50 protein-coding genes and 3 pseudogenes (2 of these 53 cut by a window edge) are annotated in these 57525 nt (G+C 71.8%); 39 read left to right on the top strand and 14 right to left on the bottom strand.

Annotation, left to right across the window (positions count from 1 at the left end; translation table 11 throughout):
* Positions 1 to 348: the 5' portion of a TetR/AcrR family transcriptional regulator C-terminal domain-containing protein gene (locus AC156L_RS39420; RefSeq protein ID WP_330873783.1), read on the bottom strand. Its footprint begins 264 nt before the window's first position; only the first 348 of its 612 coding nucleotides appear in the window; it begins with the start codon at positions 346 to 348; the stop codon falls past the left edge of the window.
* A 23-nt stretch (positions 349 to 371) separates the two neighbouring features.
* Between AC156L_RS39420 and AC156L_RS39415 the strand changes: the two genes are divergently transcribed.
* Positions 372 to 1769 carry an FAD-dependent monooxygenase gene (locus tag AC156L_RS39415; RefSeq protein WP_330873782.1) on the top strand — a complete coding sequence of 466 codons (1398 nt, stop codon included), beginning with the start codon at positions 372 to 374 and terminating at the stop codon, positions 1767 to 1769.
* 393 nt (positions 1770 to 2162) lie between these two features.
* Positions 2163 to 2861 (top strand): hypothetical protein, encoded by a 699-nt coding sequence (locus AC156L_RS39410; RefSeq protein ID WP_330873781.1) that lies wholly within the window; start codon positions 2163 to 2165, stop codon positions 2859 to 2861.
* A gap of 55 nt (positions 2862 to 2916) precedes the next feature.
* Here AC156L_RS39410 and AC156L_RS39405 read toward each other — a convergent pair whose 3' ends face one another.
* Positions 2917 to 5574: a glycoside hydrolase family 3 N-terminal domain-containing protein gene (locus AC156L_RS39405; protein ID WP_414719780.1), complete on the bottom strand. Its 2658-nt coding sequence runs from the start codon at positions 5572 to 5574 to the stop codon at positions 2917 to 2919.
* 241 nt (positions 5575 to 5815) lie between these two features.
* Here AC156L_RS39405 and AC156L_RS39400 point away from each other — a divergent pair, with 241 nt between their 5' ends.
* Positions 5816 to 6100 carry a YggT family protein gene (locus tag AC156L_RS39400; RefSeq protein ID WP_330873779.1) on the top strand — a complete coding sequence of 95 codons (285 nt, stop codon included), beginning with the start codon at positions 5816 to 5818 and terminating at the stop codon, positions 6098 to 6100.
* 8 nt (positions 6101 to 6108) lie between these two features.
* Positions 6109 to 6750: an MBL fold metallo-hydrolase gene (locus AC156L_RS39395; protein ID WP_330873778.1), complete on the top strand. Its 642-nt coding sequence runs from the start codon at positions 6109 to 6111 to the stop codon at positions 6748 to 6750.
* On the opposite strand, the gene AC156L_RS39390 is transcribed toward AC156L_RS39395, so the two are convergent.
* Together AC156L_RS39390 and AC156L_RS39385 are read right to left on the bottom strand one after the other, a co-directional pair.
* Positions 6751 to 7251: a SigE family RNA polymerase sigma factor gene (locus tag AC156L_RS39390; protein WP_330873777.1), complete on the bottom strand. Its 501-nt coding sequence runs from the start codon at positions 7249 to 7251 to the stop codon at positions 6751 to 6753. It abuts the gene before it with no gap.
* Positions 7252 to 7299: 48 nt separating this feature from the next.
* Complete coding sequence (locus AC156L_RS39385) at positions 7300 to 8628, bottom strand: aspartate aminotransferase family protein (RefSeq protein WP_330873776.1); 1329 nt, start codon at positions 8626 to 8628, stop codon at positions 7300 to 7302.
* A gap of 86 nt (positions 8629 to 8714) precedes the next feature.
* On the opposite strand from AC156L_RS39385, the gene AC156L_RS39380 reads away from it, so the two are divergent.
* Positions 8715 to 9614, top strand: coding sequence for a LysR substrate-binding domain-containing protein (locus AC156L_RS39380; protein WP_330873775.1), 900 nt, complete (start codon positions 8715 to 8717; stop codon positions 9612 to 9614).
* Here AC156L_RS39380 and AC156L_RS39375 read toward each other — a convergent pair.
* Positions 9611 to 10093, bottom strand: a complete 483-nt coding sequence (locus AC156L_RS39375) for a hypothetical protein (RefSeq protein ID WP_330873774.1) — start codon at positions 10091 to 10093, stop codon at positions 9611 to 9613. The two genes, AC156L_RS39380 and AC156L_RS39375, sit on opposite strands and share 4 nt — an antisense overlap.
* A 175-nt stretch (positions 10094 to 10268) precedes the next feature.
* On the opposite strand from AC156L_RS39375, the gene AC156L_RS39370 reads away from it, so the two are divergent.
* From AC156L_RS39370 to AC156L_RS39355, 4 genes are all read left to right on the top strand, one after another.
* Entirely contained in the window at positions 10269 to 11309 is a 1041-nt protein-coding gene (locus tag AC156L_RS39370; RefSeq protein WP_330873773.1) for a family 2 encapsulin nanocompartment cargo protein polyprenyl transferase, read from the top strand.
* Between the two features lie 106 nt (positions 11310 to 11415).
* Positions 11416 to 11958 carry a DUF305 domain-containing protein gene (locus tag AC156L_RS39365; protein WP_330873772.1) on the top strand — a complete coding sequence of 181 codons (543 nt, stop codon included), beginning with the start codon at positions 11416 to 11418 and terminating at the stop codon, positions 11956 to 11958.
* Positions 11959 to 12200: 242 nt separating this feature from the next.
* A complete protein-coding gene (locus AC156L_RS39360) occupies positions 12201 to 13217 on the top strand; it encodes a putative antibiotic biosynthesis monooxygenase (protein WP_414719779.1) in 1017 nt (338 codons plus the stop codon).
* A 257-nt stretch (positions 13218 to 13474) separates the two neighbouring features.
* Positions 13475 to 14785, top strand: coding sequence for a ThuA domain-containing protein (locus tag AC156L_RS39355; protein WP_330873770.1), 1311 nt, complete (start codon positions 13475 to 13477; stop codon positions 14783 to 14785).
* Positions 14786 to 14831: 46 nt separating this feature from the next.
* On the opposite strand, the gene AC156L_RS39350 is transcribed toward AC156L_RS39355, so the two are convergent.
* On the bottom strand, positions 14832 to 15452 hold the full coding sequence (locus AC156L_RS39350; RefSeq protein WP_330873769.1) for a hypothetical protein: 621 nt from the start codon (positions 15450 to 15452) through the stop codon (positions 14832 to 14834).
* Positions 15453 to 15500: 48 nt separating this feature from the next.
* Here AC156L_RS39350 and AC156L_RS39345 point away from each other — a divergent pair, with 48 nt between their 5' ends.
* Positions 15501 to 16316, top strand: a complete 816-nt coding sequence (locus tag AC156L_RS39345; RefSeq protein WP_330873768.1) for a hypothetical protein — start codon at positions 15501 to 15503, stop codon at positions 16314 to 16316.
* Between the two features lie 3 nt (positions 16317 to 16319).
* Here AC156L_RS39345 and AC156L_RS39340 read toward each other — a convergent pair whose 3' ends face one another.
* Positions 16320 to 17156, bottom strand: coding sequence for an endo alpha-1,4 polygalactosaminidase (locus AC156L_RS39340; protein ID WP_330873767.1), 837 nt, complete (start codon positions 17154 to 17156; stop codon positions 16320 to 16322).
* 236 nt (positions 17157 to 17392) lie between these two features.
* Here AC156L_RS39340 and AC156L_RS39335 point away from each other — a divergent pair, with 236 nt between their 5' ends.
* The 10 genes from AC156L_RS39335 to AC156L_RS39290 all read left to right on the top strand — a co-directional run bounded on the left by AC156L_RS39335 (position 17393) and on the right by AC156L_RS39290 (position 27258).
* Positions 17393 to 18667: an ABC transporter substrate-binding protein gene (locus AC156L_RS39335; RefSeq protein WP_330873766.1), complete on the top strand. Its 1275-nt coding sequence runs from the start codon at positions 17393 to 17395 to the stop codon at positions 18665 to 18667.
* A complete protein-coding gene (locus AC156L_RS39330) occupies positions 18664 to 19605 on the top strand; it encodes a carbohydrate ABC transporter permease (RefSeq protein WP_330873765.1) in 942 nt (313 codons plus the stop codon). The genes AC156L_RS39335 and AC156L_RS39330 overlap by 4 nt, the downstream gene beginning before the upstream one ends.
* Entirely contained in the window at positions 19602 to 20423 is an 822-nt protein-coding gene (locus AC156L_RS39325; protein WP_330873764.1) for a carbohydrate ABC transporter permease, read from the top strand. Before AC156L_RS39330 ends, AC156L_RS39325 begins: the two co-directional genes overlap by 4 nt.
* 122 nt (positions 20424 to 20545) lie before the next feature.
* Positions 20546 to 21463: an SIS domain-containing protein gene (locus tag AC156L_RS39320; RefSeq protein WP_330873763.1), complete on the top strand. Its 918-nt coding sequence runs from the start codon at positions 20546 to 20548 to the stop codon at positions 21461 to 21463.
* Positions 21464 to 21468: 5 nt separating this feature from the next.
* Positions 21469 to 22353, top strand: coding sequence for a 1-phosphofructokinase family hexose kinase (locus tag AC156L_RS39315; RefSeq protein WP_330873762.1), 885 nt, complete (start codon positions 21469 to 21471; stop codon positions 22351 to 22353).
* A gap of 3 nt (positions 22354 to 22356) precedes the next feature.
* Complete coding sequence (locus tag AC156L_RS39310) at positions 22357 to 23181, top strand: class II fructose-bisphosphate aldolase (protein WP_330873761.1); 825 nt, start codon at positions 22357 to 22359, stop codon at positions 23179 to 23181.
* Positions 23182 to 24486, top strand: a complete 1305-nt coding sequence (melA, locus tag AC156L_RS39305; protein ID WP_330873760.1) for an alpha-glucosidase/alpha-galactosidase — start codon at positions 23182 to 23184, stop codon at positions 24484 to 24486.
* A complete protein-coding gene (locus AC156L_RS39300) occupies positions 24486 to 25409 on the top strand; it encodes a carbohydrate kinase family protein (RefSeq protein ID WP_484407762.1) in 924 nt (307 codons plus the stop codon). Before melA ends, AC156L_RS39300 begins: the two co-directional genes overlap by 1 nt.
* Positions 25410 to 25488: 79 nt before the next feature.
* Positions 25489 to 26250 carry a DeoR/GlpR family DNA-binding transcription regulator gene (locus tag AC156L_RS39295; RefSeq protein ID WP_330873758.1) on the top strand — a complete coding sequence of 254 codons (762 nt, stop codon included), beginning with the start codon at positions 25489 to 25491 and terminating at the stop codon, positions 26248 to 26250.
* Between the two features lie 84 nt (positions 26251 to 26334).
* Positions 26335 to 27258 (top strand): NmrA/HSCARG family protein, encoded by a 924-nt coding sequence (locus AC156L_RS39290; protein WP_330873757.1) that lies wholly within the window; start codon positions 26335 to 26337, stop codon positions 27256 to 27258.
* A 78-nt stretch (positions 27259 to 27336) separates the two neighbouring features.
* On the opposite strand, the gene AC156L_RS39285 is transcribed toward AC156L_RS39290, so the two are convergent.
* The 4 genes from AC156L_RS39285 to AC156L_RS39270 all read right to left on the bottom strand — a co-directional run bounded on the left by AC156L_RS39285 (position 27337) and on the right by AC156L_RS39270 (position 31194).
* Positions 27337 to 28539 (bottom strand): HNH endonuclease, encoded by a 1203-nt coding sequence (locus AC156L_RS39285; RefSeq protein ID WP_330873756.1) that lies wholly within the window; start codon positions 28537 to 28539, stop codon positions 27337 to 27339.
* A 108-nt stretch (positions 28540 to 28647) separates the two neighbouring features.
* A complete protein-coding gene (locus AC156L_RS39280; RefSeq protein WP_330873755.1) occupies positions 28648 to 29196 on the bottom strand; it encodes a DUF3558 family protein in 549 nt (182 codons plus the stop codon).
* Positions 29197 to 29251: 55 nt separating this feature from the next.
* Positions 29252 to 30556 carry a PepSY-associated TM helix domain-containing protein gene (locus tag AC156L_RS39275; RefSeq protein WP_330873754.1) on the bottom strand — a complete coding sequence of 435 codons (1305 nt, stop codon included), beginning with the start codon at positions 30554 to 30556 and terminating at the stop codon, positions 29252 to 29254.
* A gap of 95 nt (positions 30557 to 30651) precedes the next feature.
* The gene (locus AC156L_RS39270; protein ID WP_330873753.1) at positions 30652 to 31194 is read right to left on the bottom strand and encodes a hypothetical protein; all 543 of its coding nucleotides are present in this window, start codon (positions 31192 to 31194) and stop codon (positions 30652 to 30654) included.
* Positions 31195 to 31338: 144 nt separating this feature from the next.
* Between AC156L_RS39270 and AC156L_RS39265 the strand changes: the two genes are divergently transcribed.
* The 7 genes and pseudogenes from AC156L_RS39265 to AC156L_RS39235 all read left to right on the top strand — a co-directional run bounded on the left by AC156L_RS39265 (position 31339) and on the right by AC156L_RS39235 (position 39810).
* The gene (locus AC156L_RS39265; protein ID WP_330873752.1) at positions 31339 to 33939 is read left to right on the top strand and encodes an ATP-binding protein; all 2601 of its coding nucleotides are present in this window, start codon (positions 31339 to 31341) and stop codon (positions 33937 to 33939) included.
* A 32-nt stretch (positions 33940 to 33971) separates the two neighbouring features.
* Positions 33972 to 35501: pseudogene (locus AC156L_RS39260) on the top strand (DNA gyrase subunit A); the annotation flags it as partial.
* A gap of 27 nt (positions 35502 to 35528) precedes the next feature.
* Positions 35529 to 36176 (top strand): annotated as a pseudogene (locus AC156L_RS39255) (LAGLIDADG family homing endonuclease); the annotation flags it as partial.
* A 390-nt stretch (positions 36177 to 36566) separates the two neighbouring features.
* Positions 36567 to 38648, top strand: a pseudogene (locus tag AC156L_RS39250) (DNA gyrase subunit A); the annotation flags it as partial.
* Positions 38649 to 38664: 16 nt separating this feature from the next.
* Complete coding sequence (locus AC156L_RS39245) at positions 38665 to 38949, top strand: hypothetical protein (protein WP_330873750.1); 285 nt, start codon at positions 38665 to 38667, stop codon at positions 38947 to 38949.
* Positions 38942 to 39214 carry an SH3-like domain-containing protein gene (locus tag AC156L_RS39240; protein WP_330873749.1) on the top strand — a complete coding sequence of 91 codons (273 nt, stop codon included), beginning with the start codon at positions 38942 to 38944 and terminating at the stop codon, positions 39212 to 39214. The genes AC156L_RS39245 and AC156L_RS39240 overlap by 8 nt, the downstream gene beginning before the upstream one ends.
* The gene (locus AC156L_RS39235; RefSeq protein ID WP_330873748.1) at positions 39214 to 39810 is read left to right on the top strand and encodes a nitrile hydratase subunit alpha; all 597 of its coding nucleotides are present in this window, start codon (positions 39214 to 39216) and stop codon (positions 39808 to 39810) included. The genes AC156L_RS39240 and AC156L_RS39235 overlap by 1 nt, the downstream gene beginning before the upstream one ends.
* A 94-nt stretch (positions 39811 to 39904) precedes the next feature.
* On the opposite strand, the gene AC156L_RS39230 is transcribed toward AC156L_RS39235, so the two are convergent.
* The gene (locus AC156L_RS39230) at positions 39905 to 41410 is read right to left on the bottom strand and encodes a serine/threonine-protein kinase (protein ID WP_330873747.1); all 1506 of its coding nucleotides are present in this window, start codon (positions 41408 to 41410) and stop codon (positions 39905 to 39907) included.
* A gap of 119 nt (positions 41411 to 41529) precedes the next feature.
* Here AC156L_RS39230 and AC156L_RS39225 point away from each other — a divergent pair, with 119 nt between their 5' ends.
* The 8 genes from AC156L_RS39225 to AC156L_RS39190 all read left to right on the top strand — a co-directional run bounded on the left by AC156L_RS39225 (position 41530) and on the right by AC156L_RS39190 (position 53209).
* Entirely contained in the window at positions 41530 to 43431 is a 1902-nt protein-coding gene (locus AC156L_RS39225) for a transglycosylase domain-containing protein (protein ID WP_330873746.1), read from the top strand.
* 52 nt (positions 43432 to 43483) lie between these two features.
* Entirely contained in the window at positions 43484 to 45181 is a 1698-nt protein-coding gene (ilvD, locus tag AC156L_RS39220) for a dihydroxy-acid dehydratase (RefSeq protein ID WP_330873745.1), read from the top strand.
* A gap of 545 nt (positions 45182 to 45726) precedes the next feature.
* The gene (locus AC156L_RS39215) at positions 45727 to 46677 is read left to right on the top strand and encodes an ABC transporter permease (protein WP_414719778.1); all 951 of its coding nucleotides are present in this window, start codon (positions 45727 to 45729) and stop codon (positions 46675 to 46677) included.
* Positions 46678 to 46690: 13 nt separating this feature from the next.
* The gene (locus AC156L_RS39210; RefSeq protein WP_330873743.1) at positions 46691 to 47719 is read left to right on the top strand and encodes an ABC transporter permease; all 1029 of its coding nucleotides are present in this window, start codon (positions 46691 to 46693) and stop codon (positions 47717 to 47719) included.
* Positions 47719 to 49848: an ABC transporter ATP-binding protein gene (locus tag AC156L_RS39205; protein ID WP_330873742.1), complete on the top strand. Its 2130-nt coding sequence runs from the start codon at positions 47719 to 47721 to the stop codon at positions 49846 to 49848. Before AC156L_RS39210 ends, AC156L_RS39205 begins: the two co-directional genes overlap by 1 nt.
* 100 nt (positions 49849 to 49948) lie before the next feature.
* Entirely contained in the window at positions 49949 to 51643 is a 1695-nt protein-coding gene (locus AC156L_RS39200; RefSeq protein WP_330873741.1) for an ABC transporter family substrate-binding protein, read from the top strand.
* A 73-nt stretch (positions 51644 to 51716) separates the two neighbouring features.
* On the top strand, positions 51717 to 52637 hold the full coding sequence (locus tag AC156L_RS39195) for a hypothetical protein (protein ID WP_330873740.1): 921 nt from the start codon (positions 51717 to 51719) through the stop codon (positions 52635 to 52637).
* 59 nt (positions 52638 to 52696) lie between these two features.
* The gene (locus AC156L_RS39190; RefSeq protein WP_484407759.1) at positions 52697 to 53209 is read left to right on the top strand and encodes a MerR family transcriptional regulator; all 513 of its coding nucleotides are present in this window, start codon (positions 52697 to 52699) and stop codon (positions 53207 to 53209) included.
* Here AC156L_RS39190 and AC156L_RS39185 read toward each other — a convergent pair.
* Entirely contained in the window at positions 53109 to 54083 is a 975-nt protein-coding gene (locus AC156L_RS39185) for a glutathione S-transferase family protein (RefSeq protein ID WP_330873802.1), read from the bottom strand. The two genes, AC156L_RS39190 and AC156L_RS39185, sit on opposite strands and share 101 nt — an antisense overlap.
* Before the next feature lie 79 nt (positions 54084 to 54162).
* Here AC156L_RS39185 and AC156L_RS39180 point away from each other — a divergent pair, with 79 nt between their 5' ends.
* Positions 54163 to 54570 (top strand): YchJ family protein, encoded by a 408-nt coding sequence (locus tag AC156L_RS39180; RefSeq protein WP_330873738.1) that lies wholly within the window; start codon positions 54163 to 54165, stop codon positions 54568 to 54570.
* Positions 54571 to 54579: 9 nt separating this feature from the next.
* Here AC156L_RS39180 and AC156L_RS39175 read toward each other — a convergent pair whose 3' ends face one another.
* A complete protein-coding gene (locus tag AC156L_RS39175) occupies positions 54580 to 55566 on the bottom strand; it encodes a sigma-70 family RNA polymerase sigma factor (RefSeq protein ID WP_330873737.1) in 987 nt (328 codons plus the stop codon).
* Positions 55567 to 55702: 136 nt separating this feature from the next.
* Between AC156L_RS39175 and AC156L_RS39170 the strand changes: the two genes are divergently transcribed.
* The 3 genes from AC156L_RS39170 to AC156L_RS39160 form a co-directional block, all read left to right on the top strand.
* Positions 55703 to 56104, top strand: a complete 402-nt coding sequence (locus tag AC156L_RS39170) for a DoxX family protein (RefSeq protein ID WP_330873736.1) — start codon at positions 55703 to 55705, stop codon at positions 56102 to 56104.
* A gap of 202 nt (positions 56105 to 56306) precedes the next feature.
* Entirely contained in the window at positions 56307 to 57140 is an 834-nt protein-coding gene (locus AC156L_RS39165) for a DMT family protein (protein WP_330873735.1), read from the top strand.
* Positions 57137 to 57525, top strand: partial view of a polysaccharide deacetylase family protein gene (locus AC156L_RS39160; protein ID WP_330873734.1) — the 5' end (the start) only. It continues 577 nt past the right edge of the window; 389 of the gene's 966 nt are visible here — the first part of the coding sequence; the start codon lies at positions 57137 to 57139; the stop codon falls past the right edge of the window. The genes AC156L_RS39165 and AC156L_RS39160 overlap by 4 nt, the downstream gene beginning before the upstream one ends.

The raw sequence follows: 57525 nt of genomic DNA, 5'->3' as shown, positions 1-57525 counted from the left end.
GCCGAGGGTGGCGGGTTCGGCGGCGTAGGTGCCCGCGACGATCGACGCCCCGTCCCGGTGCCGCAGGAGCGCGCGGCGGTAGCGGTGGGCCAGTTCGCGCACCCGGTCGTGGGGGTCGTCGGGCAGGTCGTCCGTCGAGGCCCCGGCGATGATCGCGTCGGCCATCAGCTCCCGCAGCCGCGCCTTGGTCTTCGCGTGCCACAGGACGGTGTTCATCCGCACGTCCAGGCGGGTCGCGATGGAGCGGATCGACACCGCGTCGGCGCCCTGCTCGTCCATGAGGTCCAACGCGGTCCACACCACGACGCCGGCGTCGAGGCCGGAGCGACTCGCTTGACTCTTGGTCACCGACCTAGTATATCTCTTGGTCAGTGACCAAGGAGGCAGCGGTGGAGCAGGTCGTGGTGGTCGGAGGCGGTCCCGTGGGGCTGTGGCTGGCGGCGGAGTTGAGGCTGGGCGGGGCGTCGGTGACGGTGCTGGAGGCGCGGGAGGAGCGCGACCCGAATTCGAAGGCGCTCACCCTCCACCCGCGCACCCTGGAGGTGCTGGCGTGCCGGGGGATCGTCGGCCGCTTCCTCGCCGAGGGGGTGCGGATCCCCAGCGGGCACTTCGCCGGGCTGGACGACCGGATGGACTTCCGGGTGCTCGACACCCCCTACCCGTTCACCCTCGCCCTGCCGCAGGCGCGGACGGAGGAGCTGCTGGAGGAGCACGCCAGATCCGCGGGGGTGGTCGTGCTGCGGGGCGAGCGGGTCACCGGGCTCGTCCAGCACGACGACCGCGTCACCCTGCACGGGGTGTCCACCGCGGACGCGGCGTACGTCGTCGGGTGCGACGGCGCCCGCAGCACCGTGCGGGCCGCGGCGGGCGTCGACTTCCCCGGTACGGACACCACGACCTGGGGCTGGCTCGGCGACGTCGTGCTGGACGACCCGCCGCCGCAGCCGGTGCTCTCGGTGACCGGCGCCGACGGCGGCCTCATGGTCGTGGCGCTGCCCGGCGGCGTGCACCGGTTCGTCGGCAGCGACCCGACCGGCAACCGCGCGGACTGGCCGGGCGAGCTGACCCTCGCCGAGCTGCGCGCCACCGTCGTCCGCGTGGCGGGCAGGGACTTCGGCATGCGCGACCCGCGCTGGCTGTCCCGGTTCGGCAACGCCACCCGCCAGGCCGCCGAGTACCGCCGGGGCCGGGTGCTGCTCGCGGGCGACGCCGCGCACGTCCACTTCCCGACCGGCGGTGTCGGCCTCAACGTCGGTGTGCAGGACGCGGCCAACCTGGGCTGGAAGCTGGCCGCCGTCGTGACCGGCCGCGCCCCGGAACCGCTGCTCGACACCTACCACGCCGAACGCCACCCGGTCGGCGTCGACCTGCTGCGCGCCACCAGGGCGCAGACCGCGCTGATGACCAACTACGGCCCGGAGACCAGCGCGCTGCGGTCGCTGCTGAGCGACGCCATCGCCGACGTGCCGGAGTTCTCCCGCGTGCTGGCCGAACGGCTCTCGGCGCTCGACGTGGCCTACCCGGCCCCACCCGGAGCGCACCCGCTGACCGGCCGCCGCGCGCCGGACCTCCGCTTCGCCGACGGCAGAGGCCTGTTCGACCTACTGCACGAGGGCCGCCACATCGCCATCAACACCACCGAACCCGCAGACGCCCACCCCACAGACGCCCACCGCGCAGACCTCCCAGTAGACCCACCGGAGGAGTGGGCCGCGATCACAGCCGCCCTGATCCGCCCAGACGGCCACGTGGCCTGGGCCGCCACGTAGCACGCATTGCTTGTGGCGCAACCGGTTGGCGATGGCGGCGACCTGCGCTGTGGCCTGATCGCGAACGGCGAGTTCGTCGAACCGAGTAGGCACCGCACAGTGCTGTTCGACCAGGTCGGTACCGCACTCGACCGTGTGACGCTGCTGGTGGACGGGTCTGCCGCGGGCCGTCCACCCGAAGAGCCGCCGGCCTTCGGGCGGGCGGATTCGCGACGCCGACCACCTTGACCCCACGCCGACGGAGGTGAGCCTGCTTGCCCTTGGAGCTGTAGACCTCGTCCGCCCCCGGCAACCGTCCCCGGCAACCGCCCCCGAGCCGTATCCCTGCGGCCACAGGAATACGAGCCACCCGCGGAGTTCCCAGGTGCCACACTGAAACCGGGGGGTGGTGGCATGACGATCCGCCAGTTCTTGGTCCACGCCGACGCCGGTGGAAGCCGTCTGTTCGCGGTGGATCACGGCGAGGTGGACCGGCTGGACGTGGTGGCCGAGTGGGGGCCCGGTGAGGTGGAGCGGGCGGATGACGTGGTCCGGGTGCTTGACCTGTACCTGGCGTTGCGGGACGGGGGTGGGCTGGAGGACGGTCTTCGGGGGCTTCCCGATGGTGTCCTGCGGTCGATCCGGGAGTTCCTGCGCTCGCGCTGCGCACCGGAGCCGGGGGCGTTCGGGCCAGGGGGTCCTGTCGTGCCGGTTCGTCGTGCGCGGTTCCGCCTGGAGGCCGCCACGATCGAGGAGTACCTGTCGGGGGCGTACGCGGTCGGTCTGGGGATCCGGGTGGAGAACGGGGTCGACGAGCGTCATGGTCCGCACTGGGACGTTGTCCTGCTCAACAGGATGCCGTTCGTCCCGGCCGGCGGTGGGGCGCGGGCGTGGGCCCTGCCCGGTGGGAGTCGGGTGGAGTCCGAGCGGGTCGTGGGGGAGGCGCCCGGTAGGCAGGTCCCCGTTGCGTTGGCCGTTGCTCGGAGAGCCGTGGCGCGAAACAAGCGAGTTCGGATCCACAGCTACCTCCAGGGCGACGGTGAGCACTGGCTCGACGGTGCCATGACGACCTCGGTGGTCGTGGACGTCTTCGACGAACCCGCGCCCGCGTGAACGTCGGAGGGGCAGGCCCACGTGCGCGGCCTGCCCCTCCGACGTTCCCCGCCGACTAGCTGAGGTCGGCGCACGCCTTCGCGTCCGGATCGGTGCCTGCCTTGGGCACCCACCTGACGTTCGCGAACGACGCCGACAGCGGACCGTCGGTGTACACGAGGAACGGGGTGTTGACCCGTTCGAAGTCCAGGCCGCCCGCCGCGAAGCAGGAGACCGGGATCTTCACCGTGTTCTTGCCCGGCGGCAGGTTCGTGAGCAGGTTCGTCACCGCCACCTCCGCGAAGCACGGGTACAGGCAGTGCGTGCTGACCACGGTCCGGTTGGTCGGCGCCTGGTTCACGATCACGTCGAACACCAGCGCGGCGTCGGTGTTCAGGTAGCCGCGCAGGTCGTTGCCCGCTCCGGGGCTCTGCATGTACACCTGGCCGGGGCCGGTGCCGGTCCACGTGACCTTCAGGCCGTCGGCCTGCACGTTCACGTCGGTCGGGACGACGTTGATCTCCGCGTGCGACGCCGTGCCGTCGACGCCGATCTCCGTGCCGCCCCAGTTCTCCGGGGAGCCGATGGCCGCCTTGTACGGGTCGACGTCACCCCGGTTGTAGATCTCCAGGTCCTCGGTCGCGTTGCCGCCACCGCCGCCACCGCAGTTCGCGGGGGACTCCTCGCTCAGCACGGGAACGGTGGCCCGCTGGCCGTTGCCCAGGCCGTAGCCGAGCTTGAACAGCGGGTCGTAGCCCGGCGTCTCCGGGTTCAGCGGCGTCTGGCAGGCCTCCTTCGGCCACGAGTAGCTGAGCTTGCCGGTGTAGCCCTTGCCCGTGTTGCGGCCCCTGACCAGCAGGTCCGCCACGCCGCCGCCCTCGGTGCCCGGCAGCCAGGCCGCCACGAACGCGTCCGAGCGGTTGAGCTCCTTGTTCACGTGCATCGGGCGGCCGGACACGTAGACCGTGACGACCGGCTTGCCCTTGCCCGACACCTTGTCCAGCACCGCGAGGTCGCCGGGGTAGATCCGCGCCGCCTCCAGCGTGCGGCGGAGGTCGCCGGTGCCCTCGGCGTACGGCGTCTCGCCGATCACGGCGACCACCGCGTCGAACGCGGCCGGGTCGACGCCGTCGGCGGTCTCGCTGAACGTCACGTTCGCCTCACCCAGCGCCTCGCGGAGGCCACCCAGGATCGTGGTGCCGTGGGGGAAGTCCGCGTTGGTGTTGCCGGTGCCCTGCCACGTGAGCGACCAGCCGCCGGTCTGGTTCTGCATGCTGTCCGCGCTCTTGCCGACGACCAGCACCTTCGACCGCGGCGACAGCGGCAGCACGCGGTCGTCGTTCTTCAGCAGCACCTGCGACTCGCGCACGGCCTCGCGGGCCAGCTTCTTCGAGTCCAGCGCCCGCGCCGACCCGGCCAGCTCGCGCTGCGACGGCTTCGGGGCGGAGAACAGACCGCTGCGCAGCTTCACGCGCAGGATGCGGGTGACCGCGTCGTCGATGCGGGCCATCGGGATCTGGCCGCTCTCGACCTGCGCGATGGTGTTGGCGATGAACGCCTTCCAGTCGTTCGGCACCATCACGACGTCCATGCCCGCGTTGATCGCCTGCGGGCAGCTGGAGTTGGTGCAGCCGGGGACCTGGCCGATGCCGTTCCAGTCGGAGACGACGAGGCCGTCGAAGCCCATCTTCTTCTTGAGGATCTCGTCGATGGCCTTCTTGCTGCCGTGCAGCTTGCCCTCGCCGATGCCCAGTTCCTCGTTGGTCCAGCTGTTGAACGACACCATCACCGACTGCGCGCCCGCGGCGAGCGCGCCGTAGTAGCCCTGGCCGTGGACGTTGATCATCTCGGCCTCGGACACCGGGTTCACGCCCTGGTCGGTGCCCTTGAGGGTGCCGCCGTCACCGATGAAGTGCTTGGCGGTCGCGATCACGCCGTCACGGCCGAGCCTGCGCGAGGTGCTCTCCTGGAGCCCCTTCACGACCTCGTAGCCGTACGCGCGGGTGATCCGCGGGTCCTCGGAGAAGCCCTCGTACGTGCGGCCCCAGCGGTCGTCCTTCACCACGGCCAGCGTCGGCGCGAACGCCCAGTCCTGGCCGGTCGCGCGGATCTGCTCGGCCGTCGCCTCGCCGATGTCGCGCACCAGGCACGGGTCCTGCGCGGCTCCGAGGCCGATGTTGTGCGGGAAGAGGGTCGCGCCGTACACGTTGTTGTTGCCGTGCACCGCGTCGATGCCCCAGAGGACCGGGATCTTCGTCCTGGTCTCGACCGAGGCCTGCCAGTAGGAGTCGGCGAGCGCCAGCCAGTCCTGCGGGGTGGCGTGCTTGTCCTTGTTCGGCCACGCGCCGCCGCCGTTGAGGACCGTGCCGATGAAGTAGTTCCTCACGTCCTCCGGGGTGATGGCCGTGATCTCCGGCTGGGTCATCTGGCCGACCTTCTCGGCCAGCGTCATGTCGGCGACCATCTTCGCGATCCGACGCTCGTCGACCGCGCTCTTGTCGATCTTGCTGTCGACCTTGGGCCAGTCCTTGAGCGTGGGCAGCCTGTTCTCGATCCGGGCGCAGCCGTCGCGGTCCAGGGCGGGCCGTCCGACGGTGGGTTGCCGGTTGCCGCCCTTCTCGGTGTCGGGCGCGGCGGTGGAGTACCCGGCGGTGGCGCCGGTGAGGAGCGACAACGTGGTCAGCACTCCCAGCGCACCGCGGCGTGCGCGTCTCCAACCGGAGGATGTGATCATGAACTGTCCGTTCTCGTGGGCGGCAGGGCAGCCTGCACCTGGCAGCGGTGAATCGATCCTGTCCTGGTCGCGCCACCTGCGTCAATGCTTTTGCGGGAGCGCTCTCTCGCGCGGCGACTTCCCGGTTTTCGGCGTCTCGACAGGCCCACGAACGGTGCCCGGCCGGGCGGTTCCACCCGGTCGTGCTCAGCTTCCTCTCACCTTCCGGGGGCAGACTGGTCACCACGGGAGAGGAGCACCCATGAGCTTCATCGGATCACTGCTCAGCACGGTTCTGCTGCTGTTCTGGTTGGTCATGCTGGTCCGGCTGGTCTTCGACTGGGTGGGTGTCGTCTCGACGAGCCCGGCCCCCGCGTGGACGAGTCGCGTCCGGGGCGTCAGCTGGTCGATCACGGAGCCCGTCATCGCCCCCGTCCGGCGCGTGCTGCGCCCGGTCCGGGTCGGCGGCGTGTCCATCGACCTGGCGTTCACCGCCGTCCTGGTCGGGGTCCTCGTGCTCCGGACCGTCGTCGTCGCCGTCTTCTGAGGGGAAACATGGAACTGACCAGGTTCGGCCACGCGTCCGTGGCGCTGGAGCGCGACGGACGCAGGCTCGTGCTCGATCCGGGGGCGTTCACCGACGCCTCCGCGCTCGACGGCGCCGAGGCCGTGCTGATCACGCACGAGCACGTCGACCACTTCCTGGAGGACCGGATCCGCGCCGCGCTGGCCGACTCGCCCGGCCTGGAGGTGTGGACCAACCCGGCGGTGGCCGCCGCGCTCGACGGCCTCGGCCCGCGCGTGCGCGCCGTCGGCGCGGGCGACGCGTTCACCGCGGCCGGGTTCGACGTCAAGGTGTTCGGCGAGTGGCACGCGGTGATCCACCCGGACATCCCGGTCGTGCGCAACGTCGGCTTCCTGGTGGACGACGCCCTCTTCCACCCCGGCGACGCCCTGACCACGCCGGACGTGCCCGTCGACACCCTGCTGGTGCCCGCGCACGCGCCGTGGTCGCGCACCGCCGACCTGATCGACTGGGTGCGCGAGGTCAAGCCGGGGCGGGCGATCGGCGTCCACGACGCCCTGCTGAGCGAACTCGGCCTCGGCCTGGTGACCAGGATGCTGGGCGAGGGCGGGCCGGGGACCGGCGCGCCGTACCAGCGGGTGGAGGTGGGGGAACGGGTGACCGTGGGCTGATCAGGCCGCGCGGGCTCCGCTCTCCTCCAGCACGACGCGCAGCGTGTCCAGACCGCGGCTGGTCTGGCTCTTCACCGTGCCCGCGGTGACGTCGAGGGCCGCCGCGGTCTGCTCGACGGTCATGTCGAGGAAGTAGCGCATCAGGATGGTGGCGCGCTGCCTCGGTGCCAGACCCTCCACCGCGTCGCGCAGCACCAGCCGCGAGGCGTGGTCAGCCTCGGCCGCGGGCAGGTCCTCCCGCATCGGCTGGAGGTCGACCTTCCTGGCCCAGCCGGTGCGGCGTTCGCCGATGTGCGTGTGCACGAGGGCCGTGCGCGCGTAGGCGTCGAGGTTCTCCACCGCCGACAGGCGGTTCCAGTGCTGGTAGAGCTTCGCCTGCGTCGTCTGCACCAGGTCCTCGGCGCTGTGCCGGTCCCGGCACAGGCGGAGCGCGATCCGCAGCATCCACGGCCCGCGCGCCCTCACGTACTCGGCGAAGCTCGCCTGCTGCTCGGTTCTCATGCACCTACTTCGCCGATGGGGCTCCCGGCGTTGCAGGCCTCTTCCCGGTCACCGCGGTCGTGCGGTCGTGTCGGCGACGGCCTGTTCCAGGATCTCCAAGCCCAGGGCCAGTTCGTCCTCCGTCGCGGTCAGCGGAGGTGCGACGCGGAACACACCGCCCATGCCCGGAAGCTGCACGATGTTCATGTGCAGACCGAGTTCGAGGCAGCGCCGGGTGACCGCCGCGCCCAGCTCGTCGGAGCCCTCCCCGGTGCCCTCGTCGTCGACCAGTTCGACCCCGACCAGCAGACCCCGGCCCCGGACGTCGCCCACGACCCGGTGCCGGTCGGCGATCCCGTTCAGACCCCGCCGCAGCACCCCGCCGAGGTGCGCGGCGCGCTCGTCGAGGCGGTCGCGCTCCAGGACGTCCAGCACCGTGCAGCCGACCGCCGCGACCAGCGGGTCCGACACGTGCGTGGTGAAGAACAGGAAACCGCGGTCGTGCGCCTCCTGCTCGATCTCGGCGCTGGTCAGCACCGCCGCCAGCGGCAGCCCCGCGCCCAGCGTCTTCGACAGCGTCAGGATGTCCGGCACGATCCCGTCGCGCTCGAACGCGTACCAGGTGCCCGTGCGGCACAGCCCGGTCTGGGCCTCGTCGAGGATCAGCAGCATCCCGCGTTCGCGGCACTTCTCCAGCAGCGCCGCGAAGTAGCCCGGCGGCGGTTCCAGGACGCCGCCCGACGACAGGATCGGCTCGACGAGGCACGCGGCCAGGCTGCCGACGGACTGGGCGTCGACCAGGTCGAACCCGAGGTCGAGCTGGCGCCGCCAGTCGAACGAGCCGTCGGGGTGGGTGAAGTCCGGCCGGTAGGGGTTCGGCGCGGGGATGGCGAAGTTGCCCGGCGCGGAGGGGCCGTAGCCCTTGCGGCCCGCGCTGTAGGTCGCGCTCGCCGCGGCCTGCGTCATGCCGTGCCAGGACCGCGCGAACGACACGACCTCGTGCTTGCCGGTGACGAGCTTCGCCATCCGGATGGCCGCCTCGTTCGACTCGGCGCCGGTGGTCAGCAGCAGCGCCTTCTCCAGCGGCGCGGGCAGCGAGTCGGCCAGCCGCCGCGCCAGGTCGACGACCGGGCGGCTCAGCATCCCGCTGAACAGGTGGTCGAGCGACCCGATCTGCCGCCGCACGGTGGCGACGACCTCCGGGTGCGAGTGGCCGAGGATCGCGCTCATCTGCCCCGACGTGAAGTCGAGGAGGCGTCTCCCGTCCTCGGTGAAGACGAAGCTCCCCTCGGCCCGGTCGATGATCTCGGGCGTGAACCCGCCGCCGTAGCGGACGAGGTGCCGCCGGGCGTCGGCCCAGAACCCGGTGGACGTCGAAGCGGAGGTCGGCGCGGCCATGCCCTCGACGCTAGGACCGCCCGAGCGTCACGTCCATCTCACGATTCCGACTGTGCTGTTCGGCTGGACCGCACAACAATGGTCCCGTGCTGAACCCGTGGCGGCTGCGCCTGCTGAGCCAGTTGGACATCCTCGGCACGGTCCGCGCGGTCGCCGAGGCGGCCAACCTGAGCGCGTCGACCGTGTCGCAGCAGCTCGCCGTCCTCGAAGCGGAAACGCACACCCACCTGCTGGAACGCACCGGACGCCGGGTCAGGCTCACGCAGGCCGGACTGATCCTGGCCCGCCGGGCCAGGGCGATCCTCGACCACATGGACACCGTCGAGGCGGAACTGCGCGGCCTCGGCGAGGAACCGTCCGGCCTCGTGCGGGTGGGCGCGTTCCAGAGCGCCATCCACAGCCTGGCCGTCCCGGCGGTGGTCGAACTGGCCCGCACGCACCCCCACGTCCACGTCGAACTGCTGGAGCTGGAACCGCACGAGAGCGTCCAGGCGCTGCGCGGCGGCGCCGCCGACCTGATCATCACCACGCCGGACTTCGTCGAGTTCCCGCCGGACCCGGACGTCGACGTCGTCCCGCTGACCACCGACGAGGTCGTGCTGGTCGTGCCGCTGGACCAGGCGGGCCGGGGCCCGGTCGACCTCGCCGCCTACGCGGGCGAGCCCTGGGCGTTCGACGTGCCGCAGTCCTACATGGCCGACCTCGCGACCCGGCTGTGCCGCCGGGCGGGGTTCGAGCCCAGGGTCGCCTGCCGGTTCGGCAACTACCTGATGACGCTCCAGCACGTCGAGGCCGGGCTCTCGGTCGCGCTGCTGCCCGCGCTCGCGGTCGACCCGAGGTACCGGGTCGCCACCCGCGAGCTGACCCCGGCCGTCACCCGCACGATCACGGCGATGACCCGGCGCGGCGCGCGGTCGCGGGCCGCGGTCAACCTGGTGCTCGACACGGTGCGCGGGCTGCCGGAGCCCACCGCCGACCGCGGCTAGCCGGTCCTCTTGCCGCCACCCGCCTTCGTGCCGTTGGGCGCGAGCGCGAACCACGTCTCCTCCAGGGCCTGCCCGGAGACCTGGCCGGGCACCCGGTCGTCGGCGAACCGGTACGCGGGCCAGCCGCCGACGGTCACCTGCGTGCCGCCGTCGGGGCGCACGAGCGTGTCGAGGAACTCCGGGTCGAGGTTGCGGTACGCGATCTCGTCCGAGACCAGCACCGGCCGCCAGATCGTCGCGCACTCGCCCGTGCAGACGGCGACCGAGGGGTTGGCGGTGTCGTTGTCGTAGCGGTAGAGGGTGTACCCCTCGCCGTCGACCACGACGTCGCCGAGCAGCGGGTTGCGGCCGAGTTGGACGGTCGTGGGCGGTGTCCCGCGCTTGAGCTCGGCGGTGGGGACCGCCGTCGAGCGCACGGTGGTGGTGCACGCCGTGAGTGCGGCGCACAGGAGCAGAGTCGGAACCAGTCCTGTCCTCACGTCGGGCCTCCTTCGCGTCGAAAGCCGTACGTCGAACACGGAGCGGAGCGCCGGGAGGTTCAGATCGGGACGAGGTGGTGACCCGAACAGGCTATGTCGCCGTGCGGCCCGTCCTGCCTACGGTCGCAGTGCCGGTCGCACGACGTCGGCAGGAACGCGGACCCGAGGAGCCACCATGACCGCAGTCCGGCTGCCACCCGAGTTCCGCACCGCCCGTGACGTCACGCGCTGGTGCCACGACGTGGTGGGGGCGGCGCTGCGCGCCGAGGTCGACCTCCTGCCCGCCTCGATGCGCCGGATCGCCCGGTACCACTTCGGCTGGGCCGACCGGCACGGCGAACCGGACACCGGCAGGCCCGGCAAGGCGATCCGGCCCGCACTGGTCGTGCTCGCCGCGAAGGCCGTCGGCGGCCGACCGGAGGCCGCGGTGCCCGCCGCGGTCGCGGTGGAGCTGGTGCACAACTTCTCCCTGCTGCACGACGACGTGATGGACCGGGACCGGGTGCGCCGCCACCGGCCCACGGCGTGGACGGTGTTCGGCGAGGCGCCCGCGATCCTGGTGGGCGACGCGCTGCTCGCGCTGGCGCCGAGGGCGTTGGCGCGCGGCTCGGCCCCGAACGCCGCCACGGCGGCGGACTGGCTGACGTCGGCGGTCCTCGACCTGTGCGAGGGCCAGCACGCGGACCTCGCGTTCGAGACCCGCGCCGACGTGGGGCTCGACGAGTGCGTCCGGATGGCTGCGGACAAGACCGGCGCGCTGCTGGGCCTCTCGTGCGCCCTCGGTGGCCTCGTGGGCGGCGCCACCCCGGAGCGGGCGGGACGGCTGCGCGCGTTCGGCAGGCACCTGGGGCTGGCCTACCAGCTGGTCGACGACCTGCTGGCGGTCTGGGGCGATCCGGCCGTGACCGGCAAGCCGGTGGGCTCCGACCTCCTGAGCCGCAAGAAGTCGCTGCTCGCGGTGGCGGCGCTGACGTCGGGCACCCCGGCCGCCGCCGAACTGGCCGACCTCTACTCCCGCGACCGCCCGCTCGACCCGGCCGAGGTGCCCGCGGTGACCGCGCTGATCGAACGCACCGGGGCCCGCGAGTGGGCCCGGTCGCGGGCCGCGCGGGAGATGGCCGAGGCCGCCGGTCACCTGGAGGCGGCCGACTGCGACCCGACCACGTCGGAGACCCTCCTGGAGGTCGCCCGCACGGTCGTCGGGAGGGACCGCTGACCCCCGTGGACCGGTCGGTTCGGAAATTTGCTCATTTCGTGACGAATCGATGAACCGGCCGCGTCAGGTGTCCGTATGCCTCGTCAGGAGACCCAGGAGGCCATGGATGCGCGCCCGCTTGATCGTCGCGGTGATCGGTTTGATGATGTCGTTGTCCGCGTGCTCGTCGATGCTCGGTGATTCCGCGGCGTCCACCGCCGGGGCGAACGACGCGGACATAGTGTTCCTCCGCGACATGATCCCCCACCACGAGCAAACCCTGGAGATCAGCGGCCTGGTCGGCACGCGCTCCAAGAACGCGGCCGTGGTCGAGGTGGCGAACGCGATCACCGCCGAGGGCAGCGCCGAGATCAGCAAGATGAACGGCTGGCTGACCGAGTGGAAGGTCGGGGTCACCGACAGCTCCCACCAGGCGCACGAGATGGTCGTGGCGCCGAAGGACGTGTCCGTGCTCGGCGGCTACACCGGCCCCCAGTTCGACAAGCAGTGGTCGCCGCTGATGGTGCGCCACCTCCAGGACGGCATCAAGATGGCGCAGGAGGTCGAAAGCGCTGGTACGCACGCCGGCGTGAAGGCCCTCGCCAAGGAGATGATCACGGTCCAGACCGGCCTGGTCACCAAGATCGAGGGCACCGGAGCCGCTGCCTGACCCGAGGTCGAAAAAAGTTCTGATCCGAGTTGAACCGCTCTCCGGTGCCGTACGTAGGCCTCGGTGTCGGAGTTGTACGAGAACGGCGTGCCGCGGTTCACGACGAAGATGGGACCAGTCATGCGACCGATTCGCCGAACCACGTGGTCCAACCACGGGGACTTTACGAGTCAGTCGGGGGTGGAGGGGGTTTGAGACCCAACAAGCCGAACCCTCCTGTCCTGCTCACCACCTCGCACAAGGTGGCGCAAGGACGTCTGTCGGACTTCTCGGTCGGAGCCAGGGGGCTGGTGAGCGCCGCGCAGCGGTCGCCCGGCTGCCTCGGCGGCTCCGTCTCGGGTTCGCCGGACGACGACCGGGTGTGGCAGATCGTCTGCCGCTTCACGGACGAGGCCGCCGCGGACGCTTGGGCGCGCTCGTCGTCCAACGCCCGCTGGGGCCGCTACATGCAGAAGTACTCGATGCAGATCGGCGTCACCTTCTCCAACGGCGTCACGCCGCTGGACCAGTCGACGGCGCAGTCGATGTCGCCGGTGTACGCCGACGACGACGGCGGCTACGGCCCGGAGCGCCCGCGCAAGGGCAAGCGCCGGGTCGTGCTGGCGGTCTTCGTGTTCGTCGTCTTCTTCGGGGCCGTGATCGTGGCCAACGGCATGGCCGTGAAGATGCTGCCGAACGTGCCGCCGCTGGTGCGCATCCTGGTGCTGTGCTTCGCGATGACCGGCCTCGCGGCGTGGGTCCTCCCGCCGCTGCTGGGCAAGGGCGGCGGTGACGACGGTGCGCCGTCGGAGCCGAAGCAGCCGCGCAAGCGGTCGAAGGCACCGGAGATCAACGCGCCGAGGACCCGCAGGCGCGCGCCCGAGGTCGACCGGCGCGGTCGCCGGATCGAGCCCGAGCGCGACCTGGCACCACCGCCCGCACCCAGGCCGGTGGCCGACCCGCCTCGGGGCAGCGGCAGGCGCGGCAAGCAGGCGCCGCAGCCGATGCCCGCCAGCAGCACGCTGACCACGATCGAACCGGTCGGTCCGCCGCCGCAGAGCAGGCGTCGCGCCGACCGCCGTCCGGTCGCCGCCCAGCAGTCGGCCCAGCGCGGTGGGGGCCGCGGTCGGCAGGAGCAGCCGGAGCCCGTGCGGCTGCGCCCGTTGAACCTCGACGCCAGCGCGATGATGGAGGCCCCCGCGCCTCCTCCGGTGGCGCCGCTGCCCGCTCCCCGCGGGGGGTTCTTCCCGACGTCCCCGCACAAGGACGGACGGAACTGAGCACCACGCGGAGTGCCGCACCAGATCCGAACGGTTAAATTTAGGGCTTGAATTAAGGCCTGGAATTGGGTTGTCTTAGGGTGCCCGACCGATGCCCGCATCGTCATGCACCCGCCTGGGGAGACATCGATGTCCTCAGCAGGACCCGAGACACCCCAAGGGGTTCAGGGAGCATGCCCGTGCGGGCTTGTGCGGGGCCGCCGATCGTCGCCCCCTGCCGGCGGTTGTCTCCCTGAACCCCCTCGAAAGGCCCCTGCATGAGCACGAGTGCCGGTTCCAGCAGAAAACGCACGTTCGTCCAGATGGTCGCCCTGCTGCTCGCGGGGCTCTTCGTGGTCCTGAGCCCCGCGTTCGGCCGCGTCGAGGCGCAGGCGGCGCCCGCGTTCAAGGTCCTGGCCTTCTACAACGGGACCTGGGACGCCGCCCACATCAACTGGGTCAAGGAAGCCAACGTCCGCTTCCCCCAGATCGCGGCGCAGAACAACTTCACCTACACCGCCACGACCAACTGGAACATGCTCAACGCGAACGACCTGGCCCAGTACCAGGTCGTCATGTTCCTCGACGACGCCCCGACCGGCGCCGCGCAGCGCTCCGCGTTCCAGAACTACATCGCGAACGGCGGCGGCTACTTCGGGTTCCACGTCTCGGCCTACACCGACAACGCGAACAACTGGCCGTGGTTCAACAACACCTTCCTCGGCTCCGGCACGTTCCGCAGCAACACCTGGGGCCCGACCACCGCGGTGCTGAAGGTCGAGGACCGCACCCACCCGTCGACCAGCAGGCTGCCCGCGACGTTCACCTCCGCGGTGAGCGAGTGGTACTCCTGGAGCAACGACCTGCGGACCAACCCGAACATCAAGGTCCTGGCGTCGGTCGACCCGTCGAGCTTCCCGCTCGGCACCGACCCGAACCAGCAGTGGCGCAGCGGCTACTACCCGATCATGTGGACGAACAAGAACTACCGGATGCTCTACGCCAACTTCGGCCACAACGCGATGAACTACGAGACGAACCAGGGCCTCTCCTCCACGTTCGACAGCGAGGTCCAGAACCGCTTCATCGTCGACGGCCTGCTCTGGCTCGGCGGCGCGACCTCCACGCCGCCCACCGACCCGCCCGGTGAGATCTCGCCGACCGCCTGGTACGCCGTGACCAACCGGGGCAGCTCCAAGTGCGTCGACGCGCGCTCGGCCGCCACCGCCAACGGCACCGCGGTCCAGCAGTACGCCTGCAACGCCACCCTCGCGCAGCAGTACCAGTTCGCGCCCACCAGCGGCGGGTTCGTGCGCATCAACAACCGCGGCAACGCGGCGCAGGTGGTCGACGTCAGCAACACCTCCACCGCCGACAACGCCGCGCTGCACCTGTGGGCCTACGGCGGCGGCGACAACCAGCAGTGGCGACCGGTCGCCGAGGCCGACGGCTACTTCCACTTCACCAGCAGGCTCAGCGGCAAGTGCCTGACGGTGCCGGGGGGCTCCGGCGCGGACAGCGTGCAACTCGTGCAGCTGACCTGCAACGGCTCCGCCTCGCAGTCGTTCAGGCTCACCCAGCGGAGCTGATCGCGAACGGGAGCCGTCCGTGTTCCGCGGGCGGCTCCCCGCGCTCTCAGTCGAGCCTGCCCTCGGCCAGCGCCCGCAGCGCCTCCGCGCGCCGCTGGTCCATGGCCAGCTTGAAGTCCAGCTCCACCCGCTCCCGCGCCCGTTCCGCCTCGGCGTCGAGTTCCCGTTGGCGCGCCTCGGCCTTGGCCACGATCGTCCGCGCCTGCACCCGCGCCACGCGGATCACCGACTCGCGCTCCGCCTCGATCTCCGCGCGCTGCCGCCGGGTGTCCTCACCGAGCCGGTCGTAGTGGGCGCGCAGCGCCGCCGCCGACTCCTGGGCCGCGCGCCAGCACGCCCGTGCGTGGTCGAGCACCGACGTGGCCTCGGCGGTGGCGACCTCGACCATCACGGACAGGCGGAATGGCAGGACCTCGGTGTCCAGGGGACTGGAGCAGACGCGGTCCAGCTCGGCGCGGAGGGTCGCCGCCTCGGCCTGGGAGCGCTCCAGCACCTCGGCCAGGTGCTCGGCGCGGGCCGTGCAGGCGTCGCGGTCGGCCGCCAGGTCGCGCAGGTCGTGTTCGAGGCCGTGGACGTAGTCGTCGACCTCCTCGCGGTGGTAGCCGCGCCAGCTCAGGTCGAAGCCCGTTCGCAGCGGCACCAGGTCCTCCACGCCGTGGACGCTCATCGGCTGCTCCTCCGCTCGTCACGACTCACCCCTTTTCCCGTACTACGGATGGCGGGTGCCGTCGGTTCTGAGCAGACTGGTCCCATCACGAGCACACCGCGGGTCGACGAGGCCGCCGACGAGCTGTACGCCCTGCCGCCGGCGGAGTTCGTGGCCGCCCGCGCCCGCCTCGCCGCCGCGGCGGCCGACAAGGGCGTGGCCAAGGCGATCGGCGCGCTGCGCAGGCCGACCGTGGCCGCATGGGCGGTGAACCGACTGGTCCGCTCCGGCTCGTCGGTGCTGGTGGAGGCGGTGGAGCTGGGGGAGAGGCTGCGCGCCGCGCAGCGGCGGCTGCACGGCAGCGAGCTGCGCCGGCTGGACCGGCGGCGGCGCGAACTCGTCACCGAACTGACCGAACTGGCCGCCGACGGCGCGGGCGGTCTCGCAGGGGAGGCCCTGTCGCAGGTGCGCGACACGTTCACCGCGGCCATGGCCGACGCCGGGATGGCCGACCAGGTGCGGAGCGGCAGGCTCACCAAGGCGTTGGAGTACTCCGGGTTCGGGCCGATGACCGACGAGCCGCCCGCGCCGGACGACCTGTCCGCCCGCCGCGAGCAGCGCCGGGAGCGGCGGCTGGCGGAGGCCCGGCAGGCCGTCGAGGAGGCCGAGGAGCGCATCGACGGCTGCCGGGCCGAGGTGAAGTCCGCCGGAGCGGAGCACGCGCGCCTGCTGCGGGAGCGCGACGACCTCCGGGCGGAGCTCAGGGCCGCCGAGAAGGCCGCGCAGCAGGCGGGGCGGGCGCTGGAGAAGGCCGAGCAGCGCCTCGGGTCGGCCGAGGACGCGCGCGCCGCGGCGGAGGCGGCGGTGGCGGAGCTGCTCGGGTAGGCGTCAGCAGTGGTCGAACCGGTGGTCGCCGTTGTCCGGACCGACCAGCTCGCGGTCCCGCAGCGTCGTGGTGGCCGGACTCCGGGGATCGGCGCAGACGTCCTCGAACGTGCCGCGCAGGTTGTCGGTGTACTCGACGTTCATCACGTGCTCGCGGTAGACGTCGCTGTAGCTGCCGCACTCGTCGTAGTAGTGGCACTCCTCCGAGAACGCGAAGTCGAAGCCGACCTCGTCGTGGGCGCGCCTGCTCTCCTCGGCCGAGTTCTTCTGGCCGATCGCCAGACCGAGGCCGTGGGCGCGCTGCGCCAGGAGGGTGGCGTGGGCGAGGTTGTGGTCGACCGTCAGCTTGCCGCGCGACCGGCCGTAGGAGTCGAGGTTGTCGATCTCGACCGCCTTGAACCCGCGCTGCGCGCACCGCTGGAGCACCGCCCCGGTGATCTCGGCCAGACGGGTCCGCTTGGCGGCCGTCGAGGTGTCCAGGAGGAACTCGTCCGGCCACTCGGGGTCGATGATCGGGTTGCCCCGCGAGTCGGACAGCAGGAGGTCCTCGCGCTCCCGCAACCACAGGTCGCGCTCCTGCGGCTGCGTCTGGAAACCGTTGACGTAGCAGATGGTGTAGATGTTCGGCGCGGGCGTCGCGGTGCTGTCGCGCGTCACGAGGGTGACCCCCGCCGGGGGCGCGTAGGCGGCCCCGAGCTGGTAGTCCAGCACGGCCGGTGAGGGCGGGAGTTCCACCTGGGCCGTGACCTCACCCGGACGGGCCTGTGCCGCGGTGGCGCACGCGGCCACCACCGCCACCGCCAGGGCTGCTCTGCCGAGTGCTGTGACCAGGGATGCCATAGGGCGACAAGCTCCTTAATCGCTCATAGTTCGTGCAAGCTTGTGAGCGATTAAACTACAACGCTGTCACGGTTGAACACCCCTAGTCAGCTCGGAAGCCTGTCGTGGCAGGGTGATCGTTCAAGCACTCTCGATGAACGATCGTGATCTTTTACCCCGATTCTCTTGCTGTTATGAGCGGTTCTGCTTTAGCGTGACTCGCCTCAACCAAAACCAAGCACCAGTGGGAGGCCTCCATGACACAGGGGAGCGGACTGAGTCGGAGGGCGGCCCTCATCCTGTCCGCCACGCTCGCCCTGACCGCGGCCTGCGGGGGCGCTCCCGGTGGCGGCGACAAGGTCCTGGTGTGGCACGGCTACACCGACCGCGAGGCCGAGGCGCTGGGCGCGCTCGCCGCGCGCTGGAACGCGCAGCACCCCGACCGGCAGGTGGAGCTGGTGTTCAACGGCGGCAACGACGGTGCGTTGCAGAAGACGTTGGCCTCCTTCGTGTCGGGCAAGCCGCCGGCCGTCGCCTACCAGTTCGGCTCCTCCCTCACCGGGCTCGCCGACCGGCCGCAGACGCAGGACCTGACGTCCACGGTCCGCGACGACGCGGAGTTCGACTGGGACGACCTGTTCCCGGCCGGCCGCGAGGCCGCGACCGTGAACGGCAAGGTCTACGGCGTCCCGGCGCTAGTCGACAACCTCTCCCTGGTCTACAACAAGACGCTGTTCGACCAGGCCGGGCTCGCCTACCCGACCGAGACGTGGACGTGGGACGACTTCCGCTCCGCCGCGGCGGTCCTGGCCGCGCCCGACGACGACCGGTACGGCTGGGCGTACGTCAACGACGGCAGCGAGGACACGGTCTGGCGGTACCTCGCCCTGCTCTGGCAGGCGGGCGGCGACCTGCTGTCGCCGGACGGGAAGACGGCCGCGTTCGACTCGGACGCGGGCAGGCAGGCCATGTCGCTGCTGCACGACATGGCCGTCGTGGACAGGTCCGTATACCTCGACACCGGCGACCAGCAGTACCTCAACCTCTTCAACTCCGGCCGGATCGGGATGCTGTGGACCGGCCCCTGGGACCTCGGCTCCATCAACGAGGACGTGTCCTACGGCGTGCAGTTCCTGCCGGGGAAGGTCACCCACGCCACCATCGCCGGACCGGACGCCTTCGTCGTGTTCGGCGAGTCGGGGAAGGCCGACGCGTGGCCGTTCCTGAAGTGGCTGCTGTCGGCGGAGGTCCACCTGGAGTTCGCCACCGCGACCGGGCACCTGCCGATCCGGCGGTCGGAGCTGACCCTGCCCGGCTACGCGGAGTTCGAGCGGAAGTACCCCGGCACCACGGTGTTCGTCGACAACCTCGCGAAGAACGTGGACAAGGCCCGGCCGAACACCGCCGAGTACCCGAAGATCTCGCAGGCGCTCGGCACGGCCGTGCAGTCGGTGCTGCTGGGCAAGGAGGAGGCGGGCGCCGCCGTGGCCACCGCGCGCGCCGAGGTCGACCAGATCCTGGCGGGCTCGTGACCGCCGTGCTCGCCCCGGTGCCGCCCGCGCCGGTGCGGGACCAGCGCCCGCCGCGCTCCCGGACCCGCCTGGCCGACCACCTCGCGGGGTGGGGGTTCGCCGCTCCCGCGGTGGTGCTGATCGGGCTGTTCGGGCTGGTGCCCGTCGTGTGGTCGTTCGTGCTCTCCCTCCAGCACACCGACCTCACCTCGCCCGGCACGTTCGCGGGCGGCGAGAACTACGCGAAGCTGGTGGCCGATCCGCTGTTCTGGGACGCCGCGCGCCGGACCCTGCTCTACGCGGCGCTGTTCGTGCCGCTCACGATGGCGCTCGCGCTGCCGATCGCGGTGCTGCTGAACCAGCCGGTCCGCGGCATCACCCTCTACCGGATGGCCGTGTTCGTGCCGCTGGTGACCTCGACCGTCGCCACCGGGATCGTCTTCGGCTGGCTGGCCAACCCCCAGTTCGGGTTGATCAACGCGCTGCTGGAGGGGGTGGGCCTGCCGAAGCAGGGCTTCTTCCAGGACCCCGGTCAAGCGCTGTACGCCGTGGTCGGCATGACGGTGTGGGGCTGGCTCGGCTTCGCGGTCATCATCTTCCTGGCCGCGCTCCAGAACGTGCCCGAGGACCTGGTGGAGGCCTCCGCGCTCGACGGGTGCGGGCGGCTCCGGTCGTTCTGGCACGTGGAGCTGCCGCAGGTCGCCCCCGCCTCCGGGTTCCTGCTGGTGTGGCTCACGATCAACGGTCTCCAGCTGTTCGACGCGGTGTACGTCACCACCAAGGGCGGCCCGCTGCGGGCGACCACCCTGCTCGTCCACCACCTGTACAACGAGGCCTTCGTCAGCTTCGACGGCGGCTACGCCGCGGCGATCGGCTGCGCGGTGTTCCTGGTGGTCCTGGTGTTCACCGTCGTCCAGTTGCGGTTCAACCGCCGAACGTCGTCCTTCGAGGTCCGATGACCACGCCCCGGTCGCGCCGCCCCAGCGCGCTGCACCTGCTCCTGCTGCCCCTCTCGCTGGTCATGATCGCGCCGCTGGTGTGGATGGTGCTCGTGTCGTTCTCCACGCAGGCGGAGTCGCGGCGCTTCCCACCCGGCCTGCCCAGCGGCCTGGAGTGGGGCAACTACGCCGCCGCGCTGCGCGACGCCCCGCTGGGATCGTGGCTGCTCAACAGTTCCGTGGTGTCGGTCGTCTGCGTCGTGGGCAACCTGGTGCTCTGCTCGCTGGCGGGCTACGCCTTCGCGCGCGTTCGGTTCCTCGGCGGCAGGGTGGTCTTCGTCGCCATCCTCGCGACGCTCATGGTGCCGTTCCAGATCGTCATGCTGCCGCTGCTGATCATGGTCCGCTCGGTGGGCCTCACCGACACGCTCGGAGCCCTGATCGCGCCGAACCTGGCCACCGCGTTCGGCGTGTTCCTCATGCGGCAGTTCTTCACGACCGTGCCGAGGGAGCTGGAGGAGGCCGCGCGGATCGACGGCGCGGGTCGGCTGCGGATCCTGGCGCAGGTGCTGCTCCCGCTGATGCGCCCGACGCTCGCCACGCTGGCCGTGCTGACGTTCCTCCAGACGTGGAACGACTTCCTGTGGCCGCTGATCGCCATCCAGAGCCCGGAGAACATGACCGTCCAGATCGGACTCCAGAGCTTCCAGGGCGCCCACACGACGAACTGGCCGAAGCTCATGGCGGGAACGGTGCTGAGCCAGCTGCCGGTGCTGGTCGTCTTCTTCGTGGCGCAGCGGTTCTTCGTGCGGTCCGTGGCCTCCGTGGGCATCAAGTAGCCGCACCGACCAGGCCGGAACGGGCACCGCCCGTTCCGGCCATCGGCATGCCCCTGACCAGGTATTTCGTCAAACAATCATGATTATTGCTTGGTTATGAGCGATCGTGGTAGAAAGCTTTCATGCGCGCACAGCCTCAGTCCGGAGACCTCCACACCACGAGCGAGATCGCCTCCCAGCCGGAGTGCTGGCGTCGGGCGGTCGAGGTGGCCGCGGACCCCGCGACCGCGGCGGCCCTGCCCCGGCGCGGCGAGCGCGTCGCCGTGGTCGGCTGCGGCACGTCGCTGTTCATGGCCCAGGCCTACGCCCGGCTGCGCGAGGACGCGGGCCACGGCGAGACCGACGCCTTCGCCGCCTCGGAGATGCCCGCGGGCCGCGCCTACGACCGCGTCGTGGCGCTCACCCGCTCCGGCACCACCACCGAGGTCCTGGAACTGCTCGACCGGCTCCGCGCGGACGTGCCCACCACGGCGGTCGTCGCCGATCCGGACACCCCCGTCGTGGCGCTGGCCGACGCCGTCGTCGTGCTCGACTTCGCCGACGAGCGGTCCGTCGTCCAGACGAGGTTCGCCACGACGGCGGTCGCGCTGCTGCGCGCCCACCTCGGAGAGGACCTGGGCCGCGTCGTCGCCGACGCCGAGCTGGCGCTGGCCGAACCGCTGCCCGCAGGCGTCGCCGAGCGGCGGCAGTTCACCTTCCTCGGTGCCGGGTGGACCACCGGTCTCGCGGCGGAGGCGGCCCTCAAGATGCGCGAGGCGTCCCTGAGCTGGGCGGAGTCCTACCCCGCCGCCGAGTACCGGCACGGACCCATCGCCATCACCGACGACCGCTCGGCGGTCTGGGTGCTCGGCACGCCGCCCGACGGCCTCGACCGGCAGGTCCGCGCCACCGGAGGCCTGTGGGTCGCCCGCGACCGGGACGCGCTCGCCGAACTGGTCTCCGTCCACCGGCTGGCCGTGGAGGTCGCGCTGGGCCGGGGGCTGCGCCCCGACACCCCGCGCCACCTGACCCGCTCGGTCATCCTGCGCGGCACCGGCTGATCGCCGTGCGGACGCTCACGGTCACCCTCAACGCGGCCCTCGACGTCACCTACCCGGTCGACCGGCTCGCCGCGGGCACCACCCACCGCGTCGGCGCGCCCGCCGTCCGCGCGGGCGGCAAGGGCGTCAACGTCGCCAGGGTGCTGCGGCGGCTCGGCGTGGACGCCGTCGCGACCGGGCTGGTGGGCGGCTGCTCGGGCGCGCGGCTGACGGCCGACCTCGCCGACGCGGACGTTCCCGAGGCGATGTTCCCGATCGCGGGGGAGACCCGCCGGACGGTGGCGGTCGTCGAGGGGTCCGGTGAGGCGACGGTGTTCGCCGAGCCGGGACCGAGCGTCACCGGGCCGGAGTGGGCCGGGTTCGTCCGCCACTACCGCGCGCTGCTGGCCGGGGTCGACCTCGTGGTGCTCTCCGGCTCGCTGCCGAGGGGGGTCCCGCCGGACGCCTACGCCACCCTCGTGCGGGCCTGCGACGTGCCGGTGCTGCTGGACGCCGACGGCCCGCCCCTGGCGGCCGGAGCCGCGGCCGGACCCGCGGTGATCACCCCGAACAGGCTGGAGCTGCGAGCGGCCACCGACCTGGACCCGTTGGCGCTCGGCGCGGACGCCGCGCTCGTGTCCGACGGCCCCGCCGGGATGACCGCCTACACCCGCGCCGGGGTGTGGACCGCGACGCCGCCCGAGCGGGTCGTCGGCAACCCGACCGGCGCCGGGGACGCGGCCGTGGCCGCGCTGGTCGCCTGCTGGCACCTGCCGTGGCCCGAGCGCCTCGCGAACGCGGTCGCGCTGTCGGCCGCCGCCGTGCGCTCCCCGCTGGCCGGGGACTTCGACAGGGACTTCTACGAGAGCCGCAAGGCGTCCGTTCTGCCGCGACGAGTCACCGAGGACTAGAAGATGCCACTGGTTCCGCTCCGGGAGGTGCTCGGCAGGTCCGCGCCCACCGCCGCGTTCAACGTGATCCAGATCGAGCACGCGGAGGCCATCGCCGCCGCCGCGGAGGACACGGGAGCGCCCGTGGTGCTCCAGATCAGCGAGAACGCCGTCCGCTACCACGGTTCCCTCGCGCCGATCGGCCGCGCCGCGCTCGCCATCGCCGCCGCCGCGTCGGCACCCGTGGCCGTGCACCTCGACCACGCCACGTCGGAGGACCTCGTCCGCGAGGCCGTCGACCTCGGCTTCGGCTCGGTGATGTTCGACGGGTCCGCGCTCGCGCACGACGAGAACGTCGCCCGCACCGCCGAGGTGGTGCGCCGCTGCCACGGGCGCGGTGTCGCGGTGGAGGCCGAACTCGGGGAGGTCGGCGGGAAGAACGGCGTCCACGAACCGGGCGCGCGCACCGACCCCCACGACGCCGCCCGGTACGTCGCGGCCACCGGGGTGGACGCGCTCGCCGTGGCGGTCGGCTCGTCGCACGCGATGCTGACCCGCGACGCCGCCCTGGACTTCGACCTCATCGCCCTGCTGCACGCCGCGGTCCCGGTGCCCCTGGTGCTGCACGGCTCGTCGGGGGTGTCCGACGAGCACCTGGCCCGAGCGGTCCGCGCGGGGATGCGGAAGATCAACATCGCGACCCAGCTGAACAAGTACTTCACCGCGGCGATCAGGGCCGGTCTGGGCGACGACCCCGTGCTCGTCGACCCCCGGCGCTACCTGGGCGCCGGACGGGAAGCCATGACCGCCGAGGTCGCTCGGCTCATCCGCGTACTGGAAGGTCGGTAGATGGTCACCATCGCGTTCGTGGGCGCGGGCTCCGTCGAGTTCACCCGCCAGCTCCTCCGCGACCTCCTGTCGTTCCCCGAACTCGCCGACGCGACGATCGCCCTGCACGACATCGACGGCGAACGGCTCGCGGTCGCCGAGGCGCTGGCCCGCCACACCGCCGAGCAGTGCGGCGCGACACCCCGCGTCCTGGCGTCGTCGTCCCGCCGGGAGGCGCTGGACGGCGCGGACTTCGTGATCAACATGGTCGCGGTCGGCGGCCACGCCGCCACCCTCACCGACTTCGACGTGCCCGAGTCGTTCGGGATCAGGCAGACGATCGGCGACACCCTCGGCATCGGCGGCATCTTCCGGGCCCTGCGCACGTTCCCCCTGCTCGACGGGCTGGCCGCCGACGTCCTCGCGGTCTGCCCCGACGCGTGGCTGCTCAACTACACCAACCCGATGGCGATGAACCTCCAGTACCTGGCCGCCACCGCGCCGCGGGTGAGGGCCGTCGGGCTGTGCCACTCGGTCCACTGGACCGTCCGCGACCTCAGCGCGCTCGTCGGGGTCCCGCACGAGGAGGTCGACGTCCTGTCCGCGGGCGTCAACCACCAGGCCTGGATCCTGCGCTGGGAACACGGGGGCCGCGACCTCTACCCGGCGCTCGACGCCGCGATCGAGGCCGACCCCGAGCTGGCCCGGCGGGTGCGCGTGGACCTCTACCGCCGCCTCGGCCGCTACCCGACGGAGACCAGCGAGCACTCCTCCGAGTACGTGCCCTGGTACCTGCGGCACGACTCCGAGGTCGAGCGGCTGCGCATCCCCGTGCGCGACTACGTCGGGACCAGCGCGGCGAACCTCGCCGAGTACGAGGGGCTGCGCGACCGGATCGCCGCGGGTGGCGCGCCGCCGCCGGTCCCGGACGAGGACGCCGTCGAGTACGCGCCGCAGGTCGTGCACAGCCTGGTCACGGGCGTGCGCCGGACCATCCAGGTGACCACCGCCAACCACGGCCTGATCGACAACCTGCCCGCCGGAGCGGCGGTGGAGGTGCCCGCCACGCTCGACCGGCTGGGCGTGCACCCGCACCGCGTCGGCGCGCTGCCGCCGCAGCTGGCCGCGCTCAACCGGAGCTTCCTCTCCGTGGTGGAGCTGACCGTGGCCGCGGCGGTGCTGGGCGACCCCGCCCACGTCCGCCACGCGGCGATGAGCGATCCGGCGACCGCCGCCGCCCTCACCCTCGACGAGATCTGGGACCTGTGCGCGGCGATGACCGCCGCGCACGGCGACCTGCTGCCCCCGGCCCTGCGGGGGACGTGATGCTCGACCTGCTGGTCATCGGGGACGCCAACCCCGACGTGCTGGTCTCGGGCGCTCCCGACCAGCCGCCGTACGGCCAGGCCGAGACGCTGGTGGAGCACGGTCTGCTCGCGCTCGGCGGGTCGGCCGCGATCGTCGCGCACGGCGCCGCGAAGCTCGGCCTCGCCACCGGTCTGGCCGCGATGGTCGGCCGGGACCCCGCCGGTGACTTCGTGCTGGACGTCCTCTCCTCGGCGGGCGTGGACGTCAGCGCGTGCGTCCGGCACGACGCGCTGCCCACCGCGCTCACCGTCTGCCTGAACCGCGGGGGAGGGGACCGGGCGATCCTGACGGCGCCCGGCTGCCTCCCGGAGTTCGGCCCCGACCACGTCCGCCTCGTCCCGGCGCGGCACGTGCACTCGGCGTCCTACTTCCTCCAGCCCCGCCTGACCGCCGGTCTGCCCGAGCTGTTCCGCGCGGTGCTGGCGTCCGGCGCGTCGACCTCGCTCGACACCAACCACGACCCGTCCGGGCGGTGGCGGCTCGCGCCCGGCCTGCTCGCGGCGAGCACGTTCGTCCTGCCCAACGAGGCGGAGGCGGTGGCGCTGAGCGGCGCGGACGGCGTCGACGACGCCCTGGTGGCGCTGGCCGCCGCGGGTCCGTCGCCGGTGGTCAAGGTCGGCGGGCGCGGCTGCGTGGCGCTGCACGCGGGCACCACGATCACCGCGCGGCCACCGGCGCGCGACCCGGTGGACACGGTGGGCGCGGGCGACTCGTTCGACGCCGGTTTCCTCGCGGGGTGGCTCGACCGAGGGGACGTCCGGCACGCCCTCGCGCTCGGCTGCGCCGGGGGCGCGCTGTCGACCCGCGGCGCGGGCGGCACCGCGACGCAGCCGACCATGGCCGAGGCGATCGAGCTGGCCCGCCTGGTCGCGGTGATCTGACCGATAGCGAGCACCGACGGTGCGTGTTTCGGCTCCAGGGGCGACGATACGGGCATTCGCCATGAACTATGGTGAGCGAATGCGTCAGCAACAGCGCCTTTCCGCCATCCTTGAACGGCTGGCGGACACCGGTTCGGTGAGCGTCGTCGACCTCTCCAGCGACCTGGGGGCGTCCGTCGCCTCGATCCGGCGCGACCTCCAGTCGTTGGAGGAGCAGCAGTTGCTCAAGCGCACCCACGGCGGCGCCATCGCCGCCGAGGTCATCTACGAGCTGCCGATGCGCTACCGGGTCGGCCGCCGCGAGCAGGAGAAGCGGCAGATCGCGGAGGCCGCCGCCCTGCGGGTCGACGAGTCCGTGCACTCCGTGGGCCTCAACGGCGGCACGACCACCACCGAACTCGCCCGCCTGCTCGCCACCGGCCGGTCGCTGAAGGTCGTGACCAACGCGCTCAACATCGCCGCCGACCTGTCCGTCCGCCCGATGATCGACCTGGTGGTCACCGGCGGTGGCGTCCGCCCCGAGACCTACGAGCTGGTGGGCCCGATCGCCGACCGCGCCCTGTCCGGCATCAGCCTCGACGTGGTGTTCCTCGGCGTGGACGGCATCGACGTGCGCGGCGGCATCAGCACGCACGACTCGGTGGAAGCGCAGACCGACCACTGCCTGATGAAGACCGCCGACCAGGTGATCGTCCTCGCGGACGGCTCGAAGATCGGCAAGCGGGCGTTCTCCCGCATCGCGGACATCAGCGAGGTGACCGTCGTGATCACCGATTCGAGCGCGTCACCCGAGGGCGTGGACCGGCTCCGCGCGGCGGGCGTGGAGGTCGTGGTCGTCTGACTTGCTAAGTGGCGGGCCCCGCCATATCGTGACCGAGTGGAAACGGCGGACCCCGCCGTTTGCTGTCGAGTCCCGAGGAGCACCATGTCCGCAGAGTCCGCACCCGTCCTGGTCACCGGCGCCACCGGCAGGCAGGGCGGGGCCACCGCCCGAGCCCTGCTCGCCGCGGGCGTCCCCGTCCGCGCTCTCGTCCGCGACCCGGCCACCGAGCGCGCGAAGGCCGTCGAGGCGCTCGGCGTCGAACTGGTCGTGGGCGACCTGCTCGACCACGACTCCGTCGTCCGAGCGGCCAAGGGCGCCCGCGCCGTGTTCTCCGTGCAGATGCCCGCCTTCACCGGGCAGGGCTTCGACCACGACGACGAGATCACCCAGGGCACCACCCTCGTCGAGGCCGCGAGAGCCGCCGGGGTGCCGCAGTTCGTGCACACCTCCGTCACCGGTGCGGGCCGGCACACCGAGGCCCCCGGCTGGGCCGAAGGCCGCTGGGCGTTGATGGAGCCGACCTTCGGCGCCAAGAGCGCGATCCAGGACCGGGTCCGCGAAGCCGGCTTCCCGCACTGGACGATCCTCAAGCCGGGCTTCTTCATGGAGAACTTCCTCCCGTCCCTGGCGTTCCTGTTCCCCCGAGGCATCGAGGGCGGACTCGTCAGCGTTCTGCGCCCCGAGACCCGGCTGTCGCTGGTCGCCACGCACGACATCGGTGTCGCGGCCGCCGCGGCCATCGCCGACCCGGAGCGCTTCGACCGCGTCGAACTGGAGCTGGCGGGCGAGTACCTGTCGATGACCGAGATCGCCGAGGTCCTCTCCCGAGTGCTGGGCACGCCGCTGCCCGCCCCGACCATGACGGTCGAGGAGGCCCTCGCCGCCGGGATGCCGCCGATGGGCGCCTCGCACGAGTGGATGAACGTGGAGGGCCAGCCCGCCCGTCCGGAGTTCGCGCGGGAGTTCGGCATCCCCCTCACCAGCTTCGAGACCTGGGCGAGGGAGCACATGCACGCCACGGCCTGACCCGTTCCCGTGCGGTCGGAAGGGAGGTTCGGGTCCGTTGTCCCGAACGGACCCGACCACCCCTTCCGACCGCCTCGGTCACGCCGCCGGTCTGCGCACCGCGTTGTGCAGCGGTCTTCGCCGCGGATCGATGAACGCGGGCGGGATGAAGTGCGGAAGTCCGCTCTCCATCCGGACCTCCCACTCGCTGCGGTGGACCAGGGTGTGGTGCCTGCGGCACAGCAGCACCAGGTTGTCGATGCTCGTGGGACCGCCCCGGTGCCACTCCACGACGTGGTGGGCGTCGGCCCAGTTCGGCGGCCGGTCGCACATCGGGAACGCGCAGCCGCCGTCTCGCAGGTGCAGCGCGCGCCGCAGGTGCGGGGTCAGCCTGCGCGACATCCGACCGATGTCCAGCACCTCGCCCTCCCCGCCCAGCACCACGGGGATGATCCCCGCGCCGCACGCGATCCGGCGGGCCTCGGACGCGCTGATCACGCTGGAGCCGCCGAGGACCGCCGTGCCGATCCCGGACACCAGGGTCTGGTGGTCGACGGTCACGGTGACGTGGGGCCGTTCCCCGGCCTCGGTCGGCAGGTGCGGCGAGCGCGACGCCAGGTCGAGCACGTCGGCCAGCGCGTCGCCCTGGCGTTCGGGCAGGGTGCGGGTGTCGGGACCGGCGGCGTCCGGGGCGTGCGGCTTCGCCAGCGGTCCGATCAGCGCCCGCAGCAGCTCGCCCTGCTCGTACCCCAGTCGGCCGCTGAACTCCACCCGGCCGTCGAGCTTGGTCCGCAGGTGCAGCAGGTTCACCGGCTGGGCCGGCTCCCGGTCGTCCGGCTCGCGCCCGTCCTGGTCGACGCGCGCCCGGATGCCCGCCGCCACCGCCCGCACCCCGGCGGGCTCGGCGGACCGGGCGACGTCGACCAGGATCCGCTCCGCCTCGGCGGGCAGCGACGCCATCGCGCCGACCAGCACGTCCAGGTGCGCGGGTGACAGCGCGCCCTCGGCCACCGCGACCGCCGCCACGGGCAGCGGGGCGGCGACGACGGCACCGGTCGGCGTCGTGGACGGGAACAGCGCGGCGGCCTGGGCCACCCACCGCTTCGCCTCGCCGGTGTCGACCCTCGCGACGTGCTTGACCAGCTCCGCCAGGCTCCGGTACCCGGCGCGCGCCTCCAGGCCGCGGGACCTGGCCTCGGCCAGCACCGCCAGGACGGACGCGTGGGCGGACCGGGCGCGCTCGACACCGACGCGCAGGGCTTCCACCAGCCCCGCGTCGTCCAGGAGTGCCAATCCGGTCATGTCACGATCGTATAACGGCCGTCGCCATCGGGCCCGGCGAACAGTCCGCGTTCGCCGGTTCTACCGGGTGAATCCTGGATCGTGGCGTCCGTTCGGGTTGGAGAGCGGTCAGCCACCCCCCTTGATGTTGGCGAGGGCGATCTCCGCGACGTGCTTCGACACCGCGCACGGTGCGGTGTAGTCGGCGGAGGCCTGGTCGTCCACGTCCACCTCGATCTCGAACGCGGCGCCGTCGGCGATGCCGACGACGGTCGAGCAGGTGCCGGTGGTGCCCTGGGCGGTGTCGCGGTCGACCGCCGGGTAGGCGGCGACCTCGGTGGGCTTGAAGTAGGGGAACGCCTCCTTGGCGGCGTACACCCGCGCCAGCCCCTGCGACTCGCCGAACAGCGAGATGCCGATGGTCGTGGCCTTCCCGTCGGTCCACCGGCAGCGGGCGGTGAACTGCTCCGGGTCCGGTGCCCCCGGCGCGGTGATGCCCAGCGAGCCGAGCTGGTCGACCCCGAACACCCGGCACGGCTTGCCGGTGAACCCGGCCATGCTCAGCGGTGGGACTTCGAGCTTCGGCACGTCGCTCCTGGAAGCGGCGGTGGACGCGGACGCGCAGGCGGACAGGGCGCCCGCCGCGGTGACGGCGATCGCGAGGTTCGCGAACTTCACGGTTCTCACCTCCGGGTGGTCCCGCTGAGTCCTACGGACCCCGAACGCCCCCGGTTCAGTTCCCGGCCGCCGCGCGGGCCCGCAGCCCGAGCACCACGTCCACGACCAGGAACGCCACCAGGCTCGTCCCCAGCAGCGGCACGAACCACCCGACCAGGCCCGCGACCACCAGCAGCACCAGCACCGACGGAGTGGACGCCTTCCGCCACTGGCCCCGCGCGACCGGCTTCCCGAACGCCACCGCGGTCGCCCGCACCGGCCTGCGCCGCCACCACATCCGGTACCCGAGCACGACCAGCACCACCAGGCCGAGCCCGACGGCCAGCAGCAGCACCTGGTTCGGCCACCCGAACAGCACGCCCGTGTGCGCGTCGACGCCCCACCGCGCCAGCTTCGCCGCCACCGGGTAGTCGGCGAACCGCACCGACCCCACCACCGAGCCCGAAGCGCCGTCGACGGCCACGGCGTCGACCTGGGTCGGCCACCCGCGCTCGACCTCGGTCACCTCCCACGGCTCGCCGGGCCCGTCCGGCAACCCGATCTCCAGCGCGCCCGCGTCGATCCCGGCCGCACGGGCGGAGGCGAGCACGTCGTCCACCCGGTCCGCGGCGTGACCGGCGTGCTCGCCCCCGCCGCCGGTCCGGAGCGACGGCGGGGCCCAGCCCAGCGCCGACCGCACCGCCGCGACGTTCCCGCCCGCGTACGCCGACCACGCGAGACCGGTGGCCGACAGGAACACCGCGCCCAGCAGCACCCACATCCCGAGGACGCCGTGCACCCCGAGCGAGCGCCGCCGCCCGCGGGTCGCGCGGGACCGGGTGAGCCACAGCACGGCGCCGCCGAGCGCGACCACCCACAGCCACGACGCGGCGAGTTCGCTGTACAGCCTGCCGGGTTCGCCCAGCAGGAGGTTGCGGTGCACCTGGTCCAGCGCGGTCCGCAGCGGCAGCACGCCGCTCGTGCCGGACGCCACGAGCGAACCGGTGACCCGGCCGGTGCCGGGGTCGACGAACACCGCCCGCCGCTCCGACCCGCCGAGACCGGGTTCGGTGAACAGGACCCGTGTGGTGTCACCGGGTTCGGGCGCGGGGCGCACGGCGACGAGCGAGCCCGTCGGGTTGGTCGCCCTGGCGGCGAGCACCTGCTCGGCCAGCGGGAGCGGACGGCTGCTCACGGGGACCGACAGCTCACCGTGGTAGAGCCAGGACTCGAGCTGCGGGGTCAGCGCGTAGAGGACACCGGTGAGCGCGGCGACCAGCACGAACGGGCCGACCAGCACGCCCGCGTAGAAGTGGCAGCGGAGCACGAGGCCGCGCAGGCCCGTGGTGGACTGGACGACCTGGTCCGAGGTCGTGGTCATGGGTTCTCCAGGGCGTGGCACGGGAGTGCGGGGGTGTGGTGCGCGCACCGCGCTGCGGCCGTCGACCTGGGGTCGACGGCTCGGGTGGAGGGGGTTCAGCGGGTGGCGGGGGGACCGCGGCGGGTCGGCCCGCCGCCCCGCGCGACCCCGGACACGGGCGACCGCGCCGACTCGGCCACGACGGTCCTCAGCGGACCGGTGACCGGGACGGGGCCCAGCTTCCGCGGCAGCACCGACGCCAGCGCCGCGGTCACCGCGAACACCGCGCGCTCGGCGCCCGCGAGCACCGCCACGACGGCCAGCGTCGCCAGCACGTGCGCGACCGGCATGAGCGGACCGGAGTCGAACGGCTGCGCGCCGTGGTCGTGCGCCCGCGCCGCGGCGAGCGACATCAGCAGGTGCATGGCGAACTGGCCCGCGCCCACCAGCGCGAGGATCTGCGCCGGACCGCGTTCCCGGCCGCCCAGCGCGGAGGCCGCCGCGGCCAGCAGGAGCACGGGCAGCACCACGAGTCCCGCGCCCGGCAGGGCACCGTTCGCCTCGACGTGCGCGACCACCGCCAACGCCCCGGTCGCGGCTCCCGCGACCCCACCGCGCAGCAGCCTCCCGGCGCCGCTGGTGGGTGGGAGCAAGGTCATGACCGGAGACCCTAGCCAGGGAAGACGCCCCGCATAAGGGGGCTGGTCCCCCGGTGGTTCGGAAAAGTGTCGGACCGTCCGGATAGTCTCCCAGTACCGCCCATCGCAAGCGCGTCCGCAACCCACGACCGGGAGATTGACCCTGTGACTGCCGAGACCCTCTACGGGGCCGATGACCTGACACACCTGGAGGGTCTGGAAGCGGTCCGCAAACGACCCGGCATGTACATCGGGTCCACCGACAGCCGCGGCATCAACCACCTCTTCACCGAGGTGGTCGACAACTCGACCGACGAGGGGATCGCGGGCCACGCCACGCGGATCGTCGTGACGCTGCACGCGGACGGCAGCGTCCAGGTCGACGACGACGGCCGCGGCATCCCCACCGGTGTGCACGCGAAGTCCGGTCTGTCCGGTGTCGAGCTGGTGCTGACCAGGCTGCACGCGGGCGGCAAGTTCGGCGGCTCGGGCTACAAGACCTCCGGCGGTCTGCACGGCGTCGGCGCGTCGGCGGTCAACGCCCTGTCCCACCGGTTCGACGTCACGGTCAAGCGCGACGGCAAGGTCCACCAGATGTCGTTCGCGCACGGCGTTCCCGCCGTGTTCGACGGTCCCGGCCCGAAGGCCCCGTTCACCCGCCAGTCCGGCCTCCAGATCACCGGCCGGATGAAGCGCGGCGAGTCGACCGGCACGTCCATCCGGTACTGGTACGACTCCCGGTACTTCGAGAACGGCTCGTCGCTGGACGTCGAGGCCGTGCGCTCGAAGCTGCGCAACACCGCGTTCCTGGTGCCCGGCGTCACCTACGTCCTGCGCCACGCGATCGAGGACTCGATCGGCGAGGAGACGTTCCACTATCCCAACGGCCTCGCCGACATGGTCGACTTCCTCGCCCCGGCGGGCGACAAGGCCGTGTCGGGCACGCTGCTGGTCAACGGCGCGGGCACCTACCAGGAGAACGCGGCCGACCAGAACGGCGTCATGCGGTCCAAAGTGGAGCGCCACGCCGAGGTCGAGGTCGCGCTCCGCTGGGGCACCGGGTACGAGCGGTCCGTCGAGTGCTTCACCAACACGATCCGCAACGTGCACGGCGGCACCCACCGCCGCGGCTTCGACCGCGCGGTCGTGAAGGCCCTGCACGACGCCATCTCCAAGACCCGCGGCCTGCTCAAGGCCAAGGAGGACATGCCGACCCTGGACGACGTCCTGGAGGGCATGACGGCCGTCATCCACGTCCGCATCCCCGAGCCCCAGTTCACCTCGCAGACCAAGGACGAGCTGTCCACCGCGGGCATCACCAAGGTCATCCAGGCCGTCGTCGAGAAGTACCTCCGGGCGTGGACCGAGGACAAGAGGACCAAGCTGGAGGCGAAGGTCGTGCTCCAGAAGGTCGTCGACGCCTCGCGCGTGCGGCTGACCCAGAAGCAGCAGAAGGACGCGGCCCGCCGCAAGACCGCGCTGGAGGGCGCGTCGATGCCGCCGAAGCTGGTCGACTGCCGCGCGACGGGCGTGTCCCGCAGCGAGCTGTTCCTGGTGGAGGGTGACAGCGCGCTGGGCTGCTTCACCGGCGACACGATGGTCGCGATGGCGTTCGGCCGCCCGAGGTCGTTCGCCGACCTCGTCGCGGACTGGGCGTTCGGCATCACCCACTACGGCTACGCCACCACCGAGACCGGGCACGTCGTCGTGGCCCCGCTGCTGGAGCCGAGGCTGACCCGCTTCATGGCGCCGCTGGTCCGGGTGACGCTCGACAACGGCGAGGCGGTCCGCTGCACCCCCGACCACCTGTTCCGGCTGCGCGACGGCTCCTACCGGCGGGCGGACGAACTCGTCGTCGGCCAGTCGCTGATGCCGCTGTACCGCTCGTCGTCCATTGTGGACGGAACGAGGCCGGTCTGGATGAACGACACCGAGATCTGGGCGCTGCCCCGCCTCGACTCGCACCCGTCGCTGTCCGGCACGCTCGACTCGCCCGGCGACGGCCGCGCGCCGGTCAACCACCAGGTCCAGTCGGTGGAGGTGCTGGAGGAGGTCGCCGACGTCTACGACCTCACCGTCGAGCACCACCACAACTTCGCGCTGGAGAACGGCGTGTTCGTGCACAACAGCGCCCGCATGGCGCGGGTGTCGGAGTACCAGGCGCTGCTGCCGCTGCGCGGCAAGATCCTCAACGTGCAGAAGGCGAGCCTGGGCGACACGCTGCGCAACGCCGAGATCGCCTCGATCGTCCAGGTGCTCGGCGCGGGCACCGGCCGCACGTTCGACCTGGCCGCGATGCGCTACGGCCGGGTGATCCTGATGGCGGACGCCGACGTCGACGGCTCGCACATCCGGACGCTGCTGATCACGCTGTTCGCCAAGTACATGCGCCCGGTCATCGAGGACGGGCGGCTCTACGCCGCGATGCCGCCGCTGCACAAGGTCGTGACCAGGGGCCGCAACCCGGAGACCCGCTTCACGTTCACCCAGCGCGAGATGGAGCAGACGGTCGCCCGCCTGGAGAAGGCGGGCAAGCAGATCGTCACCCCGGTGCCCCGGTTCAAGGGCCTCGGCGAGATGGACGCGGACGAACTGTGGGACACCACGATGAACCCGGCCACCCGCTCCGTCCGCCGCATCACCATCGACGACGCCGAGGCGGCCGAGTCGGCACTGGAACTGCTGATGGGCGAGAAGGTCGAACCGCGCCGCGCGTGGCTGGTGGAGTCGTCCTCCCGCGTCGACCAGTCGGCCATCGACCTCTGACCACCACGAACCCGTAGAGAGAGCGCTCAGCCATGGCACGCCGCAAAGGCCCGACGACCAAGGTCGACCCCTCCGCCTTCGACCAGGCGGGCGCGAACGTGGTCGACAACCCGCTCAAGTCCGAGATCGAGGACTCGTACCTGGAGTACGCGTACTCGGTCATCCACTCGCGCGCCCTCCCGGACGCGCGGGACGGGCTCAAGCCCGTGCACCGCCGCATCCTGTACTCGATGAACGAGCAGGGCTACCGGCCGACGCACGCGTACGTGAAGTCCGCCCGCGTGGTCGGCGACTGCTTCGTGCGCGGCGCGCTGGTGTCGACGCCCGAGGGCCTGCGGCCGATCGAGACCATCGAGGTCGGCGACCACGTCCTCGACCCGGCCGGTGTCCCGGTCCCCGTCGTGCGGGTCTACGAGAACCCGGTCTCCGAACTGGTGCGCGTCACGTGGGCCACCGGTCAGAGCATGGTCGTCACGCCCGGTCAGCGCTTCCGCACCCTCGACGACGACCTGGCGCCCCGCTGGACCGCCGCCCGCGACCTCGCGGGCAAGCTCACCGCGGGCTACGGCACGGCCCGCTGGGCCGCGACCGCACCGTGCGCCGACGCCCTCCCGTACGTGCGGGCGCTGGTCCTCGCGTGCGGCGAGGTCGTCGAGGGCGCCGCGGTGGTCTCGTCCACCGACAGCACCGTGATCGACATCGCCCACGGCTGGGCGATCGGCGCGGACGTCGAGACCACCCGCGAGAAGCACGAGGACCCCGAGCGGCACGTCCTCACCATCCCCGGTCTCGGCGCGACCGACCTCGCCGAGGTGCTGGCCGACCGCGCGTCCTGGGTGCCGTTCCTGGCCGGGCTGCTCGACGCCGCGGGCTCCGCGTCCGCGCACGGCGTCGTGCTCCCCGCCGAGGCCCGCCCGTTCCTGGCCGACCTCGGTTTCCGCGCCACGTCCCACGACGCCGGCCTCCTGGTCGTCGGCGCCGACGCCGCCGCGCTGGCCGAGGCGCTGCTGCCGTGGTCCCGCACCGAGGGCCTGCGCGCCGTGCCCGCCCCGCCCGCCGCCCGCCCGTCCCTGCTGCCCGGCTGGTCGCTGACCGGCGTCCGCTCGGTCGAGCCGGTCACCCGCGACACGACCTACGACATCCAGGTCGGCGCCGAGGAGCACGCGTTCGTCGTCGAGGGCCAGGTCGTCCACAACTGCATGGGCAAGTACCACCCGCACGGCGACACCGCCATCTACGACGCGATGGTCCGCCTCGCGCAGGACTTCTCGCTGAACACGCCGCTGGTCGACGGGCACGGCAACTTCGGCAGCCCGGACGACGGGCCGGCGGCGTCGAGGTACTGCGTCGTCGGCGACACCCGCGTTCGCCTCGCGAACGGTTCGACCCCGCGCATCGCGGACCTGGTCAACCTGCCCGCGGACTCCGAGGCGGATGCCGACTTCGAGGTCCTCGACAAGGACGGCAAGGCCGTTCGGGTCACCAAGGTGTTCAACTCGGGGGTCCACCCGACGCTGCGCATCCGCACCAGGGCGGGCTTCTCGATCCGGGGTAGCGAGAACCACCTGGTCCTGTGCTTGGAAGCACCGATGGGTGTCCCGCTCTTCCAATGGCGGAGGCTGGACGAGGTCCAGCCGGGCGCCGTCGTGTGCGTCGCGCGGAACGCCTGGTCGGAGGTCATCCCGACGGCCGACGAGTACGTGCTCGGAGTTCTCGGCGGCGCCTGGGTCTCCGAAGGGTGGGCCGACGGGAACCGCGCGGGCTTCAGCCACACCGACGAGCACTACTTCGGTGAGGTGATGCACGCCTACGACCAGGTCGTGGGTGGTCAGCGCTACGTCTCGGAACGTCACACCGGTCAGGACCGCGAGCGGATCCAGGAACTCGACATCCAGGACCACGCGGGTGGCATGGAGGCGTTCCGCCGCAGTCCGCTGGCGGAGTTCATCGGTCACCAGGCCAGGGACAAGTTCGTCCCCGAGTTCGTGTGGAACGGTGGTTGGGGGGTCAAACGAGCGTTCCTGATGGCCGCGTTCGAAGGTGACGGGGGTGTTCGGGACGCCAAGGACGGGTTCACCGTCCAGTACTCCACGTACAGCGAACGGCTGGCGAACGAGCTCCACGAGATGCTCGCCGAGTTCGGTGTCATCGCGCGGCACCGCGAGTACACCCGTGCGAGGGGTGCGGTGGAACACCGCCTCGTCATCTCCGGTCCTCGCGACGTCCGCGCCTTCGTCTCCCGCGTCGGGTTCCTCAGGACGAAGCAGGCGGAGGTGCGGGAGCTGCTGGAGCGCTCGCCCCTGCGTCCGCACCGGCCGAGCCGGGAGAGCGTTCCGTTCGTAGCCGACTTCGTGCGCGGCGCGCTGGACCTCGACCGTGGCGGCAGCGGCCGCGAGTGGCTCACGCGGCACAAGTTCGACCGTGTGGAACGTTGGGAGACCGAACGGCTCCGGATCATCGACCGGATCGAGGATCCGGAGGTGCTCGCGACGATCCTGCCGATCATGGATTCCGGTTACCGGTTCGAGACCGTCACCGAGGTGGAGCCGTGCGACCCGGCCGAGGTGTACTCGGTTCGAGTCGACTCCGAGGACCACTCGTTCCTCGCGGGTGGGTTCGTGAACCACAACACCGAGGCCCGCATGTCGCAGGCCGCGATGCTGCTCGTCGGGGAGCTGGGCGAGGACACGATCGACTTCCGGCCCAACTACGACGGGTCGCTGCTCGAACCGTCGGTGTTGCCGGCCGCGTTCCCCAACCTGCTGGTGAACGGCACGTCCGGCATCGCGGTCGGCATGGCGACGAACATGATCCCGCACAACCTGGGCGAGGTCGTGGCGGCGGCCCGGTGGCTGATCACGCACCCGGACGCCACGCTCGACAAGCTGATGGAGTTCGTGCCCGGTCCCGACCTCCCGACCGGTGGGGCGCTGCTGGGGCTGGACGAGGTGCGCAAGGCCTACGAGACCGGGCGCGGTGTCGTGCGGATGCGCGCCAAGGTCGAGATCGGGCCGCTGGAGGGCAGTCGCGGCAGGCAGGCGATCACGGTCACCGAGCTGCCGTACGGCGTCGGGTCCGAGCGGATCATCGAGAAGATCACCGACGAGGTGAACAAGTCCAAGCGGCTGTCGGGCATCGCGGACGTCAAGGACCTCACCGACCGCGAGAACGGCATCCGGCTGGTCGTCGAGTGCAAGGTCGGCGTGAACCCGCAGGCGCTGCTGGCCGACCTGTACCGGTTGACGCCGATGGAGCAGTCGTTCGGCATCAACAACCTGGTGCTGGTCGAGGGCCAGCCGCAGACGCTGGGGCTGAAGGCGCTGCTGGAGGTGTTCCTCGCCCACCGCTACGACGTGGTGACGCGGCGGACGAGGTTCCGCCGCCGCAAGCGCGAGGACCGGCTGCACCTGGTCGAGGGGCTGCTCAAGGCCCTGCTGGACATCGACAAGGTCATCAGGCTGATCCGCGACAGCGAGAACGCGCAGGCCGCGAAGGACGGCCTGATGAAGCGGTTCAGGCTCTCGGAGATCCAGGCGACCTACATCCTGGACACGCCGCTGCGCAGGCTCACCAAGTTCGACCGGATCGAGCTGGAGGGCGAGCAGGAGCGGTTGAGCGCCGAGATCGCCGAGCTCACCAGGATCCTGGACGACCAGTCGGTGCTGAAGAAGCTGGTGTCGACCGAGCTGGCCGCGGTGGCGAAGGAGCTGACGACGGTCCGCCGCACCTCGCTGATCGACGGCGACCTGAAGGAGGTCCTCGCGGCGTCCAAGCCCGCCGGGCCGCTGGAGGTCGCGGACGACCCGTGCCAGGTCATCCTGTCGGCGACGGGGCTGGTGGCGAGGACGGCCGCCGAGTCGGAGGAGGCGTCGGAGGCCAAGCGCCGCAAGGGCCGCACCCGGCACGACGCCGTCGCGGCGGTGGTGCACTCGACGGCCCGCGGCCAGATCCTGCTGGTGACGAACCTCGGTCGGGCGTTCAAGACGGACGTGCTGCCGCTGCCGGTGCTGCCGGAGCAGATCGGCACGGTGTCGCTCAGCGGCGGGATGGCCGCGAGCGAGCTGCTGCCGCTGGAGAAGGGCGAGAAGGTCGTCGGCATCGCGCCGCTGGGCGAACCCGACCCGGCGTCGCCGGGTCTGGCGATCGGCACGCGGCAGGGCGTGGTGAAGGTGTGCGCGCCGGAGTGGCCGGTGCGGTCGGACGAGTTCGAGGTCATCAGCCTCAAGGAGGGCGACGAGATCGTCGGCGCCACCTGGCTGGTCGACGGCACGGAGACGCTCGCGTTCGTCACGTCGGACTCGTCGCTGCTGCGGTACGCGGCGTCGCTGGTGCGGCCGCAGGGCCTCAAGGGCGGCGGCATGGCCGGGATCAACGTGTCGGCGGGGGCGCGGGTGGTGTTCTTCGGCGCCGTCCGCACGGACGACGAGGCGCACGGCGAGCCGATGGTGGTGACGTCGAGCGGGCAGAGCGTGAAGGTGACGCCGTTCAGCGAGTACCCCGCGAAGGGCAGGGCGACCGGTGGTGTGCGGTCGCAGCGGTTCCTGCGGGGCGAGACCGAGCTGGTGCTGGCGTGGATCGGACCGCGTCCGGCAGGCGCGTCGAAGAACGGTGTGCCGGTGGAGCTGCCCGAGGTCGAGCAGAGGCGGGACGGGTCCGGGGCGCCGCACCCCGGTCCGGACGTCGTGGGGCACGTGATCGAGCGGGGCTGAGGCCGGGAGGAGCGGGATGAGCCGGATCAACGACGTCGGGGGGATGCAGGGCTTCCCGCCGATCGAGCAGGAGCTGGACGAGCCGCCGTTCCACTCCGACTGGGAGGCGCACGTGTTCGCGATGAACCGCGCGCTCATCGGTCGCGGGGTCTACAACCTGGACGAGTTCCGCGACGCCGTGGAACGGTTGCCGCCTCGGGAGTTCCTGGCGGCCTCGTACTACGAGCGGTGGTTCCACGCGATCACCTCCCTGCTGGTGGCCAAGGGCGTGTGCACGGCTGTGGAGGTCACCGGTGGCTGAGCTGTTCGCGCCGGGGGACCGGGTGCGCACCGCGGCCGGGGACCCGCCGCACCACACCCGGCTGCCGAGGTACGCGCGCGGCGCGGTGGGGACGGTCGTCGAGAGCGAGGGCGTGTTCCCGCTCGCCGACGACCGCGCGCGTGGTCTGCCGGGGGAGCCCGAGGCGGTGTACGCGGTCCGGTTCGCCGCGCGGGACCTGTTCGGCGAGGGCGACCACGACGTCACCGTCGCCCTGTGGGAGAGCTACCTCCGGGCGGTGTCCTGATGGGCGGGGACCACGGCGGCGCGAACGCCGAACTGGCCGCGCGGGTCCGGCACGTGGAGGCGCTGCTGGAGCGGCGCGGGCTGGTGGACGCGCAGGAGCTGGACCGCGCGCTGGAGGCCTTCCTGGCTCGGGCGAACCCGGACAACGGGGCCCGGCTGGTGGCCAGGGCGTGGGTGGACCCCGGTTTCCGCGAGCGCCTCCTGCTGGACGCCAACGCCGCCATCGGGGAGGTGGGCGTGTCCATGGGCGGCGGGTTGCAGGAGCAGCGGCTGAAGGTCGTGGAGAACACCGCGACGAGCCACAACGTGGTGGTCTGCACCCTGTGCTCGTGCTACCCGATCGCGCTGCTGGGGCCGTCTCCCACCTGGTACAAGAGCGAGGCCTACCGGTCGCGGGTGGTGCGCGACCCCCGGTCCGTGCTGGCCGAGTTCGACCTCGTCCTGCCGGACGGCGTGGCGATCGCGGTGTGGGACGCCACCGCGGAGACGCGGTTCGTGGTGCTCCCGCGGCGGCCGGAGGGCACCGAGGGCCTGGACGAGCGCGCTCTGGCCGATCTGGTCACGCGCAACGGGTTGATCGGGGTGGCCGCGGTCTAGTGCTGCGCCGCGTCGGCCACTCCTTCGGCGACGGCGGGGGAGCGGCGCGACGGCCGGACTCCGAGAGGTGTCCGGCCGTCGGGTGTCGTGCCCGCTAGGGGCTCTGGGTGTCGATCAGCCACTGCCCGTTCTGCTGGACCAGCGTGTACACGTGGTTCTCGACCTCGTTGCCGTTGAACGTGACGGCCGCCGCGACGGTGTTCGGCCCCTGCTCGACGACGTTGCTCACCGTGGCGGTGTTCTGGCCCCAGAAGAACGTGTAGTCGGCGAAGGACTTGGCCCTGGCCTGCTTGAAGTTGTCCGTCAGCCGGGCGTACGACGCGGCCTTGTCGGTCTGGAGGACCGCGTAGTAGTCGATGATCGCCTGCGCGGCCGTGGTCTGCGCGGGCGGCGGGGGCGTGGTCGTGGTCGGGGCCGGGGTGGAGGACGAGCTGGTCGTCGTGGTGACGTCGGACTGGGTGGTCTCCGCCGGGGGCTGTTCGGTGACCTGCTGGCTGGTCGTGGTCGGGTTCACCGAGCCGCTGGAGGCGCCGGACGGCGTGTTCTCCCCCGACTTGCCGAGGTTGGCGAACAGGAACGCCGCTCCCACGACGACGAGCAGCAGCACCGTGGCGCCGATCAGACCGAGGACCGCTCGCTTGCGCCGCTTCTGCTCGTCCTCTGTGGACGGTGCGGGCGCCGCCGCCACCGGCTCGGCCGGGGCGGGGGTGGATTCGGGCTCGGTGGGCGCCTCGGCCGCGGGGGCCGGGACCTCCTCGACCGGCGGCGGCGTCGGCTCGGAGATCTCCGCCAGCACGGCCAGCTCCTCGGCGGCCTCGGCCATCGTGGGCCTGGTCTCGGGGTCCGGGTCCAGCAGCCTGAGCAGCACCGGGGTGAGGGTGCCCGCCTTCTCCGGAGGCCGGATCGTGCCCTCCGCCACCCGGTGCAGCTGGGCGATCGAGTTCTCCGAGATGCCGAACGGGGGAGTGCCCTCGACGGCGTTGTACAGCGTCGCGCCCAGCGAGAAGACGTCCGACGGGTAACCGCCGTCCTCGCCCTTGGCGACCTCCGGCGAGAAGAACGCCGGGGTGCCGACAGACCGACCGGTCGCCGTGGCGGTGGCGTCGTCGATCGCGCGCGAGATGCCGAAGTCGGTGATCTTCACCGCGCCGGCGTCACCGAGCAGGACGTTGCCGGGTTTGACGTCCCGGTGCACCACCGACGCCTTGTGCGCGGCGGCGAGCGCGGTGGCGAGCTGCACGCCGATCCGCACCACGTCGTCCACCGGCAGCGGGCCGGTGTCGGCGATCACCGCGGCCAGGCTCCGCGACGGCAGGTACTCCATGATCAGCCAGGGCTGGCCGTCGTCCTCGACGACGTCGTAGACGGCGATCGCGTTGGGGTGCTGCAACCTCGCGGCGATCCTTGCTTCGCGCATGGCGCGGCGACGGGCCTGCTCGCCCTGCTTCTCGTCGAGGTGAGAGGGCAGCAGCAGTTCCTTCACCGCGACGACGCGGTCCAACCGTAGGTCGCGTGCGAGCCAGACCAAGCCCATGGCACCACCGCCCACGCGCTCGGTCAGCTCATAACGCCCGGCGACCCGCCGGTTTTCCTCGCTCACGTGCGACTCCCCGGACTGGCAAACGCTGACGGTAGGGCAATGTTAGTGGGGTACCTCGGAGGCTGATCGAATGAGGCCGACAGAATGGGCTCCGTCGAATCCGCGTGGGAAGGAATCCGGTGTCCGAACAGCCGAACGCGGAGGCCTCGCGCCCCCGGCGCAAGCGGGTCTGGCGTCGTGTCCGCAGGATCGGTTACCTGGTGGTGGCACTGGTGGTGCTGGTCCCGGTCGGTGCCTTCGCGGTCGTGAACCAGGCCGTCGACGTGCCCAGCCCGACCGAGATCTCGGCGCGGCAGCCGAAGTCCGTGCGGATCCTCTACTCCGACGGCACCGAGATGACCACGATCGCGGCAGGCGGCGCCAACCGCGAGTCGATCTCCGGTGAGGTGCGGGACGTCGTGAAGTACGCGGTGCTCGCCGCCGAGCAGCCGGACTACGACAGCTCGTCCGACGTCGACCTCGGCTCCGGCATCGCCAGGCAGTACCTGCGGATGGTGACCGAGGGGAGCGGGGACACCTGGCGCCGCCGGTTCACCGACCTGGTGACCGCGCGCAAGCTGAGCGCCCGCTACGGCAAGGACCTCGTCCTGCGGGGATACCTCGACACCGTCTACTTGGGCCGGACGGCCCACGGGTTCGCGGCGGCGGCGCGGATGTACTACGGCAAGGACGTGCGGGAGCTGACCGGCACCGAGGCCGCGATGATCGCGGGTCTCATCCGGGACCCGGCGCGGTCCGAGGACCGGGCCTACGCCACCGCCCGCTGGGCGGCCGTCGTGGACACCATGGCCGACCGCGGCTGGATCACCCGCGAGTACCGCGACTCCCTGTCGTTCCCCGCGCCGCTGCCGGTGGAGGCGACCCGGATCGCGCCGCCGGAGGGCGCTCGGGAGCTGCTGAGGAACCAGGTCGTGCGGGAGCTGGAGGAGGTCGGCTTCCCGCTGGAGCGCGCCCAGCGGGCGGGGGTCGTCGTCCGCACCACCATCGACCGCCGGGCGCAGCGGGCCGCCGAGGACGCCGTCGACGAGGTGATGGCGGGCCAGCCGGACGTGCTGCGCCAGTCCCTCACCGCGGTGGACCCGACCAGGGGCGCGGTCCGGGCCTACTGGGCGGGCCGGGACGGCGCGGGCCTCGACCACGCGCGCGACACGCTGCGGGAACCCGGCACCGCGTTCACGCCGTTCGCCCTGACCGCCGCGCTCCAGGCGGGGATCGGGATCGGCGAGCCCCTGGACGGCACGTCGCCGCGCACCTTCGGCGATCGGACGGTCAGCAACCGCGGCACCGCGTCGTGCGGCCGCCAGTGCTCGCTGCGCGCGGCCTCGGCGCAGGACATCGCGACGGTCTTCTACGACCTCGTGCTCACGAGGGTGGGCACGCGCCCGGTGGCGACGGCGGCCCGTTCGGCGGGCGTGCCCGGCTCGGTGACGGTCTCCGGCATCAGCCGGGAGCTGCTGGTGGGCGCGGACGGCACGGGCGCTCCCGACGCCGCGATCTCCATCGGCGCGGGCGCCACGCTGGTCCGCCCGTTCGACCTCGCGGTCGCCTACGGCACGTTCGCGGCCGAGGGCGTGCACCACGAGCCGTACTTCGTCGAGCGGGTCGAGGCGGAGGGGGACCAGGTCCTCTACCAGCACGCGGACTCGGCCACGGTCGCGTTCGGCGGTGACGCCGCCGGGAGCAGGGCCGTCGCGGGCAACGTGACGGCGGCTCTGAAGGACGTTCCCGCCGCGTGGCAGGTCGGGTGCGCGGGCCGGGAGTGCGCCGGGAAGCCGGGGACGGTCACGCTGCCCGGCGGCGAGGTGGCCGCGGCGTGGATGGTCGGGTACACGCCGTCGCTGTCCGCCGCCGTGTGGATGGGGACCGACAGGGGTGACGTGGAGATCGTGGACCGCGCGGGTGCCGAGGTCGACGGCGCCGGGCTGCCGGGGCGCATCTGGCAGCGGTTCATGGACGAGGCCCTGGAGGGCGCCCCCGTCGCGGAGTTCCCCGAGCCCACGCCGATCGGCCGGTTCGAGTAGGCGGCGGCCGTTCGGTGAGCACGGCCCTCGACCGGGCGGTTAGGTTTCGTGCATGAACGAGACTCCCGACATCAAGCCGCGCAGTCGTGACGTCACCGACGGGCTGGAGCGCACCGCCGCGCGCGGGATGCTCCGGGCCGTCGGCATGGGGGACGAGGACTGGGTGAAGCCCCAGATCGGCGTCGCCTCGTCCTGGAACGAGATCACGCCGTGCAACCTCTCGCTCGACCGGCTGGCCAAGGCGAGCAAGGACGGCGTGCACTCGGCGGGTGGCTACCCGCTGGAGTTCGGCACGATCTCGGTGTCCGACGGCATCTCCATGGGGCACGAGGGCATGCACTTCTCGCTCGTGTCCCGCGAGGTGATCGCGGACAGCGTGGAGACGGTGGTGCAGGCCGAGCGGCTGGACGGCACGGTGCTGCTCGCGGGCTGCGACAAGTCGTTGCCCGGAATGCTGATGGCCGCCGCCCGGCTGGACCTGGCCAGCGTGTTCCTCTACGCCGGGTCGATCCTGCCCGGTCGCGTGACGCTGTCGGACGGCGTCGAGCGCGAGGTGACGATCATCGACGCGTTCGAGGCCGTCGGCGCCTGCTCGCGCGGGCTGATGAGCCGCGCCGACGTCGACCTGATCGAACGCGCCATCTGCCCTGGTGAGGGCGCGTGCGGCGGCATGTACACGGCGAACACGATGGCCTCGGCCGCCGAGGCGCTGGGGATGTCGCTGCCCGGCAGCGCCGCTCCGCCCGCGACCGACCGGCGGCGCGACGGGTACGCCCGCCGCTCCGGTCAGGCCGTGGTGGAGATGCTGCGCAGGGGCATCACCGCGCGGCAGATCATGACGCGCGAGGCGTTCGAGAACGCCATCGCGGTCGTCATGGCGTTCGGCGGGTCCACCAACGCCGTGCTGCACCTGCTGGCCATCGCCTACGAGGCCGAGGTCGAGCTGAGCCTGGACGACTTCGTCCGCGTCGGCGCTCGGGTGCCGCACCTGGCGGACGTGAAGCCGTTCGGGCGGCACGTGATGACCGACGTCGACCGCATCGGCGGTGTGCCGGTCGTGATGAAGGCGCTGCTGGACGCGGGCCTGCTGCACGGCGACTGCCTCACCGTGACCGGCCTCACCGTGGCGGAGAACCTGGCGGGCATCGCGCCGCCCGACCCGGACGGGACGGTGCTGCGCGCGATGGACCGGCCGATCCACCGGACCGGCGGCATCAGCATCCTGCGCGGGTCGCTGGCGCCGGAGGGCGCCGTGGTGAAGTCCGCCGGGTTCGACTCCGACGTGTTCACCGGCACCGCGCGGGTGTTCGACCGGGAGCGCGCCGCCATGGACGCCCTGGAGGACGGCACCATCACCGCGGGCGACGTGGTGGTCATCCGCTACGAGGGTCCGAAGGGCGGGCCGGGGATGCGGGAGATGCTGGCGATCACCGCCGCGATCAAGGGCGCCGGGTTGGGCAAGGACGTGCTCCTGCTGACCGACGGCCGGTTCTCCGGCGGCACCACCGGCCTGTGCGTGGGCCACGTCGCGCCGGAGGCGGTGGACGGCGGTCCGATCGCGTTCGTCCGCGACGGCGACCGGATCCGGCTCGACGTCGGCACCGGGACGCTCGACCTGGAGGTCGACGAGGCCGAACTGGCGGCCCGCCGCGAGGGCTGGGCGCCGCTGCCCGCGCGCTACCAGCGCGGTGTGCTGGCCAAGTACGCGAAGCTGGTCGGCTCCGCCTCCGGAGGGGCCGTCTGCGGCTAGACCAGGCTTGACAACGAGCCTGACAACGCGGGGGAGGGGTCCGCGGCCCCTGGAAAGGGCGTCGCGGGCCCCCGTCGTGATCGATTAACAAATGAACGCGTCTTTACCCCGGTCGACTTCACAAGAACGAGGTCACTCGGCCGGGTACACCGCGACTTCGCTGTGAACGGTCAACAAGACTGTCCGAACTCAGGGTTGTCAGAACACCCTGCGGGTAACGATCGGGTTTCCCCCGAAGGTGTTTTGGTCACAAACCCGTCCCGATTGGGGGGAGCATCGGTCGGAAGCGCGAGGATAAACGGGGTCGAACGGCGGGAAGTCAGCCGATCAGCCATGCTGATCACCGCCGTGGCTCCGGTTCACGCCCTCAACACGCAGGTCAGGCGATGCTGGAGGGACAAGTCGTGGGGCGGTCCCATCATCGGGGGTGGGCCTGTTTAATCTCTTCGCGAGAAGCGCGTGCACCGGGTGGTCCGGCTCGCACGTCAACGTCGCACCGCACTCGGAAGGACTGAGCACAGGTGACCGGATTCCTGTTGCGACGGTTGGTCAACTACGTAGTGCTGGCGTTCGTCGCGACGTTCCTAGCCTTCAGCCTGGCCTCCATCACATTCGACCCCATTGGCGTGCTCCAGCAGCGCAATCCGCCGCCGCCCGCCGCCACGATCGAGGCGAAGCGGATCGACCTGCACCTCGACCAGCCGATTCCGCAGCGATTCTTCACCTGGATGGGTGGAGTCGTGCAGGGTGACTTCGGCCGGACGATCGCGGACCGCCCGATCACCGACGAACTCGGCAGGCGCGTCGGCGTGAGCCTGCGGCTGTTCCTGCTCGGCATCACGATCGGCATCATCTTCGGCGTGCTGCTCGGCGTGGTCAGCGCGATCCGCCAGTACAAGTTCAGCGACTACTTCGCCACCCTGTTCTCGTTCGTGGTGCTGTCGACACCGGTGTTCGTGCTCGGCACCGTGCTCAAGCTCGGCGCCCAGGGCGTGAACAACACGATCGGCGACAACGTCCTGCTCTTCACCGGCGAGGCGACACCGGGCTTCCAGGGCAGCTGGTTCGCCGCGCTGGTCGACCGCCTCCAGTACCTGATCGTGCCGACGCTGACGATCGCGCTGGGCCAGATCGCCTACTACAGCCGCTACCAGCGCTCGTCGATGCTCGACGTGCTGGGCAGCGACTTCCTGCGGACCGCGCAGGCCAAGGGGCTCACCCGGCGCAAGGCGCTGTTCAAGCACGGCCTGCGCACCGCGCTGATCCCGATGGCCACGCTGTTCGCCTTCGGCTTCGGCCTGCTCGTGGTCGGCGGCACGTTCACCGAACGGCTCTTCAGCTGGTTCGGCATGGGCGACTGGCTCGTCACCGGCATCACCACGCAGGACACCAACGTGACGGCCACGGTGACGCTGTTCGTCGCGGTCTGCGTGCTCTTCTCCGGATGGCTGGCCGACGTGCTCTACGCGGCTCTCGACCCCCGAATCCGCATCTAGGCAGGGTGACGACGTGACCGTAATCCTCAACGAGGGCGACTCCGCGGGTACCTCGGGTGCCGCCTCGGGCAGCCCCGTCGACGCCGCGCCGGACCCCGGCAAGTCCACGACCAGGGGCAGGCTCGTCCTGACCCGGTTCCTGCGCAACAGGCTCGCGCTGTTCGGCCTGGTCGTGATCGTCGCGATGTACCTGCTGGCGTTCGTCGGCCCGCTGCTGTCCAAGTGGAGCTACGACGAGCAGGACTACACCGCGTTCCTCCAGGCGCCGTACCCGGACCACATCTTCGGCACCGACAAGATCGGCACGGACATGTTCGCGCTGACCATGCGCGGGCTCCAGAAGTCGCTGCTCATCGGCCTGCTGGTGGCGGTGATCTCGACCGGGTTCGCGGCGCTGGTGGGCGCGGTCGCGGGCTACTTCCTCGGCTGGGTCGACCGCGGCCTCATGTGGCTGGTCGACCTGCTGCTGGTGCTGCCGTCGTTCCTGATCATCGCGATCCTCAGCCCGGCGTTCCGCGGGAAGTCGTGGCTGCTGTTCGTGGTGCTGCTGGCGGCGTTCCAGTGGATGATCACCGCGCGCATCGTGCGGGGCATGACGCTGACGCTCAAGGAGCGCGAGTTCGTCAAGGCCGCCAAGTACATGGGCCAGACGCCGGGGCGGATCATCTTCAAGCACATCGTGCCGAACATGGCCTCGCTGCTGATCATCGACGCGACGATCAACGTCGGCTCGGCGGTGCTCGCCGAGACGGGCCTGAGCTACTTCGGCTTCGGCGTGCAGTCGCCGGACGTCTCGCTCGGCACGGTCATCGCGACCGGCAGCGACTCGGCCCTCACCTACTCCTGGCTGTTCCTCATCCCGGCCGGGTTCCTGGTGATGTTCGTGCTCGCGGTGAACTTCGTCGGCGACGGCCTCCGCGACGCGCTCGACCCCACGTCCTCGCGCGGTCGCAAGCGCGAGAAGAAGTCGGCTGACGACGACGAGCCCACCACCACGCCCACGTCCGCGACCACCACCGCGGACGGCGGAGGGAAAGCCTGATGACCAGCTCGGAACTCCTCTTCGACGCCGCGGACCGGCCCGCCGCGACCGGCCCGGTGCTGGAGGTGAACGACCTCGCGGTGTCGTTCCCCAGCGAATCCGGCCGGGTGCGCGCGGTGCGCGGCCTGAGCTACCAGGTCTCGCCGGGCGAGGTGCTCGGCATCGTCGGCGAGTCCGGCTCCGGCAAGTCGGTGTCCTCGCTCGCGGTCATGGGCCTGCTGCCCCCGCAGGCGCGGATCAGCGGCTCCATCAAGTTCCAGGGCCGCGAGCTGATCGGCCTGAACGACGGCGAGCTGTCCAAGATCCGCGGCAAGCGGGTCGCGATGGTGTTCCAGGACCCGCTGTCGGCGCTGACCCCGGTGTACACGGTCGGCGACCAGATCGCCGAGGCGCTGCTGGTGCACCGCGGCGCGAAGGTGTCCAAGCAGGCCGCCGCCAAGCGCGCGGTGGAACTGCTGGACCTGGTCGGCATCCCGAACGCCGCCGAGCGCGCCAAGGCGTTCCCGCACGAGTTCTCCGGCGGCATGCGGCAGCGCGCCGTCATCGCGATGGCCATCGCCAACGACCCCGACCTGATCATCGCCGACGAGCCGACCACCGCGCTCGACGTGACGGTGCAGGCGCAGGTGCTGGAGGTGCTCAAGACCGCGCAGGAGGTCACCGGCGCGGGCATCGTGATCATCACCCACGACCTGGGCGTGGTCGCGGGCTTCGCCGACCGGCTGATGGTGATGTACGCGGGCAAGGCCGTGGAGACCGGGCAGGTCGACGAGATCTACGCCCGCCCCCGGATGCCGTACACGCTGGGCCTGCTCGGCTCCATCCCGCGCCTGGACGTCGGCGAGAAGCAGCCGCTGGTGCCCATCACGGGCCAGCCGCCGTCGTTGACCGACCTGCCGCCCGGCTGCCCGTTCGCGCCGCGGTGCCCGATGGCCGTCGAGGCGTGCGACACCGCCGAGCCGGAGCTGTTCGACGTGGACGGCTCGCCGGAGCACCGCGCGGCCTGCATCCGCACCGACGAGCTGGCGGCCAAGGACACCGACGGTGCCGAGGCGGCCGTGGAGATCTTCGGCGCCGAGGTGATCGAGGAAGCTCCGATCGCGAAGGTGCCGCGCGAGGAGCGCCAGGTCGTGCTCCAGCTCTCGGGCCTGGTCAAGCACTACCCGATCACCAAGGGCGTCGTGCTCAAGCGCCGGGTCGGCACCGTGCACGCCGTCGACGGCATCTCCTTCGACATCCGCGAGGGCGAGACGCTCGGCGTCGTGGGCGAGTCCGGCTGCGGCAAGACGACCACGCTGATGGAGATCCTCAACCTCCAGAAGCCGATGGGCGGCGAGCTGTCCGTGCTCGGGCAGGACGTCGCGGGGCTGAACTCCAAGTCCCGCAAGGCGATCCGGCGCGACCTCCAGGTCGTGTTCCAGGACCCGATGGCGGCGCTCGACCCCCGGCTGCCGATCTTCGACGTGATCGCCGAACCCCTCCAGGTGCACGGGTTCGAGAAGTCGGTGATCGACAAGCGCATCCCGGAGCTGCTCGACCTGGTCGGGCTGCGCCCCGAGCACGCGTCCCGCTACCCGGCCGAGTTCTCCGGCGGCCAGCGGCAGCGCATCGGCATCGCCCGCGCGCTGGCGCTGGAACCCAAGCTGATCGTGCTCGACGAGCCGGTGTCCGCGCTCGACGTGTCGATCCAGGCGGGTGTGATCAACCTGCTGGAGGAGCTGAAGGCGAAGCTGAGCCTGAGCTACCTGTTCGTGGCGCACGACCTGTCCGTGGTCCGGCACATCGCCGACCGCGTGGCGGTCATGTACCTGGGCAAGATCGTGGAGATCGGGCAGGTCGACGAGGTCTTCGACTCGCCGCGACACCCCTACACCCAGGCGCTGCTCTCGGCGATCCCGATCCCGGACCCGGTCAAGGAGCGGCAGCGCGAGCGGATCCTGGTGAGCGGCGACCTGCCGAGCCCGGCCAACCCGCCGTCCGGCTGCCGCTTCCGGACCCGCTGCTTCCTGCACGCGACGCTGTCCGACGACCAGAAGCGCACGTGCGTCGAGGTGGAGCCGCCGCGCCAGGAGCAGGGCACCGACCACGAGGCGGCCTGCCACTTCGCGCAGGAGAAGCAGGTCCTGTGATGACACCCCCAGCGGTGTCGCAGTCTTCCGGACGCGGGGCGTCCGGGCGCACGAACCGGGCCACGACGGACGCGGCCAGGCATGAGGGAGGTTCACGACAGTGAGTCGACGTGTATTGGTCAGGGCAGCCGCGCCGGTGGCCGCGCTGGCACTGGCGCTGGCCGCGTGCGGCAGCGGACCGACCGGTGGCGATCAGGGCCTCAAGGGCGCTGACCAGCAGGTGCAGGGCAAGGACGACATCAACCCCGTCGAGGCGTCCAAGCTGAAGGACGGCGGCGAGTTCAAGTGGCCCGTCGACTCCCTGGCGGACAACTGGAACTACTACAACGTGGACGGCACCGTCGCGAGCGGTGCCCGCATGATCAACGCGGTGATGCCGAGCGTCTTCGTGCAGAAGGCCGACGCGTCGATCGAGCTGAACAAGGCCTACGTGGAGGAGGCGACGGTCACGTCGCAGGACCCCCAGGTCATCACGTTCAAGATCAACCCGAAGGCCAAGTGGAGCGACGGCACGGCCATCTCGTGGGAGGACTTCGCCGCGCAGGCGAAGGCCAACAACGGCGGTGACCCGGCCTACCTGACCTCGTCCACGACCGGCTACGAGGACATCGAGAAGGTCGAGAAGGGCGCCTCCGACCAGGAGGCCAAGATCACCTTCAAGAAGAAGTTCGCGGAGTGGAAGAGCCTCTTCGCGCCGCTGTACCCGAAGTCGCTCAACGCCACGGCCGACGAGTTCAACAAGGGCTGGGTCGACGGCCCGAAGGTCACCGCCGGTCCGTTCAAGATCGGCACGATCGACCTGACCGGCAAGCTGGTCACCGTGGTCCGCGACGACGCGTGGTGGGGTGAGAAGCCGAAGCTGGACAAGATCACGTTCCGCGTGATCGACCGCACCGCGCTCGCCGACTCGCTCGCCAACGGCGCCATCGACTGGTACGACGTCGGCTCCAACGTCGACCTGTTCAAGCGCGCGCAGCAGACGCCCGGCATCAAGATCCGCCAGGCCGTCACGCCCGACTACAACCACCTGACGTTCAACGGCGCGCCCACGGCCGTCATGAGCGACCCGAAGGTGCGCACGTCGATCATGCAGGGCATCGACACCGCGACCATCGCGAAGGCGATCCTCGGCCCGATCCAGCCCGACCCGAAGGTCCTCGGCAACCACATCTTCCTGCTGGGCGCCAAGGAGTACAAGGACAACGCGGCGGTCGCGAAGTTCGACAAGGAAGCCGCCAAGAAGGGCCTGGAGGACCTCGGCTGGAAGCTGGAGGGCGACGTCCGCAAGAAGGACGGCAAGGACCTCGCGATCCGCTTCGTGATCCCGACCCCGAACCCGACCTCCGACCAGGTCTCCAAGCTGGTGCAGACGCAGCTCAAGGAGGTCGGCGTCAAGGTCGACATCCAGACCGTCCCGTCGGCGGACTTCTTCAAGTCGCACATCAACGTCGGTGACTTCGACATCACCTCGTTCCGCTGGTTGAGCACCGCGTTCCCGATCAGCTCCTCGAAGTCGATCTACGCCCTCGACGAGACCAACGTGAACCAGAACTACGGCCGCGTCGGCAACGCCGAGATCAACAAGCTCTTCGACGAGGCCAACAGCGAGCTGGACGACGCCAAGCGCGCCGAGCTGGCCAACAAGCTCGACGAGGAGATCTGGAAGGCGGGCCACCAGCTGCCCATCTTCCAGAGCCCCGGTGCCGTCGCCGTCCGCGAGACCGTCGCGAACTTCGGCGCCGTCGGCTTCGCGAACTCCCCGTACGACTACATCCACATCGGCTTCACCAGCTGATCGGATCGCTCCTCCGACGGCCCGGCGGGTGCTCCCCGCCGGGCCGTCGGCCGTTGTTCGAGAGGATGACCCGGTGACCACTGCCCGTGCGCTGCTCCGCGTCCGCGCCGTCCGCCACGGCCTGGCCGCGACCGCCGTCGTGCTGGTGCTGTGCGCGGGCGTCGCGGTGACCGCGCTGCTGTCCTACACCTCCGCGTCCGCCCGGATCGGCGAGCTGAGCGGACGGGCCGTGGGCCAGGTGGTCCGGGTCGGGCAGAACGCCGTGGAGGTGAACTGGCCGCTGGCGGACGGCACGGTCACCACGGCGCTGGTCGACATCCCCGGCAAGACGCCCCCGCTGGGGCAGAAGACGCAGGTCGCGTACGACCCGGAGCACCCGGACCGCGTCGTGGTGCCCGGCGCGGCCCTGCTCGTGCAGGCCGACCGCGCGCTCAGCGGCCTCGCGTTCACCACCGCCGTCGTGCTGCTGGTGCTGGCGGCGTCCGCCTGGCGGCTGGTCACCCGCGCCCGCGCGGCACGGGCGCCGGGGCGCGCGGCCAGGGTGCGGCGGATCCGCGTGCAGTCCGGGCTCATCGTGCGGTCGTGGCTGGAGGTCGACGGGCCTCGTGAGCGGTGGATCCCGGTGTACTACGACCCCGCGCTCGCCGCGATGCCGTCGCCCGCTCCCGTGGTGCTGCACGGCGACCGGCTGGTCGTGGTCGACCACGGCGACGTGCGGCTCTACCCGTCCGGCCCGGCGACCTCGAAGCACCCGCGCGGACGGCGCGGTGACAGCCCGGCCGAACCGGATCCGGAGGTCGTGCGGGCGGCGGCGGAGGCGGGCTGGACGCGGCAGCTGCGCGCGGACGCGGTGCTGGTGATCCCGGCCCCGTTCGTCGGCCTGTTCTGGGCGTACCTGGACGGCAGCGGGTTCAGCGGCTGGCTGGCCGCGACCCTGGTGACCGCGGGCACGGGCCTCTGGCTCGCCGCGTGGCGGGGCGCCGACCCGTCCTGAGGGCTTACGCTGGACCTGACACCGGTGTGAGGTGCGCCGGGCGCGTTCGTGGAGGTGTCGTGCGCATCGGGGAACTCGCGGCCAAGACCGGTGTGGCGGTGCGGTCGCTGCGCTACTACGAGGAGCAGGGGCTGCTCCGGTCGGTGCGCGGCAGCGGCGGGCAGCGGCAGTACTCGGACGGCGCGGTGGAGCGGGTGGACCTGATCCAGCTGCTGTACTCCGCGGGCCTGTCCAGCAAGACGATCCTGGGGCTGCTGCCGTGCGTCGAGGCCAAGGTCAACACCCCGGAGTCGCGCGCCGCGCTGGCGGCCGAACGGGAGCGCATCGACCGGCAGATCACCGAGCTGGTGCGGGCGCGGGACAAGCTGGACGAGGTCATCGCCTTCAGCCGCGGCCCGGAGTCGCGGTGCGCCGTCGTGGAGGACGCGGCGGTGTGCCCACCACCGCGTCCTCCGAGGGCCCGGCCCGAGGTCAGACCGGCATCGGCACGCGGTCGATCACGGGCGGCGGCTCCGGCGGGGTGCCGTCGCCGAACGGGGAGCCGCCGAGCTGGTCGCGGTGGTGCCGGGTGAGCCAGGCGGCCGGGTCGGGCCCCGCGGCGACGATCCGCGTCGGGTTGATCGCGGTGTGGACGCCGTAGTAGTGGCGGCGGATGTGGTCGAAGTGGATGGTGTCGCCGAACCCCGGTGTCTGGAACAGGTCGCGCGCGTACGCCCACAGGGCCGGGTACTCGATCAGCTTGCGCACGTTGCACTTGAAGTGGCCGTGGTAGACCGCGTCGAACCGCGCCAGCGTCGGGAACAGCCGGACGTCGGCCTCGGTGACGTGGTCGCCCAGCAGGTAGCGCTGGCGGGTCAGCCGGTCCTCCAGGCGGTCCAGGCCCGCGAACAGGACGCGCACGGCCCGGTCGTAGCTCGCCTGCGACGGGGCGAACCCGCTGCGGTAGACGCCGTTGGCCACGTCCCGGTAGACGAACTCGTTGACCGAGTCGATCTCGTCCCGCAGGGCCGACGGGTACAGGTCCGGGGCGCCCTCGCGGTGCAGCGCCGTCCACTCGCCGCCGAAGTCGAGGGTGAGCTGGTCGTAGTCGTTGCTGACCAGGTGGCCGCTGGGCACGTCCACCAGGCCCGGCACGCTCACGCCGCCGTCGTAGCCGGGGTCGCGCTTGAGGTAGGAGTCGCGCAGCGCGTGCACGCCGAGCACCGGGTCGACGTCGCCGGGACTGCCGGTCTCCGCGGTGAACACCCAGTGCGCCTCACCGTCGATCTGCTCCTGGATCGGGTCGGTGACGGCCAGCGAGATCGCCTCGTCCAGCCCCATGAGCCTGCGCACGATCACCGTCCGGTTCGCCCACGGGCACGCCCGGTTGATCACCAGCCGGTACCGGCCCGCCTCGACCGGCCAGCCCTCGGCACCGTCCGCGGTGACCCGGTCCACGAACTTCATCGGCGTGCGCTCGAAGTCCGCGCTGTCCTCGTCGGCCACCAGTGCATCCCCTCGTCCCGCGTCGGTCACAATCACCCGCGTGTCCGGACAACGCCCACGCGCGATCACCACCACCTCACCCTGCCCCTGCGGGCTCGGCAAGTCCTACGGGGACTGCTGTGCCCGAGCCCACCTCGACGTCACGTCCCCGGCGACCGCCGAGCTGCTGATGCGCTCGCGGTTCAGCGCCTTCGCGGTCGGCGACGCGGAGTACCTGCTGCGGACCTGGCACCCGAGCACCCGGCCCGCGACGCTGGACGTCGACGACGGCACGCGGTGGACCGGGCTGGAGGTGCTCGGCACGACCGGCGGCGGCCTGCTGCACCGCGAGGGCACGGTGGAGTTCCGCGCGCACTACGTCCACGACGGCCGCCCGGCCGAACTGCACGAGAACAGCCGCTTCGTCCGCGAGGACGGCCGGTGGGCGTACCTCGACGCCGCGACCTGAGCCGGGACCTCAGTCCTCCAGCACGGCGGGCAGGCCGAACACCTCGAACAGCCTCGGGTCGAAGAAGCACGCCACGTGCGTGACGCCCTGCGGCGACAGGGTGAGCACCGGCAGGTTGAACGGCCGGTGCACGCCGTCCTCGCCGCGCAGGTACAGCCCGAACGCGGGCTGGCCGTTCGCGCTGGTCGGCACCAGCCGCATGTCGCCGGGACCCTCGGCGGGGCAGCGGGTGTCGATGAGCCGGGCGATGTCCTCGCCACCCCGGTACCAGCCGGTGAACGGGGGCATCTCCCACACGGCGTCGGAGGTGAACAGGCCGACGATCGCCGGGATGTCCTTGTCCTCGAACGCCCTCACGTACCGGTCCAGCAGCGCGCGCTGCTCGGCGGTGGTCGGCTCGGCCACGCCGTCCTCGGTCGGTGACACCGCGTCGAGCTGCGCGCGCGCCCGTTGCAGCGAGCTGTTCACGGCGGCGGTCGTGGTGTCGAGCAGGTCGGCCACCTCGGCGGCCTTCCACGCCAGCACGTCGCGCAGCAGCAGCACGGCCCGCTGCCGGGGCGGCAGGAACTGGAGAGCGGCCACCAGCGCCAGCCGGATGCTCTCGCGCGACGTGACGATCGACGCCGGGTCGGTCGGCGAGGCGGTCAGCGCCGCGTCCGGGATCGGTTCCAGCCACGGCACCTCGGGCCGGTCGACCAGCGGCTCGTCGGGGCCGGTCCTCGGGCCGCCGAGCCCGGTGGGCAGCGGTCGCCTCCCGCGCCCCTCCAACGCGGTCAGGCACGTGCGCGTGGCGATCCGGTACAGCCAGGTGCGCAGCGACGAGCGGCCCTCGAACCGGTCGTAGGCCTTCCACGCGCGCAGGTACGTCTCCTGGACCACGTCCTCGGCGTCGTGCACCGAGCCGAGCATCCGGTAGCAGTGGGCGAGCACCTCGCGCCGCATCGGTTCGGCCAGCTCCAGGAAGTCCTGGTCGACCTTGGAGTCCGCCGTGGTCACGAGTCCCGTCCCCTCCCGAAGTCCGCTTGACCGGTCAAGCCGAGCACGTGGACCCGACTGCCGTCGATGCGATGAGTTTTCGCCACGGTCGCGGTCAGCACAACAGCCAATCCGAGTTCCGAGAGGACGGACCACCATGACCTCCACCCCGCTCCCCACCGCCAGGAGCCGCGCCGTGTCCACCACCTTCGTGGTGCTGCGGGTGCTCGTCGCCCTGATGTTCGTCGTCGCCTCGGCCGGTCCGAAGTTCTTCGGCGAGGCGTACGCCGTCGAGATCTTCACCGAGATCGGTGCGGGGCAGTGGTTCCGCTACCTGATCGGCTTCTTCGAACTCGCGGGCGGCATCGGACTGCTGGTGCCGGGACTCGTCGCCCCGGCGGCGATCGGCCTGGTGGGGCTGATGGTCGGGGCCGGTTCCACCCAGGTCGTCATCCTCGACAACCCGGCCTTCGTGATCACGCCGATCATCCTCGGCGTCCTCTGCGGCCTGATCGCGTGGCACCACCGCGCGGACCTCCGCGCGCTTCGGTCGCGGTAGGACGGAAATGAGCCCCGGGAGCCACGAACGAGTGATCGATTAACTCGTTCGTGGCTCTCAAGTGGGGGCAGTTTCACGTTGTGTGGCAAGAAAAACGCTAGTCCAGTCCTTCTACCGTGTTCGGCGATGGAGGCACGTACGCTCCCGCCCCGTTGGCTCGACGACTACCGGTCGAGCAGGTGGCGCCTCAGAGGAGTCGTACGTGCTCGGCTATTGGGAACTCGTCGCATCCGCGGTCCTGTACGCGGGTGGCATCGTCGCGCAGAGCACGGCCGCCCGCCGCGCCGAACACCGGCCCGGCGCCGACCTCGGGCTGATCGCCCGGCTCGCCGCGGACCGCCTCTACCTCGCGGGCTTCACCGCCCAGGTCGGCGGGTTCGTGCTCGCCTTCCTCGCCCGCGGCTCGCTGCCGCTCTACCTCGTGCAGGCGGGCTCGGCCTCCGCGATCGGCCTCGCGACCCTGTTCGGCGTGCTGGTCCTCGGCTGGCGGGTCACGTCGGTGGAGATCGGCGTGCTGGTGCTGCTGGCCGTCGGCATGGTCCTGCTCGGCGGGGCCGCCACGTCGTCCACCGCCCGGGGCCTCACGCCGACGATGGTCGCCGCGCTGGTGGGCGTGCTGGTGCTGACCGCGCTGCTGGGCGTCCGCTCCGGCAGGCCGAACGCCCTGGTGTCGGCCGCCGTGCCCGCCGGGATCGCGTTCGCGGTGGTCGCCGTGGCCGGTCGCGCGCTGGCGGGCGGAGACCTGGCGTCGCTGCCGTGGCAGCCGCTGGCCTGGATCCTCGTGCTCGCCGCCGTCCTCGGACAGGCGCTGCTGGCGGGCGCGCTGCAACGCGGGTCGGCCACCTCCGCGGTCGCCACGATGGACGCCACCTCGCTGGTGCTCGCCTCGGTGGTCGGCATGGCCGTGATGGGCGACCGGATCGCGCCGGGCCGCGAGTGGTGGGTGGCGGTGGGCATGGCACTGGTCGTGATCGGCGTGCTGGCGCTGGGCAAGGCGCCCCAGCGGACCGCCGCCCCGGTGAAGGAGGCGGTGTGAAGCCGACCGCGAGCGTCTCGCTCGACCTGGACAACCTGTGGGCCTACCTCAAGACCCACGGCGACCGGGACTGGACGAGCTACCCGAGCTTCCTGCCCACCGCCGTGCCCCGGCTGCTGGAGGTGTTCGGCGAGCACGGCCTGACCACCACGGTGTTCGCGGTCGGCGCGGACGTCGAGCGCGAGGACGGCGCCAAGGCCGTCGCCGCCATCAGCGCGGCGGGCCACGAGGTCGCCAACCACTCGTGGGGCCACGAGCCGTGGCTGCACCGGTACTCCAGGGCGCGGCTGGAGACCGAGCTGGCGCGCACCGAGGAGGCCATCGTCACGGCGGGCGCGCCCCGGCCGATCGGCTTCCGCGGGCCGGGCTACAGCCTCACCCCGGA

It is taken from the genome of Umezawaea sp. (assembly GCF_057122925.1).
This window is presented reverse-complemented; position numbering and strand designations above follow the sequence as displayed.

Excerpts from the sequence above, each read along its gene's own strand:
- AC156L_RS39410 (WP_330873781.1), top strand. The coding sequence starts at position 2,163 with ATGACGATCCGCCAGTTCTTGGTCCACGCCGACGCCGGTGGAAGCCGT.
- AC156L_RS39405 (WP_414719780.1), bottom strand. The coding sequence starts at position 5,574 with ATGATCACATCCTCCGGTTGGAGACGCGCACGCCGCGGTGCGCTGGGA.
- AC156L_RS39400 (WP_330873779.1), top strand. The coding sequence starts at position 5,816 with ATGAGCTTCATCGGATCACTGCTCAGCACGGTTCTGCTGCTGTTCTGG.
- AC156L_RS39395 (WP_330873778.1), top strand. The coding sequence starts at position 6,109 with ATGGAACTGACCAGGTTCGGCCACGCGTCCGTGGCGCTGGAGCGCGAC.
- AC156L_RS39390 (WP_330873777.1), bottom strand. The coding sequence starts at position 7,251 with ATGAGAACCGAGCAGCAGGCGAGCTTCGCCGAGTACGTGAGGGCGCGC.
- AC156L_RS39385 (WP_330873776.1), bottom strand. The coding sequence starts at position 8,628 with ATGGCCGCGCCGACCTCCGCTTCGACGTCCACCGGGTTCTGGGCCGAC.
- AC156L_RS39370 (WP_330873773.1), top strand. The coding sequence starts at position 10,269 with ATGACCGCAGTCCGGCTGCCACCCGAGTTCCGCACCGCCCGTGACGTC.
- AC156L_RS39365 (WP_330873772.1), top strand. The coding sequence starts at position 11,416 with ATGCGCGCCCGCTTGATCGTCGCGGTGATCGGTTTGATGATGTCGTTG.
- AC156L_RS39355 (WP_330873770.1), top strand. The coding sequence starts at position 13,475 with ATGAGCACGAGTGCCGGTTCCAGCAGAAAACGCACGTTCGTCCAGATG.
- AC156L_RS39350 (WP_330873769.1), bottom strand. The coding sequence starts at position 15,452 with ATGAGCGTCCACGGCGTGGAGGACCTGGTGCCGCTGCGAACGGGCTTC.
- AC156L_RS39345 (WP_330873768.1), top strand. The coding sequence starts at position 15,501 with ATGGCGGGTGCCGTCGGTTCTGAGCAGACTGGTCCCATCACGAGCACA.
- AC156L_RS39340 (WP_330873767.1), bottom strand. The coding sequence starts at position 17,156 with ATGGCATCCCTGGTCACAGCACTCGGCAGAGCAGCCCTGGCGGTGGCG.
- AC156L_RS39335 (WP_330873766.1), top strand. The coding sequence starts at position 17,393 with ATGACACAGGGGAGCGGACTGAGTCGGAGGGCGGCCCTCATCCTGTCC.
- AC156L_RS39325 (WP_330873764.1), top strand. The coding sequence starts at position 19,602 with ATGACCACGCCCCGGTCGCGCCGCCCCAGCGCGCTGCACCTGCTCCTG.
- AC156L_RS39320 (WP_330873763.1), top strand. The coding sequence starts at position 20,546 with ATGCGCGCACAGCCTCAGTCCGGAGACCTCCACACCACGAGCGAGATC.
- AC156L_RS39310 (WP_330873761.1), top strand. The coding sequence starts at position 22,357 with ATGCCACTGGTTCCGCTCCGGGAGGTGCTCGGCAGGTCCGCGCCCACC.
- melA (WP_330873760.1), top strand. The coding sequence starts at position 23,182 with ATGGTCACCATCGCGTTCGTGGGCGCGGGCTCCGTCGAGTTCACCCGC.
- AC156L_RS39300 (WP_484407762.1), top strand. The coding sequence starts at position 24,486 with ATGCTCGACCTGCTGGTCATCGGGGACGCCAACCCCGACGTGCTGGTC.
- AC156L_RS39295 (WP_330873758.1), top strand. The coding sequence starts at position 25,489 with ATGCGTCAGCAACAGCGCCTTTCCGCCATCCTTGAACGGCTGGCGGAC.
- AC156L_RS39290 (WP_330873757.1), top strand. The coding sequence starts at position 26,335 with ATGTCCGCAGAGTCCGCACCCGTCCTGGTCACCGGCGCCACCGGCAGG.
- AC156L_RS39285 (WP_330873756.1), bottom strand. The coding sequence starts at position 28,539 with ATGACCGGATTGGCACTCCTGGACGACGCGGGGCTGGTGGAAGCCCTG.
- AC156L_RS39275 (WP_330873754.1), bottom strand. The coding sequence starts at position 30,556 with ATGACCACGACCTCGGACCAGGTCGTCCAGTCCACCACGGGCCTGCGC.
- AC156L_RS39270 (WP_330873753.1), bottom strand. The coding sequence starts at position 31,194 with ATGACCTTGCTCCCACCCACCAGCGGCGCCGGGAGGCTGCTGCGCGGT.
- AC156L_RS39245 (WP_330873750.1), top strand. The coding sequence starts at position 38,665 with ATGAGCCGGATCAACGACGTCGGGGGGATGCAGGGCTTCCCGCCGATC.
- AC156L_RS39235 (WP_330873748.1), top strand. The coding sequence starts at position 39,214 with ATGGGCGGGGACCACGGCGGCGCGAACGCCGAACTGGCCGCGCGGGTC.
- ilvD (WP_330873745.1), top strand. The coding sequence starts at position 43,484 with ATGAACGAGACTCCCGACATCAAGCCGCGCAGTCGTGACGTCACCGAC.
- AC156L_RS39205 (WP_330873742.1), top strand. The coding sequence starts at position 47,719 with ATGACCAGCTCGGAACTCCTCTTCGACGCCGCGGACCGGCCCGCCGCG.
- AC156L_RS39185 (WP_330873802.1), bottom strand. The coding sequence starts at position 54,083 with ATGAAGTTCGTGGACCGGGTCACCGCGGACGGTGCCGAGGGCTGGCCG.
- AC156L_RS39170 (WP_330873736.1), top strand. The coding sequence starts at position 55,703 with ATGACCTCCACCCCGCTCCCCACCGCCAGGAGCCGCGCCGTGTCCACC.